This is a genomic window from Acinetobacter haemolyticus CIP 64.3 = MTCC 9819 (assembly GCF_000369065.1).
Lineage (GTDB): Bacteria > Pseudomonadota > Gammaproteobacteria > Pseudomonadales > Moraxellaceae > Acinetobacter > Acinetobacter haemolyticus.
Genome location: NZ_KB849803.1, coordinates 288124 through 345794, shown reverse-complemented (window position 1 = coordinate 345794; position 57671 = coordinate 288124). Strand labels below are relative to the sequence as shown.

The 57671-nt window shown below is 38.5% G+C and carries 47 protein-coding genes, 6 pseudogenes and 2 other annotated features (2 of these 55 only partly in view); of the genes and pseudogenes, 28 read left to right on the top strand and 25 right to left on the bottom strand.

Annotated features, from left to right (window positions below; all coding sequences use genetic code 11):
- Positions 1-1004 carry the 5' portion of a multidrug transporter subunit MdtD gene (gene mdtD, locus F927_RS09930; RefSeq protein ID WP_005084056.1) on the bottom strand. The gene continues 385 nt to the left of window position 1, outside the view, so 1004 of the gene's 1389 nt are visible here — the first part of the coding sequence; it begins with the start codon at positions 1002-1004; the stop codon falls past the left edge of the window.
- 164 nt (positions 1005-1168) lie between these two features.
- Here mdtD and F927_RS09925 point away from each other — a divergent pair, with 164 nt between their 5' ends.
- Positions 1169-3163 (top strand): choice-of-anchor I family protein, encoded by a 1995-nt coding sequence (locus F927_RS09925; RefSeq protein ID WP_005084054.1) that lies wholly within the window; start codon positions 1169-1171, stop codon positions 3161-3163.
- 55 nt (positions 3164-3218) lie between these two features.
- Here F927_RS09925 and F927_RS09920 read toward each other — a convergent pair whose 3' ends face one another.
- A complete protein-coding gene (locus F927_RS09920) occupies positions 3219-3845 on the bottom strand; it encodes an LOG family protein (RefSeq protein ID WP_008942400.1) in 627 nt (208 codons plus the stop codon).
- A 329-nt stretch (positions 3846-4174) separates the two neighbouring features.
- On the opposite strand from F927_RS09920, the gene F927_RS09915 reads away from it, so the two are divergent.
- The 6 genes from F927_RS09915 to F927_RS09890 all read left to right on the top strand — a co-directional run bounded on the left by F927_RS09915 (position 4175) and on the right by F927_RS09890 (position 11903).
- Entirely contained in the window at positions 4175-5758 is a 1584-nt protein-coding gene (locus F927_RS09915; RefSeq protein WP_005084050.1) for a TerC family protein, read from the top strand.
- A 202-nt stretch (positions 5759-5960) separates the two neighbouring features.
- Positions 5961-6443 (top strand): YchJ family protein, encoded by a 483-nt coding sequence (locus F927_RS09910; RefSeq protein ID WP_004637533.1) that lies wholly within the window; start codon positions 5961-5963, stop codon positions 6441-6443.
- 52 nt (positions 6444-6495) lie between these two features.
- Entirely contained in the window at positions 6496-7140 is a 645-nt protein-coding gene (locus F927_RS09905; protein WP_004637535.1) for a trimeric intracellular cation channel family protein, read from the top strand.
- A 30-nt stretch (positions 7141-7170) separates the two neighbouring features.
- The gene (locus F927_RS09900; protein WP_005084048.1) at positions 7171-7686 is read left to right on the top strand and encodes a hypothetical protein; all 516 of its coding nucleotides are present in this window, start codon (positions 7171-7173) and stop codon (positions 7684-7686) included.
- A 160-nt stretch (positions 7687-7846) separates the two neighbouring features.
- Positions 7847-10066, top strand: coding sequence for a DNA topoisomerase IV subunit A (gene parC, locus F927_RS09895; protein ID WP_004637538.1), 2220 nt, complete (start codon positions 7847-7849; stop codon positions 10064-10066).
- Positions 10067-10223: 157 nt separating this feature from the next.
- The gene (locus F927_RS09890; protein ID WP_005084046.1) at positions 10224-11903 is read left to right on the top strand and encodes a long-chain-fatty-acid--CoA ligase; all 1680 of its coding nucleotides are present in this window, start codon (positions 10224-10226) and stop codon (positions 11901-11903) included.
- A 67-nt stretch (positions 11904-11970) separates the two neighbouring features.
- Here F927_RS09890 and F927_RS09885 read toward each other — a convergent pair whose 3' ends face one another.
- Positions 11971-12357, bottom strand: coding sequence for a hypothetical protein (locus F927_RS09885; protein ID WP_005084044.1), 387 nt, complete (start codon positions 12355-12357; stop codon positions 11971-11973).
- A gap of 149 nt (positions 12358-12506) precedes the next feature.
- On the opposite strand from F927_RS09885, the gene F927_RS09880 reads away from it, so the two are divergent.
- Positions 12507-12905: an MAPEG family protein gene (locus F927_RS09880; RefSeq protein WP_004637541.1), complete on the top strand. Its 399-nt coding sequence runs from the start codon at positions 12507-12509 to the stop codon at positions 12903-12905.
- A gap of 118 nt (positions 12906-13023) precedes the next feature.
- Positions 13024-13551 (top strand): inorganic diphosphatase, encoded by a 528-nt coding sequence (gene ppa / locus F927_RS09875; RefSeq protein ID WP_004637542.1) that lies wholly within the window; start codon positions 13024-13026, stop codon positions 13549-13551.
- Between the two features lie 98 nt (positions 13552-13649).
- On the opposite strand, the gene F927_RS09870 is transcribed toward ppa, so the two are convergent.
- A complete protein-coding gene (locus tag F927_RS09870; protein ID WP_005084040.1) occupies positions 13650-14921 on the bottom strand; it encodes an OprD family outer membrane porin in 1272 nt (423 codons plus the stop codon).
- A gap of 740 nt (positions 14922-15661) precedes the next feature.
- On the opposite strand from F927_RS09870, the gene F927_RS09865 reads away from it, so the two are divergent.
- On the top strand, positions 15662-16432 hold the full coding sequence (locus F927_RS09865) for a TorF family putative porin (RefSeq protein WP_005084038.1): 771 nt from the start codon (positions 15662-15664) through the stop codon (positions 16430-16432).
- A gap of 423 nt (positions 16433-16855) precedes the next feature.
- A complete protein-coding gene (locus tag F927_RS09860) occupies positions 16856-17644 on the top strand; it encodes a TorF family putative porin (protein ID WP_005084035.1) in 789 nt (262 codons plus the stop codon).
- Positions 17645-17690: 46 nt separating this feature from the next.
- On the opposite strand, the pseudogene F927_RS09855 reads toward F927_RS09860, so the two are convergent.
- Positions 17691-18341, bottom strand: a pseudogene (locus F927_RS09855) (ATP-binding protein); the annotation flags it as partial.
- A 114-nt stretch (positions 18342-18455) separates the two neighbouring features.
- Between F927_RS09855 and F927_RS09850 the strand changes: the two are divergent.
- The 5 genes and pseudogenes from F927_RS09850 to F927_RS17425 all read left to right on the top strand — a co-directional run.
- Positions 18456-19145, top strand: a complete 690-nt coding sequence (locus F927_RS09850) for a heteromeric transposase endonuclease subunit TnsA (RefSeq protein ID WP_000282673.1) — start codon at positions 18456-18458, stop codon at positions 19143-19145.
- Position 19146: 1 nt separating this feature from the next.
- Positions 19147-21036 (top strand): Mu transposase C-terminal domain-containing protein, encoded by a 1890-nt coding sequence (locus F927_RS09845; protein WP_004637549.1) that lies wholly within the window; start codon positions 19147-19149, stop codon positions 21034-21036.
- Entirely contained in the window at positions 21033-21884 is an 852-nt protein-coding gene (locus F927_RS09840) for a TniB family NTP-binding protein (RefSeq protein ID WP_004637550.1), read from the top strand. Before F927_RS09845 ends, F927_RS09840 begins: the two co-directional genes overlap by 4 nt.
- A 16-nt stretch (positions 21885-21900) precedes the next feature.
- Entirely contained in the window at positions 21901-22986 is a 1086-nt protein-coding gene (locus F927_RS09835; RefSeq protein ID WP_005084029.1) for a TniQ family protein, read from the top strand.
- 16 nt (positions 22987-23002) lie between these two features.
- Positions 23003-23818 (top strand): annotated as a pseudogene (locus F927_RS17425) (hypothetical protein); the annotation flags it as partial.
- Between the two features lie 30 nt (positions 23819-23848).
- On the opposite strand, the gene F927_RS09825 reads toward F927_RS17425, so the two are convergent.
- The 3 genes from F927_RS09825 to F927_RS09815 form a co-directional block, all read right to left on the bottom strand.
- The gene (locus tag F927_RS09825; protein ID WP_005080957.1) at positions 23849-25432 is read right to left on the bottom strand and encodes an IS66-like element ISAba25 family transposase; all 1584 of its coding nucleotides are present in this window, start codon (positions 25430-25432) and stop codon (positions 23849-23851) included.
- 74 nt (positions 25433-25506) lie between these two features.
- Complete coding sequence (tnpB, locus tag F927_RS09820) at positions 25507-25842, bottom strand: IS66 family insertion sequence element accessory protein TnpB (RefSeq protein WP_000618091.1); 336 nt, start codon at positions 25840-25842, stop codon at positions 25507-25509.
- A complete protein-coding gene (locus F927_RS09815) occupies positions 25839-26222 on the bottom strand; it encodes a transposase (RefSeq protein WP_001055585.1) in 384 nt (127 codons plus the stop codon). The genes tnpB and F927_RS09815 overlap by 4 nt, the downstream gene beginning before the upstream one ends.
- A 224-nt stretch (positions 26223-26446) precedes the next feature.
- Between F927_RS09815 and F927_RS09810 the strand changes: the two genes are divergently transcribed.
- The gene (locus tag F927_RS09810) at positions 26447-26944 is read left to right on the top strand and encodes a hypothetical protein (RefSeq protein WP_017394423.1); all 498 of its coding nucleotides are present in this window, start codon (positions 26447-26449) and stop codon (positions 26942-26944) included.
- 124 nt (positions 26945-27068) lie between these two features.
- Here F927_RS09810 and F927_RS09805 read toward each other — a convergent pair whose 3' ends face one another.
- The 3 genes from F927_RS09805 to F927_RS09795 all read right to left on the bottom strand — a co-directional run bounded on the left by F927_RS09805 (position 27069) and on the right by F927_RS09795 (position 28675).
- Positions 27069-27329, bottom strand: coding sequence for a hypothetical protein (locus F927_RS09805; protein WP_000205069.1), 261 nt, complete (start codon positions 27327-27329; stop codon positions 27069-27071).
- Between the two features lie 16 nt (positions 27330-27345).
- On the bottom strand, positions 27346-28227 hold the full coding sequence (locus tag F927_RS09800) for a copper resistance D family protein (RefSeq protein ID WP_000936492.1): 882 nt from the start codon (positions 28225-28227) through the stop codon (positions 27346-27348).
- Between the two features lie 67 nt (positions 28228-28294).
- Complete coding sequence (locus F927_RS09795) at positions 28295-28675, bottom strand: copper resistance CopC family protein (RefSeq protein ID WP_000689223.1); 381 nt, start codon at positions 28673-28675, stop codon at positions 28295-28297.
- Between the two features lie 278 nt (positions 28676-28953).
- Between F927_RS09795 and F927_RS09790 the strand changes: the two genes are divergently transcribed.
- Positions 28954-31311, top strand: coding sequence for a heavy metal translocating P-type ATPase (locus F927_RS09790; protein WP_005084021.1), 2358 nt, complete (start codon positions 28954-28956; stop codon positions 31309-31311).
- A 74-nt stretch (positions 31312-31385) separates the two neighbouring features.
- On the opposite strand, the gene F927_RS09785 is transcribed toward F927_RS09790, so the two are convergent.
- On the bottom strand, positions 31386-32759 hold the full coding sequence (locus tag F927_RS09785; RefSeq protein WP_005084019.1) for a heavy metal sensor histidine kinase: 1374 nt from the start codon (positions 32757-32759) through the stop codon (positions 31386-31388).
- The gene (locus F927_RS09780; RefSeq protein ID WP_001221582.1) at positions 32749-33432 is read right to left on the bottom strand and encodes a heavy metal response regulator transcription factor; all 684 of its coding nucleotides are present in this window, start codon (positions 33430-33432) and stop codon (positions 32749-32751) included. The genes F927_RS09785 and F927_RS09780 overlap by 11 nt, the downstream gene beginning before the upstream one ends.
- Positions 33433-33582: 150 nt before the next feature.
- On the opposite strand from F927_RS09780, the gene F927_RS09775 reads away from it, so the two are divergent.
- From F927_RS09775 to F927_RS09740, 8 genes are all read left to right on the top strand, one after another.
- Entirely contained in the window at positions 33583-33933 is a 351-nt protein-coding gene (locus F927_RS09775; RefSeq protein ID WP_004637555.1) for a hypothetical protein, read from the top strand.
- An 89-nt stretch (positions 33934-34022) separates the two neighbouring features.
- Complete coding sequence (locus F927_RS09770; RefSeq protein WP_005084017.1) at positions 34023-35936, top strand: copper resistance system multicopper oxidase; 1914 nt, start codon at positions 34023-34025, stop codon at positions 35934-35936.
- Entirely contained in the window at positions 35923-36804 is an 882-nt protein-coding gene (locus F927_RS09765; RefSeq protein WP_004637557.1) for a copper resistance protein B, read from the top strand. Before F927_RS09770 ends, F927_RS09765 begins: the two co-directional genes overlap by 14 nt.
- Before the next feature lie 111 nt (positions 36805-36915).
- Positions 36916-37320: a hypothetical protein gene (locus tag F927_RS09760; protein ID WP_005084015.1), complete on the top strand. Its 405-nt coding sequence runs from the start codon at positions 36916-36918 to the stop codon at positions 37318-37320.
- Positions 37321-37400: 80 nt separating this feature from the next.
- Positions 37401-38708: a TolC family protein gene (locus F927_RS09755; RefSeq protein ID WP_005084012.1), complete on the top strand. Its 1308-nt coding sequence runs from the start codon at positions 37401-37403 to the stop codon at positions 38706-38708.
- Positions 38708-40207, top strand: coding sequence for an efflux RND transporter periplasmic adaptor subunit (locus F927_RS09750; RefSeq protein ID WP_004637561.1), 1500 nt, complete (start codon positions 38708-38710; stop codon positions 40205-40207). Before F927_RS09755 ends, F927_RS09750 begins: the two co-directional genes overlap by 1 nt.
- A gap of 14 nt (positions 40208-40221) precedes the next feature.
- Entirely contained in the window at positions 40222-43368 is a 3147-nt protein-coding gene (locus F927_RS09745; protein WP_005084008.1) for an efflux RND transporter permease subunit, read from the top strand.
- Positions 43369-43401: 33 nt separating this feature from the next.
- The gene (locus F927_RS09740) at positions 43402-43764 is read left to right on the top strand and encodes a copper-binding protein (protein ID WP_000911305.1); all 363 of its coding nucleotides are present in this window, start codon (positions 43402-43404) and stop codon (positions 43762-43764) included.
- A gap of 71 nt (positions 43765-43835) precedes the next feature.
- On the opposite strand, the pseudogene F927_RS09735 reads toward F927_RS09740, so the two are convergent.
- From F927_RS09735 to F927_RS09710, 5 genes and pseudogenes are all read right to left on the bottom strand, one after another.
- Positions 43836-44714, bottom strand: a pseudogene (locus tag F927_RS09735) (nucleoside recognition domain-containing protein); the annotation flags it as partial.
- Positions 44715-44749: 35 nt separating this feature from the next.
- Positions 44750-45969, bottom strand: a protein-coding gene (locus F927_RS09730) for an IS3 family transposase (protein ID WP_111841931.1) whose coding sequence is annotated in 2 segments (ribosomal slippage) — positions 44750-45693 and positions 45693-45969 — 1221 coding nt in all. Because the reading frame shifts where the segments join, the coding sequence is not laid out codon by codon here.
- Positions 45578-45694: a sequence feature (AL1L pseudoknot), on the bottom strand. (Overlaps the previous gene by 117 nt.)
- A 50-nt stretch (positions 45970-46019) precedes the next feature.
- Positions 46020-46970: pseudogene (locus F927_RS09720) on the bottom strand (FeoB small GTPase domain-containing protein); the annotation flags it as partial.
- Positions 46960-47220: a FeoA family protein gene (locus F927_RS09715; RefSeq protein WP_001048218.1), complete on the bottom strand. Its 261-nt coding sequence runs from the start codon at positions 47218-47220 to the stop codon at positions 46960-46962. The gene F927_RS09715 and the pseudogene F927_RS09720, both read right to left, overlap by 11 nt.
- Positions 47221-47231: 11 nt before the next feature.
- Positions 47232-48572 (bottom strand): cation efflux transmembrane domain-containing protein, encoded by a 1341-nt coding sequence (locus F927_RS09710; protein WP_005084002.1) that lies wholly within the window; start codon positions 48570-48572, stop codon positions 47232-47234.
- A 75-nt stretch (positions 48573-48647) separates the two neighbouring features.
- Between F927_RS09710 and cadR the strand changes: the two genes are divergently transcribed.
- Positions 48648-49040: a Cd(II)/Pb(II)-responsive transcriptional regulator gene (gene cadR, locus F927_RS09705; protein ID WP_000480876.1), complete on the top strand. Its 393-nt coding sequence runs from the start codon at positions 48648-48650 to the stop codon at positions 49038-49040.
- Positions 49041-49186: 146 nt separating this feature from the next.
- Here cadR and F927_RS09700 read toward each other — a convergent pair whose 3' ends face one another.
- The 5 genes and pseudogenes from F927_RS09700 to F927_RS09680 all read right to left on the bottom strand — a co-directional run bounded on the left by F927_RS09700 (position 49187) and on the right by F927_RS09680 (position 55388).
- Entirely contained in the window at positions 49187-50992 is a 1806-nt protein-coding gene (locus tag F927_RS09700; RefSeq protein ID WP_005084000.1) for a hypothetical protein, read from the bottom strand.
- Between the two features lie 53 nt (positions 50993-51045).
- A complete protein-coding gene (locus tag F927_RS09695) occupies positions 51046-52647 on the bottom strand; it encodes an SAVED domain-containing protein (RefSeq protein ID WP_005083997.1) in 1602 nt (533 codons plus the stop codon).
- Between the two features lie 11 nt (positions 52648-52658).
- Positions 52659-53150, bottom strand: a complete 492-nt coding sequence (locus F927_RS09690) for a Mov34/MPN/PAD-1 family protein (RefSeq protein WP_000572368.1) — start codon at positions 53148-53150, stop codon at positions 52659-52661.
- A pseudogene (locus F927_RS09685) lies at positions 53143-54138 on the bottom strand (ThiF family adenylyltransferase); the annotation flags it as partial. The pseudogene F927_RS09685 and the gene F927_RS09690, both read right to left, overlap by 8 nt.
- A 30-nt stretch (positions 54139-54168) precedes the next feature.
- Positions 54169-55388 (bottom strand): IS3 family transposase gene (locus tag F927_RS09680; protein ID WP_111841931.1). Its coding sequence is split into 2 segments (ribosomal slippage): positions 54169-55112 and positions 55112-55388, totalling 1221 coding nucleotides; the frame shifts between segments, so codons are not numbered across the junction.
- Positions 54997-55113 (bottom strand) — a sequence feature (AL1L pseudoknot). It overlaps the preceding gene by 117 nt.
- A gap of 228 nt (positions 55389-55616) precedes the next feature.
- Here F927_RS09680 and F927_RS09665 point away from each other — a divergent pair.
- Positions 55617-56782, top strand: a protein-coding gene (locus F927_RS09665) for an IS3 family transposase (protein WP_100223926.1) whose coding sequence is annotated in 2 segments (ribosomal slippage) — positions 55617-55875 and positions 55875-56782 — 1167 coding nt in all. Because the reading frame shifts where the segments join, the coding sequence is not laid out codon by codon here.
- 43 nt (positions 56783-56825) lie between these two features.
- On the opposite strand, the pseudogene F927_RS09660 reads toward F927_RS09665, so the two are convergent.
- Positions 56826-57461: pseudogene (locus tag F927_RS09660) on the bottom strand (ThiF family adenylyltransferase); the annotation flags it as partial.
- Positions 57458-57671, bottom strand: the 3' portion of a protein-coding gene (locus tag F927_RS09655; protein WP_000058226.1) for a nucleotidyltransferase domain-containing protein. The gene runs 827 nt beyond the window's last position; only the last 214 of its 1041 coding nucleotides appear in the window; its start codon lies beyond the right edge, outside the window; its stop codon occupies positions 57458-57460. The gene F927_RS09655 and the pseudogene F927_RS09660, both read right to left, overlap by 4 nt.

The window sequence follows — 57671 nt, the reverse complement described above, 5'->3', positions numbered from 1 at the left end:
AACCGACGATAACCGACACGTTGAATAATTGGACGAATAATCGGTTTGGAGAATAATGATCCTAGCACCAAAGGAATCATCATTAAACCTGTGATAAAGGGTTCAAAACCAAAGGCGACTTGTAGCATCAGTGGCAAAATAAAAGGAATTGCATTGCTACCTAAACGCGCAAAGAAATTGCCTAAAATGCCAATTGAAAAAATTTTATGGCGGAACAATCGTCCATGAAACAAGGCATTCTGATGGTTATATGCATGATAAGCATAGCCAAACGTTGCTAAAGATCCAATTACCAGTAGAGTGATGCTGATCCAGCCAGAATATTGTGGCGCAGCGATATTCTCAATCCCAAGAGACAGACCAACCATAGCAATCATCAATAAGATAAATCCACCGAGATCAAAGGATTTGACGGTTGGTTCTTTTTGATTTGGCATGACTTTAAGCGCCATGATTACCCCAAGCACACCCATGGGGAGGTTAATCAGGAAAATCCAGTGCCACGTGGCAACTTCGACTAACCATCCACCCAAAGTCGGCCCCATCAAAGGACCTATGAGACCAGCCAGACTCATTAAACTCATCGCTGAAAGAAATTGGCTACGTGGAATAATTTTAAGTAAAGCCAAGCGTCCAACGGGCATCAATAATGCGCCACCCATCCCTTGAATAACACGACAAATCAAGAGTTGATCTAAGGTCTGAGACAGGCCACAACCGAGTGATGCCAGACTAAAAATCACCATAGCAGCAAGATAAGTATTACGGATACCAAAGCGGTCTGCCAACCAACCACTTAATGGGATAAAAGCAGCAACTGATAGGACGTAGGCAACAATTACCCCATGCATTTGTAATGGATTTTCATTGAGCTGAATTGCCATCACAGGAATCGCCGTGTTGACAATCGTGGTATCCAAGGCCTGCATAAAAAAGCCGATAGAAACCAAGAGCACCAGTAAACGAAATTCAGGCTGTACGGCTTGATGAGTGGTTGTTGTCATGAGTGGTGACGTGTGAAATATCTGCTTTAGTTTAATGGAATTGTATTTGAAATAAAGCCCAAAATTGTCAAAGACTCGTCATCGAACTGACATGAAAATGTCATCGTATTTGCACCTCGAATGACTAGATTAGCTCTACAAAATAAAATCTATGGAATTTGATCATGAAATTTAAGATTTCAGTGTTATTCACTGCAATGCTGTCAGTGGGGTTGGTGGCGTGTAATGATGATGACAAAACAGAAAAATCATCAAATCCTGATCCTAAACCTGAAGTAGTAGAGCCTACACCAGAGCGAATTCAGTTGAGCTTTTTAAGCCGATATGAATCAGGTGTTTTTGGAAAGAGTGCAGCTGAAATTCCTGCCTATGACCCTGCGACAAAACGTGTTTTTGTGGTCAATGCTGAGCTGGGGGCATTAGATGTACTTGATCTTGCTGATCCAGCTAAGCCAACTTATTTACAATCACTAACTGTTGATGACATCGCGGAAGGTGCAAAGGTGAATAGTGTCAGCATCCAAAATGGCATTATTGCTTTGGCTGTTGAAGCTGCGAATAAAACAGATCTTGGTTTTGTTGCCTTTTATCAAGCGAGTGATCTTAAACGTCTGAGCCATGTGCAAGTGGGTGCATTACCCGATATGTTGACGTTCACACCAGATGGGAAAACGGTATTGGTGGCCAATGAAGGTGAACCCTCTGATGATTATAAAACCGATCCAGAAGGCTCTGTCAGTGTGATCAATGTGACTGATATCAGCAAGCCAACAGTCAAAACTGCTGATTTTAAAGCGTTTAATAGTCAAAAAGATGCGTTACTTGCCAAAGGAGTTCGTATTTTTGGACCGAAAGCGACTGTCGCTCAAGATCTAGAGCCAGAATATATTGCAGTTTCGGATGATGGTAAAACCGCTTGGGTTGCACTACAAGAAAATAATGCGATCGCGGTTTTAGATATTGCGACGGCAACAGTGACCTCGATTGAAGCAATGGGATACAAAGATCACGGGCTTAGCGACAGTGGTTTTAAGTCGATGCTGGATCCAAATAAAAACTCAAGTAATGCTTTGGATGTGAGTGATTTTGACGGTAAAAAAACAGTTCAAGATATTATGATCAAGGCATGGAATGGACTTAAAGGGATTTATCATCCTGATGCGATTGCTGCTTATACTGCCGCGGATAAAAAAACCTATTTAATTTCTGCAAATGAAGGTGATGCGCGTGCATGGGGTGAAAATACAGCCGAATATTTTGGGCTAACTAAGCTGAAAGACTTTGAAAAGAATAAATTGCAGCGCTGTGACAATGACAATAGCAAAGGATTCGTTGAAGAGTGGCGCGTAAAACATCTCGTGCACAAGGATGGTTTTGATCGCCGTTGCGCCGATGACCTTCCTGCGCAATTACGTGATTTAGCTGCTGGTGCACATCTGAATCCAACCACGTTTGCTTACTGTGGCGCGAGCAAAGGTGATGCTGGTAACTGCCGAGATGACAAGCAATTGGGACGTTTAAAAATTACCTGGACACAAGGCTATCAAACAGAAAATGGTAAGCCTGTGTATTACTCAAAAGCTGGTGATAAAATTGGTGTCAATGGTAATCCACTTACCGATTATTTGATGTACGACGACTTGTACCTGTTGGGTGGACGCTCATTCTCAATTTGGGATACACAAAATCAAGTTAAAATCGCTTATGACTCGGGTGATTTCATTGAACAATATTTGAATAGTGATCAATGTAAATTTGGTAAAGCACGGAATATTCCATGCCAAGATTGGTTCAATAGCAACCATGAAAAAGGCAACACATTAGGCGGACGTAGCAGCAATAAAGGACCTGAACCTGAAGGCTTGACGATTGGCAAAATTGGCAACAAACAATTCTTGTTCTTAGGACTTGAGCGTATGGGTGGGGTCATGGTATTTGATGTCAGTAATCCTAAACAGCCAATTTTCCAAGATTATTTAAATACACGAGAAGTATGGGATCAGGCTGATCCGTCGACGGCATTGTCTGCACATGGTGATCTTGGACCAGAAGGTCTAATCTTTATCTCTGCCAAAGACTCGCCAAATGGCAAGCCACTATTGGTTGTAGGTAATGAGGTGAGTGGTACCACTAGCATTTATCAAGTAAATCTACATTAAATTTAGACATAAAAATGCGGATCTAGATTGATCCGCATTTTTTTATAGGTGATGTTTAAACTTCAATGTGTGTTGGTGCATTGAGGTTCTTGATAACATTTGAAATTTGTTCTGGGTTTTCACAAATAATAATTTTGGCGCGATGCTGTGGTGGTAGGAAGCCTTCTTCAACAGCATGATCGAGCTGGGCGATTAAAGCATCATAAAAACGATTTACATTGTAGATAATCATTGGTTTCTGATGTTGATTCAATTGTCCCCACGTGGCAATTTCTAAAATTTCCTCGAAGGTACCCAATCCGCCCGGTAAAGCGATAAAAGCGCTGGCACGTTCAGCCATTAAAGCCTTACGTTCATGCATGCTTTGAACAATGTGCAATTCGGTCAGTTGGTTATGTGCAATTTCATAATCCAACATAAATTCAGGAATAACACCAACGACTTCACCACCATGCTCTAGGACGGTATCTGCAACTTGGCCCATAAGTCCGATACTTGCTCCGCCATAGACGATACCAAAGGATTGATTGGCAATATGTTGAGCCAATTCAATGGCAGTGTCACGATAAATAGGCTTGTTACCTGTGCGGGAGCCACAGTACAACGCGATGAGAGGTTGGGTTGTCTTTATAGGAGTAGATATAATCGTTTTCTTTTCAGTCATTATTAAAACACTATTCATTTGGTTTATTTTTACCTTATCATTTTCATTGTGCTTGTCTAGTTTAAATCACAGATATGACAGTTTTATGCACATTTCGCATACAAAGTATGGAAGCGTATGGCGTAATGAATTGCAAAAAACATCCCTATAAAAAATGATGAATTTTATTTTGTTCTTGCCTATACTGAAAATCCGTTAAGTAAAAAATGTACTTCTATGAGTAGTGGTTGTTGTCACTCCGCTTTGATATTTTATATTTCTAAAAAAAATGTTTTGGCTGCCAATGCCGATCTTTTCAATCAGCAAATCCATGCCGATCTTTATGATTCTGTAGGGGAGTCACATCTATGATTTTTGAATGGATGTCTGATCCCGCAGCGTGGGTCGGTTTGGCGACTTTGGTGGTGCTTGAAATTGTACTGGGTATTGACAACCTTGTTTTTATTGCAATTTTAGCTGAGAAGCTGCCCCCTGAACAACGTAATGCCGCACGTAGAATTGGCTTGATTCTCGCATTATTGATGCGCTTAGTCTTGCTGGCCTCCATTGCTTGGGTGGTCACCTTAACAGCGCCATTATTCCATGTTTTTGATCATGCCTTTTCAGGACGAGACTTGATCTTATTGTTTGGTGGGGCGTTCCTTTTATTTAAAGGGACTATGGAATTACATGAGCGTATTGAAGGTAAGCAGGCTTTAAGACAGGAAAATCCTGTACATGCTGTGTTCTGGGTCGTAGTGGTTCAGATCGTCGTACTTGATGCGGTTTTCTCGTTGGATAGCGTGATTACAGCTGTTGGTATGGTGAAAGATCTCTCGGTGATGATGATCGCAGTCACGATTGCGATTGGTATTATGCTGATTGCTTCTCGACCATTAATGGATTTTGTAAATAAACATCCAACGGTTGTGATCCTGTGTCTTGGCTTTTTGATGATGATTGGTTTCTCATTGATTGTCGAAGGCTTTGGATTCCATATTCCAAAAGGTTACTTATATGCCGCAATTGGCTTCTCGGTTTTGGTCGAGGCGGTCAATCAAACCATGCGACGTAATCAAGAGAAATTGGTAACGACTACGGATTTGCGTTATCGCACTGCTTCTGCGGTGTTGCGAATGCTCGGCAATAAAGGCATTAACAGCGATAATCAACACAAAGAAACAGAAGATGTATTGGCAACACAGGCCTATGCCAAAGAAGTGTTTGATGAAGATACAGGCGTTTATCACAGTGTCTTAGTACAAGGTGTATTAGGTTTGTCTGAGCGCCCAGTGAAATCGGTGATGACGCCGCGACCAGAATTGGAGTGGTTGGATCTCGATGCAGATCCAGCTGAATTAAAAGAACGTTTAATGGCAATGACCCATTCACGTTTAATTATTGCTCGCGGTGAATTGGACAATATTGAAGGTGTTGTTCTTACTCACAAAGTGTTAAATGAATATATTGAAACAGGAGCAATTGATTTCGATAAACATTTACGTGAACCTGTGATTGTGCATGAAAATGCACAAGTTCTCATGGTCATGGAGCAACTGCGTCAAGCACCATTGCAAATGGCGATCGTACTCAACGAATACGGTTCGATAGAGGGGATTGCAACACCAATTGATATTCTTGAGGCAATTGCTGGTGAGTTCCCAGATGAAGATGAATTAGAGGCAGCGGCTGAAAGTCTAGAAGATGGCTCACTTTTATTGGAAGGCTCAACGGATATTCGACACGTTTCACTTTTGTTGGCGAAAGATTTGGTGGATGAGAGTGAGGAATACTCAACATTATCCGGGTATATTTTATTCCATCTAGGGCGCTTACCTGAAAATGGTGAAGCGGTGGAAGCCGATGGATATTTATTTGAAGTGGTTACAATGGATGGGCACAAAATTGAAAAAGTGCGTATTGCTGCTAAAGAAAAGCCTGAGCGAGGTTGAGCCAACATTTAAGTATGGCTTAGACGTATAACGTCAGAAAGCAAGGCTTTGTTCTATTGTATTGATAAGTGACGAAAGCTTTTTAATAAGATAAATCGCTTAGCTGTAATTAGAATAGTTAATAAGTTAAATAGCCCTAGGGTTTGGCCATCGTGACATGATGATGGTTTTTACTCGGGCTATTTTTATTTGAGAAAGAAACATGACACTGTTAAAGAACTGCCCATGTGGACGCGGCTTATATGTAGAATGCTGTCAACCGCTTCATTTAAAACAGCAAGTTGCTGAAAGTGCTGAGCAATTGATGCGCTCGCGCTATAGCGCCTTTGCCCTACAGCAAATTGACTATATTTTGGAAACAACGGCTCTGGGACAACAAGCATTGTTAGATCGAGAGGCGATTGCTGACTGGAGTCAGTCTAATCAATGGTTAAAATTAGAGGTGCTTCGACATCAACCCAAGCTCGATAAAACACATGCATTGGTTGAGTTTAAAGCGCATTACTGTGATAAAAATCAGGATGGAAAACAGCCACATATTCATCATGAAGTTTCGCATTTTGTCTTGTATCAACAGCGTTGGTATTTTCTTGATCCTACTTTAGATATGCAAATCACCATGAAACAAGCATGTATTTGTGGCTCAGGGAAAAAATTTAAGCAATGTTGTGCACAATTCATCTAAGTTTGTCTTAAAATAGCGCACACTTTTCCGCCTTGTTTAAGGATTCAGGCAAATGTTACTCACCGTGATTTATATTATTGCCATTACTGCAGAAGCAATGACAGGTGCACTGTCAGCAGGCCGCCGTAGTATGGATTGGTTCGGTGTGACATTGATTGCTTGTGTGACTGCTTTGGGCGGTGGTTCTGTACGTGATGTTTTATTGGGGCACTATCCTTTAACTTGGGTGAAGCATCCAGAATATTTGGTTTTGACGTGTTGTGCTGCCTTTGTCACGATCTTTATTGCCAAATGGATGAAGCATTTACGTAATATTTTCTTGGTACTTGATGCACTTGGTTTAATCGGATTTACGATTATTGGCTGTCAGATTGCCTTGGAAATGGGGCATGGTTTTGTCGTCTCAGCAGTTGCTGGTGTATTAACTGGTGTATCAGGCGGTATTTTGCGCGATATTTTGTGTAATGACGTGCCTTTGGTGTTCCGCCGTGAGCTGTATGCCAGTATTTCCTTTGTAGCGGTGATTTGTTATTGGGTGTGTTTGCAGTTGGGGTTGGGCTTAGAGTTGACTGTGATTGCGACTTTGGTTTTTGGTTTTTCACTGCGTTTGATTGCGATTTATTTTGGTCTGGAAATGCCGAAATTTATCTACCAAGATGATGATGCCGAGTCTGCTTCATCAACTGATGAGCATTGATTAAGAATTACCTCAATTGAAGGTGATCATATGTTAAAGAAAATTAATATAAGTACTTATCACTATCATTCGGTCGAAATAGATGGATACGTACCCTTTGATATTCATTTTAATGAAAAATCCCCAGATTTATATTGGAGAGGGGGGAATGGCTCTACGTCTTTGATTGAAATAGGGCTTTTAAAAACAGGTGAATTATCAACTATCAAACTTATCAGCTATGATCCGCAGCTAATTATTCAAACGATAAAATCATCTTCATCTAGCGATTTGAAAAAAGCATTGTTCCCTGTTTTTGATGTTTCGTCTTGGTCAGATGATTCGAATGATTTTTCAAGCAGATTTAAGGATGCATTTGATACAGAGTTCCAATTGTTTATGGGTAAAAATTATATTGAACTCGTATTTTTACCTTTAGAAAATACAATTGAATATGTGCGTGATTGTAATTTCAGTTTTGGTTTTAACGTTAATAATGAATTGACCTCCTTGCAAATCTTGAATATTGATGAAGTTAAAATGAAATTATTCAGAGAAAGTCTCTGATTTGATAGCTGAAAAGTTGGTTCAGTACCTTATTCAATACAAATTCTCCGAACAAGACACCATTTGACGTTTAAACAACAACTAGGGCTTGTCACAACGCTTGCATCCACATAGCATACAAAGCATTGACGATAACAATGATTTTGGATGAATCGCTGAAATGACCAGCCTTGCACATCATGCAACCGAAAACCGTTCCGTAGCTGAATTCACAGAACAAGCTTACCTTAACTATGCCATGTACGTGATTATGGATCGTGCATTGCCGCATATCAGTGATGGTCTAAAACCTGTACAGCGTCGTATCGTTTATGCGATGAGTGAGCTCGGTTTAAAATCGACAGGTAAACCGAAGAAATCGGCACGTACCGTCGGTGATGTACTCGGTAAATATCACCCACACGGTGACTCTGCTTGTTATGAAGCAATGGTGTTGATGGCACAGCCATTCAGCTATCGCTATCCATTGGTTGAGGGGCAAGGCAACTGGGGTTCACCTGATGATCCAAAATCATTTGCAGCAATGCGTTATACCGAAGCTAAACTCTCGGCTTATAGTGAATTATTACTGAGTGAACTTGGCCAAGGAACAAGTGAGTGGCAAGATAACTTTGATGGTTCAATGAAAGAACCAATCACGCTGCCTGCTCGTATTCCGAATATTTTACTTAACGGCACAACGGGTATTGCGGTCGGGATGGCAACCGATATTCCACCCCATAATCTACGTGAAGTGGTGAAAGGAACGATTGCGCTGATTCGTAATCCTGAAACTACAGATGAGAAATTGGCTGAATATATTCCCGCACCGGATCTGCCAACCAAAGCAGAAATTATTACCCCACCTGAAGAATTGTTAAAAATTCAAACCACAGGTCGTGGTAGTTACCGTATGCGTTCGATTTATTCGGTAGAGAAAAATGAGATTGTGATTACTGAACTGCCTTATCAAGTTTCAGGGTCAAAAGTGATTACTCAGATCGCAGATCAAATGATTGCGAAAAAGTTACCTTTGGTCGCAGATATTCGTGATGAGTCAGATCATAAAAATCCAACGCGCTTGGTGATCGTCCTCCGTTCTAATCGTGTCGATGCTGAAACGGTGATGAGTCATTTATTTGCAACCACGGATTTAGAATCAAGTTATCGTGTCAATCTCAACATGATCGGTGCTGATGGTCGCCCACAGGTAAAATCTATTCGCCGTATTTTGTTGGAATGGATTGAGATTCGTAAGCAAACCGTGACACGTCGCTTGCAATATCATTTAACCAAGATTGAAAAACGTTTACATATTTTGGCAGGACTTTTGATTGCTTATCTCGATATTGATACGGTCATCCGTATTATTCGTGAAGAAGATCAACCAAAACCTGTGTTGATGCAGCATTTTGGGATTGATGAAATTCAAGCCGAAGCGATTTTAGAACTCAAACTACGCCATTTGGCTAAACTTGAGGAAATGGAAATTCGCCGTGAACAAGAAGAGTTAGAAGCAAAAGCGGCAGTAATTCGTGAGCAATTGGCAAATCCTGAATCATTGAAAAATTTAATTATTACTGAACTGAAAGAAGACGCGAAAAAGTTTGGTGATGATCGACGTTCGCCGATCGTTGCCCGTGCTGAAGCGGTACAAATTCGAGAACAAGATTTGATGCCAGCTGAAACGGTCACGGTTGTATTGTCAGAAGCAGGTTGGGTCCGTGCTGCGAAAGGTGCGGATGTCGATGCTGCCAATTTAAACTATCGTGCAGGTGATCAATATCTCAGTCATGCTGTGGGTAAAACCAATCAGCGAGTCTACTTTTTAGATCAAAAGGGTCGAAGCTATGCTTTGCCGATTAGTAGCTTACCTTCGGCGCGAGGTTTAGGAGAACCGTTGAGTTCAAAACTTTCACCTGCAAGTGGTGTGTCGTTTATTCAAGTCTTGGTCGAAGATGATGCGAATGAATTACTGGTGGCAAGTTCGAATGGCTATGGTTTCAAAACTCAAGCAACACAGTTAGATACCAATGCCAAAGCAGGTAAAGCTTTCCTAACTGTGATGGAGAAGGCAAAGGCATTACCATTGTTGCCAATTCAGCAAGCAACGCATGTTGCAATCTTGAGTTCATCGGGTCGTTTACTGATTATTGATTTAGCAGAACTTCCAGTTCTGAATAAAGGTAAAGGTAACAAGTTGATACAACTTGATGAAAAAGAGCAAATTTTATCCATGACAACGCTGGCATTAGATGAAATAATCCAAGTCGCTGCAGGACAACAGCACTTAAAACTGAAGGGAGATGATCTCCAAAAATATCTAGGAAAAAGAGCAACAAAGGGCCAACTTTTACCACGGGGATATCAAAAAGCAAATAGACTCTTCATTCAGAGATAGGGCTAGTATTCTGTGATATAAATACGTTATATATGACGATGTATTCATATTGTTTGGATAGATGAACAGGGCAATTCAAAAAGTTAAAAAAAATGTTTTGCCATGGAAAGTAACGTTGTTACATTTTTAAGGATTACCACTCGGAGATAATGGCATTATGGAAAAGATTTGGTTTGCAGAATACCAAAAGACAGGAATTCCAGAAACAGTTGAACTGCCTGCTGAAAACACCTCACTTGTTGATATTTTTGAACGCAATTTCCAAAAATTTGGGTCACGTGATGCCTTTATCTTTATGGATAAAGTTTTAACGTTTAATGAATTAGAAGTTGCTAGTCGCAAATTTGCAACGTATTTACAAAGCTTGGGGTTAGCAAAAGGAACACGTGTTGCGGTGATGATGCCGAACGTTTTCCAATATCCAGTAGTTGCATTGGGCGTATTCCGTGCGGGTCTGGTACTTGTAAACGTAAACCCACTTTATACAGCGCGTGAATTAGAGCATCAATTGAATGACTCTGGTTCAGAAGTGTTGGTGATCATTGAAAACTTCGCAAGTGTCTACCAAAGCATTATTGGTAAAACACCAGTGAAACATGTTGTTGTTGCAACTGTTGGTGACATGCTTGGGACTTTAAAAGGGACGATCGTTAACTTTGTTCTACGTAAAGTACGTAAGCAAATCCCTGCATGGAGTATTCCGGGTCATACCAAATTTAATACTGCATTAAACAAAGAAAACCCAAGTAACTATAAGCGTCCAAGCTTAACTTTGAGTGATACAGCAGTACTTCAGTACACAGGTGGTACTACTGGTGTATCTAAAGGTGCAGAACTTACTCATCGTAATTTAGTGGGTAACCTTTTACAGTGCGAAGCAATTTTCTCAAGCAAATTTGGTGCATCTGATAGTGAAAAAGGTGATCGTATTGTTTGTGCATTACCGCTTTATCACATCTTTGCATTCATGGTTTGTGCAATGTACGGTATGTACAAAGGTCAAGCAAACATTTTGATCCCGAACCCACGTGATTTACCTGCGGTTATTAATGAGCTACGTAAATATCGCCCTTCTTTCTTCCCAGCGGTAAACACTTTGTTTAATGCATTGGTAAATAACGAAGAATTTAAGCAACTTGACCATAGTAACCTTAAGATGGCGATGGCTGGTGGTATGGCAGTATTGCCATCAACTGCTGAAGCTTGGAAAAAAGTGACAGGTACAATCATTATCGAAGGTTATGGTTTATCTGAAACTTCTCCTGTTGCAACTGCAAATCCACCAGCAACAACTGAATTCAGCGGCACAATTGGTATTCCATTGCCATTGACTGATGTTGCGATCTTAGATGATGACGGAAATGAGCTTCCTCAGGGTGAACAAGGTGAGATCTCAATTCGTGGTCCTCAGGTCATGAAAGGTTACTGGAATCGTCCTGATGAAACTGCAAAAGTGATGACTGCTGACGGTTTCTTCCGCACAGGTGATATCGGTATCATGGATACACGTGGTTACTTCAAAATCGTGGATCGTAAAAAAGACATGATCTTGGTTTCTGGCTTTAACGTATATCCAAGTGAAATTGAAGAAGTCATTGCGCAACACGAAAAAGTATTGGAAGTTGCTGCGATTGGCGTTCCTGATGAAAAATCAGGTGAAGTTCCAAAATTATTTGTTGTGAAAAAAGATGATTCTTTAACAACAGAAGAAATTCTTGCTTTTGCGAAAAAGAACTTAACAGGCTATAAATGCCCACGTTATGTTGAATTTATTGATGAGTTACCAAAGTCAAATGTAGGTAAAATTTTGCGTAAAGATTTACGTAAACCTGCTTAATACTTTAATGGTCAACACCATCTAAAAAAATGCCGCAATTCAGATTGTGGCATTTTTTTTAGATATTTTAGTTTGATTTTTTCATAAGCCAGTGATCAATATAAGGGCGACCAATGCCGACGATACCCACAAAAATAAACATCGTAATTAACTGAAAGCGCAATCTAGTTATATCAAAGCCATTGAAACTAAAGTAATTATCCGCAAAAACATAGAGCACAATAATAGTTAACCAGTGCCAAAGCGTGAGGCGTTTAATTCCAACGGCATAAAAAGCGATGGTTAAAATCAAAAATGTACCTAATGTTGATTGCCAGTTAAGATTTGCGCAGATCACACTCAATAAAAATGCAACGATAGGCAACACAATTTTTAGAATACGATCAACTTTGAGTTGGTGTTGACGTTGTTGTGCGAGAACATCCAACATTTCTTTTTGATCTTGGTTTTGCATAAACGGATCCTAAAAATAAAACAACGAGACTTTATTCAACTTAGACTGCAGTCCACACAGAACCGCAAAAATGCTTATCGAACAAGTACAAATGAAAGTTTAAGTTATGATAGCATGATGAGACGAACTTCAAAGATGGATGTCAACGCATGCAAGGTATTAACGGTATTATATTGATTATTATCATCGCATGTTTATTACCTTATGTTTTTACCTTGATTGCAAAATCAACGGGTGGTTTCCAAGCCAAAGACAATCAGAATCCTCGTGAATTTTTAGCAAAAACCACAGGTCTTTCCGCTCGGGCAAATGCGGTTCAACAAAATAGTTTTGAAAGCTTACCTTTGTTTATTGCTGCCATTTTGATGGCGGAATATATGGTGATTCCTGAACGCTTTATTTTGGCGTTGGGGTGGGCTTATATTGTTTTCCGAGTCATTTATGGAATTTGTTATCTCGCAAATTGGGCAACTTTGCGTTCAATCATTTGGCTCTTTTCTATACTTTGCCCAATTTTATTATTTGTGATTACCATAAAAATCACTTAAATCAAATGGAATGTAAAAATTCATTCGCTCTAATACCAATATACAGCATCATTTTGCTGGTATTCACGTTATAATCTGACCGATTTTTTATATTCAATCCACATACACGAGTGTTGATATGAGCTATAGCAATGTTCCTGCGGGTAAAGATGCCCCAAATGACATCAATGTTATCATTGAGATTCCTGCAAATGCAGCACCAGTCAAATATGAAATCGATAAAGATACGGATACATTATTTGTAGATCGTTTCATGGGTACAGCAATGTTCTACCCAGCAAACTATGGTTATGTACCAAATACACTATCTGAAGATGGCGATCCTTTAGATGTATTGGTGGTTACACCTCATCCTGTTGCGATCGGTTCAGTTATTCGCTGCCGCCCAGTGGGTAAACTCATTATGGAAGATGAAGCTGGGATCGATACTAAGCTTATCGCTGTTCCACATGAAAAATTATCTCCATTGTATAAAGATGTTCAGGAATATTCTGACCTTCCTCAATTACTGTTGAGCCAGATCGAACATTTCTTCAATCATTATAAAGACTTAGAGCCTGGTAAATGGGTAAAAACGAATGGTTGGGAAGGTTCTGCTGTAGCAAAAGAAGAAGTGCTAAAAGCAATTGAAGCAGCTAAAAAGTAATATTTTAGTGTTTAACTAGATTTTAGTTTTTAAATCTAGTTTATAAAAAAACCTCCATTCAAATTTGAATGGAGGTTTTTTACTTGATCAACTATGAATTAGAAAAACTTCACAGGAATATCAAGCCAGAGACGCCATTCATTGGTATCACCGATATAACCAGCTTGGTATTCATCGCTAGCGCGGTAATATGAGTGACGTACACGCAAGCTTGCATCTTTCGCAAAACCTGATTGAACTGTGTATTTCACTTGGTTAAAGAATTCACGTTCTTGAGCATTGTTCGTTACATTCTTAACTTTAATGTCCCAACCATAAACAAACGCAGTAGTCCAATTTAACCCAGGAATACCATAGTTACCGAAGTCTACGTTATATTGTAATTGAGCTGATTTTTCGCTGTTACCAATAAAGTCTGAAAGATAAGAGTTTGGTAAATAAATACTTTGAGCACCGTCAGCATTCTCACCGTAGTCATAACCAGTATTACCATTATTTTGTTGGTAAGCCAGCATCACGCTATGTGGACCTGTATTATAGGTCGTAGAAAGTGCCCAAATTGTATTTTTGCGATTTGATAAATCATCAGTCGTACTTGAATATGTACTCGCTTTTTCATCCCATTTGGTGTGATATGCGCTCAGATCGTAAGTCAATCCGCTATCCTGATTCAATGCCTGTTTATAATTTGCATTGATATAATGACGGTCTAATTTATCTTTGCTGTCTAGGCCGAAATATGATGTAGTTAAATTTTCGTCAAATTTATATTTTGCCCCCCAAACAACAGCACGATCTAAATGTCGACCATCACTATTGATCTGATCAGAGTATTGATCTTTGGTAAATTTACCAACAGTTAACTCAAGACCATCAATTTCACGGCTAGTCGCTAAAACACCTTCAAAGTATTCAGGTACTAAACGTGCTGTATTACTTGCTAATACAGGAATATCAAGAATATGAGTACCATAAGAAACAGTTGTATTTGAATAACGTGCTTTTACGTAACCGCCACCACGTGCCCAATGGTCATAAGCTGAACCATCTGGATGCTTTGGGATCATGCCGTTACCAGAGTTATTGTTTGAACCTAATTTAAAAGATGCGTCACCAATAATTCCAGCACCGAAACCGACAACACCTTGAGTAAAGCCAGAGTCTAGCTTAACCATCGCAGTTTGCGCATATGAGCTCGTGTCTTCCTTGCCGTGTTTTTTGTCACGATGTAAAAAACCAGTACGGAAAAGAACATTTCCGCTTGCATCTTCAACAAATCCTTTTGCTTCGCTTTGTTCGCTTGCATATGTTGAGGTGATTAACGCAGCATTAATTAATACCGCTAAAGTAAGTTTCTGTGCCTTTGGCATAGCTAGCCTCATAAAATAAATTAATTTTGGGAAGAAACCGAAATTTTGATCAATTGTATAAGTTATACATGAAAAAGATAGATTTTTATTAAAATATTTTAATTAATTTTAAATAAAAAACTTATAAAATATTATGATTTATTTACTGTATAAAATTAAATCAAAATAAAAATAACATAATGATTTTTATTGATAAAATAATATATATAGCATGTATTTTGTAGTTGTTTTTTTGGAAATTAATTCTCATTTAATGTGTGATAAAGACATATATTTTCTTTTTAAATTTAATGGTTTATTTAGACTGTGGTTAAAAAACTATCAAACTAATTTGCAAAATATGACAACCCGATGAATGGCATTTTTTTGCGTACAAAAAAGAACAGCTTTTTCATTTCTCTTTAATATTTGAGTAGTGCACTTTAAGAGGGCGATTATTTATTTAGTGATAAATTGCTTATATTTCAATCGGTCTGTTGTCGGATGTCCTATCTTATTGCATCTTTATTGTGCAATAAATGACCTAAAAGAGTTTGTTGCTCTTAAATTGCTCATAAAAAGCACATCTCTTTATTCTTTCGGCGCGACCATGAGGCGTTTGATCAGTATAAATAGCACTTTTATGGAACGAGGGCACTATTTCACAAGGAATCTGTAAAGTTGGCACAGCATTTGCTAGTTACATCCTGATGCAATTTAAAACATAAATCAGTCGAATATCCATCATGGGGGAGATCAATATGATGAAATTTGCATGTAAGGCACTAGCTCTTAGTATGATTGCAGGGCTTTCTACAATGAGTTTTGCAGCAGAAGACAATGTACTTGCTCAAAGTGGTTTAAGCTTTTCAGGAAGTGCGGCATTAACAACTGACTATCGCTTCCGTGGTATCACGCAAACTGAAAGTGACCCTGCTATTCAAGGTGGTTTTCAATTAGATCATGAATCAGGTCTTTATGCAGGGGTGTGGGCTTCAAATGTACATTTTGGTTCAGATGATCCAACTCATTTAGAACTTGATCCATACATTGGTTATGCAACAGAGTTACCACTTGCTGGTAAACCTACTTTAGATGTTGGTTTATGGTATTACGGCTATCCAAGTTCATCTGACTTAAATTGGTTAGAAATCTACGCGAAACTTGGCTTTGATAATGCAATTGTGACTGGCGATAACCTATTGGCGGCAGTGAACTATAGCAATGATGTAGCAGGTACAGACGAAGATGGCTGGTATCTAAATCTTGCTTATAGTGTTCCTTTTGCTGATACTGGTTTTGGCGGTGTCGCAAGTGTAGGTTATACCAAAGTAGATATTGATGATGCTTTCAATGGAAAAGACAACTATGTTGACTGGAAAGTTGGTGTAAGTTATGACTTTAAATCAATTGAAGGTTTTAGTGCTGAGTTAGCAGCGATTGGTACCAATATTGATACTGATGAGTTAGCAAAGTTCGAGAAGCGTGGTGTAAAAACTGGTGCAGTCTTTACATTAACTAAGAGCTTCTAAGCTTTTTGAGTTTTAAAAGCAGAGCAACGGCTCTGCTTTTTTATGTCAGAATTTTTGTTGAAAAAATATATTTTATATGTGTATTCAGATTTTGCTCAACTAAATGATCAGCCAAGTAGAGCTTTAAATACGATTTATTTTTGAAAAATAAGAATATTTTAGATTTAAGGCATGCATGTATGTTCCATTATTTTGCTATTTAAGTGTGAAACGCCCCATTAAGTTCTAAACTGCTTCAGTTTGGATATCTCCTTCAAATCAAAATAAGATTTTTTAGATTAAAAAACTTTAAAATAGGTATTTTTTTATTTAAGTTGTTGTTTTTAATTTGGTTAATTTGTTTGGCATAGCATTTGCAAATTACACCATGATGCACTTTTAAACTTAAATCATTTGAATGTCTAAATCATGGGGGAAATCAATATGATGAAATTTGCATGCACAGCTGTTGTTTCAGGGGTTGTTGCAACAGCATCAACTTTTACATTTGCGGAAGAATCGAAGCTTCCATTTCCTGGCTCGATTTCAGGAAATATTAGTGTTGTATCAAGTTATAACTTACGTGGGATGACCAATTCACCTGAAAGTGATACACCTGCGATTCAAGGTGGGTTGGATTATACACACGACAGTGGGTTTTATTTGGGTTATTGGTTTTCGACTTTGACAGCGGCTTATGCTGATTTTAATACTTCTCCAACCTATGTACCTCAAGAAAAGAAATCTTTCGAAAATGATTTTTATGCAGGGTATAAAGGCAAAATTACTGAAGATCTCGGTTATCAAATTGGAGCAACTGTTTATTACTATTATCCAGGTTGGGAGTCTACAGGTTACGAAACAATTGTAGGATTGAGCTATAAAGATTTTAGTATTACTGCTCAAACCCTATTAAATAATGTGACCTTTGGTAATAAAGGTGATACGTATTTTTTAGCGAGTTATACACCACAGTTGCCAGGTGGGTTTACTGGTAAAGCGCAGGTTGCAGCGTATTACTATGGAGATGATGATGAATATTTAACCTATCAAGCGAAGGCAGGCGACGTCACGAAAACGGATTTTGCTTTCCGTCATGCGACATTAGGTCTGTCTCATCCCTTAGGTGCAACGGGTGCAACTTGGAGTTTGGATTATATTTTTGGTGGTTATACTCGGGATGAAGTCAAACATAAGAACAAAGTTGTTTTAGGTCTGGGTTACGCTTTTTAATAATAAGAAGAATTGAAGCGACCTGAGGGTCGCTTTTTTAGCGTATTTAATTTGAATTGCCTCGATAAGATAAGGCTTCTGTTAAGTGACTGCTTGAGATAACTTCACTTTCTGCTAGATCTGCAATGGTTCGAGCAACGCGTAGTACTCGATGGTAGGCACGTGCAGAAAGATTCAAACGTTGTTGTGCCATTTCAATAATTTTGGCAGAGCTTTCATCTAAACGAGCGTATTGTTCTAATCGTTTTGGTGAAAGTGCTTGGTTTAAGCATTGCTGTCTATCGATTTGTTGGTGATAGGCTTGGATGACGCGTTTGCGAACGGTTGCAGAGCCCTCACTTGTTGTTTGATCTTGTAACTCCTGTGCTTGTAATGGAGGGACATCAATATGAAGATCAATACGATCTAATAATGGACCTGAAATGCGATTTTGATAGCGTTGAATGCTTTCTGGAGAACACTGACAGCGACTATCCTGATTGAACGCATAGCCACAAGGACATGGATTCATAGCTGCAATAAACTGGAAATTTGCTGGAAAAGTCATTTGTCGTGCAGCACGAGAAATCACAATTTCCTTAGATTCAAGAGGTTGGCGTAGAACCTCAAGCACTTTACGGTCAAACTCAGGGAGTTCGTCTAAAAATAATACACCTAAGTGAGCAAGTGTAATTTCTCCAGGTTTAGGTTGTGAGCCACTGTCATTTACAAAGAACTATGCGACAATTTAAGTATGAGTCAATAACTTAGAATACTTTTTACAAAGAACTGTGCGATAAATCTTCTAATGAACTATGCGACGGAACCAAGAATGTACAATCAATTATGCGACACGGTAAAGATCGTACCAGCCCGAAGAAAAGTTGGTAATACACGCATTAGTGTATCTGGTTTGTACCCTTTTAAAAAAGATTCTGCTGTTGCTTTTGAATCTACGCTTGAACGAGATTTTCTTATCCGTTTAGAAATTGATCCCAACGTTCTTGCTGTTGAGTCTCAACCATTTACTATTGAGTATATTGATAATGGAAAAAAACGGGTTTACACCCCCGACTTTTTAGTAACTTATAAACATGATAGCTATCTTCCTTTTATCCCCCCTAAATTAGTCGAAGTAAAGCCAGCAGCAGAGTTAGAACAGAATTTAAATCTTTGGAAAACAAGATATCGTGCCGCTATGATTATTTGCAAAGAAGAAGGCTGGAAATTCCATATCGCGCATGAAGGGCGTATTCGTGATCGGTTATGGTTAAATGCTATGTTTCTGCAAAAATACCGCAAAATGAACTTCTCTTTCGCCGACTCAAAACATTTAATAGATTATGTGCGAGATCGGGAAGTCGTCACTTTTGACACACTTTTAGCACGGCATTTTTCCGGTAAATGGGACCGTGCAAATGGGATTAGTCAAATTTGGTATTTAGTTGCTCATGGTTATTTAGTATGTGATTTAAGTCTGCCTTTACAGCCTTCTACTGAACTTTGGATAAGCGGAAATTAATATGAATGATAGACGTATAAATATCAAGATTGCTGCTGGTGAATCCGTTCAGGTTAAAGGTGTTCCTCATACAATTCTGGAGATCATTGATCTTAAATCTGTCTTTGTTGAAAACAAGAATACGGGTAGAAAAGGTATTGTTGCCATAAGTGAATTACAGCCAGCATTGCTTACTGAAAAATATGAAGATATAGATCTCATTCCTGATAAAGACTGGGCGGAAGCTGAAAGGCGCTTCAATATAATCCGCCCCTTTATTGAGGATGGGGTGAGTGGACGAAAGGAAGTGGAGTTACGTGCAAAGCAACATGATATAAATCCAGCAACTTTATACAGATGGTTAAAAATATATAACGCATACGGAACGATTGATGGACTGAGACCTAAAAAAGAGGGGTTGCCTCAAGGTCAGAAGATGATTAATAAGCATGCTGAAGCAATTATTGAAAAAGCGATTAAAGATTTATATCTGACTAATCAGAGAATAAGTGTTCAAAAAGTTGTACTTGAAGTGAAACGTTTATGTCATGAATATCATATTCTTGACGTCCCTCATGCAAATACCGTACGGAACCGTATAGCAGCAATCAGTCAAAGAGAAGTTCTGCGTAAAAGAGGACATAAAGAAAAGGCAAATAATAGATTTACCCCAGCCGCTGGAAAATTTCCTCATGCGGATTACCCGCTTGCAGTTGTTCAGATTGACCATACCCCAGTGGATCTAATTCTGGTGGATGATTTTAACCGACAACCTATTGGGCGTCCTTATCTAACTCTTGCAATTGATGTCTTTTCGCGGGTAGTTGTCGGCTATTACCTGTCTTTAGATGCACCTTCGGTAATGTCTATTGCCATGTGTGTATCTCAAGCAGTATTACCCAAAGAGAAATGGTTGGCTTTACGCAAGATCCAGGCTGAATGGCCTGTTTGGGGAATTATGAATACGATCCATGTAGATAATGGTCCCGAATTCCATTCAGAAACTTTCAGAAATGCTTGTATGGCACATGATATCCGTCTGGAATATCGACCTGTTAAGAAACCACGCTTTGGTGGACATATTGAACGTTTGATGGGTACTTTTGCTACAGATATTCATGCAGTACCAGGTACTACTTTTTCTAATATTTTTCAGAGAAAAGATTATGACTCTGATACTCAAGCCGTTTTTACATTTACAGAGTTTGAGGATTGGCTGATTGATTTTATCTGTAATGTTTACCATAAACGAAAACATTCAGCTTTAGGTACATCACCTCTACATGCTTTTGAACTGGGTATTTTTGGTGATAAGAATACTTTAGGATCTGGGGCGGCCAGGTTACCTGCAAATGATCATAATTTTTTCCTTGATTTTTTACCGAGTTTTGAACGAACAATCCAAACTACAGGTGTAACTATTGATGGGCTGTCATATTATGCGGATGTATTGAGAGGCTGGATCAATTCAATTGACCCTGAAAATCATAAAGAGAAACGTAAGTTTATTTTTAGACGAGATCCACGGAATATTAGTGAAATATGGTTCTTTGACCCTGAAATCAAAAACTATTTTAAAGTTCCTCTAGCAGATCAAAGTATTCCACCCTTTAGTATTTGGGAACATAAAAAAATTCAAGATTTGAAAAAAGAAACTGGCGAATATTTAAAAGATCATGAGCTTGGACAGGCTTTAGCTAAACTTCGTGAACGTGTACAAGAAGCGAGTACTAAAACTCGTCGTGCTCGCAGATCATATCAGCGCAGTACTCAACATCAACAGAGTATTAACCCTGCCTCAATTCAGGATAAAAAATCTCAACAAGAGAGCACAGTTATGGAGCAACAACTTGAAAATTTATTTGGATTATTACCTTTAGATGAGCTTGAAAATGATGAGGATATTTCATGAGTAATTATCCACATATTTTCCAGGAATTTCGCCCTATTGTAGATCAATCTAATGAGGATCGGCTGTATTTCCTTGAAGAGGATCGTTGGATCGGATACCCGGCAGCGAATGATTTATTAGATCAGTTAAAGGGTATGCTTACTCTTCCAAAACGAAGTCGTATGCCTAATTTACTGGTGTTAAGTAAGCCTAATAATGGTAAGACATCAATCATTAACCAATTTTTTAAGCTCTATGGTGAGGGATATATCAATGAACTGAATAATGCAGTAAAGCCTGTCATTGTTGTTCAAGCACCTGTTTCCCCTGATGAGAAAGCTTTATATATGGCGATCCTAGATAGATTTTGGGAACCTTTCCGGGAAAGAGATCCGGTTGCTAAATTAAGGTATCAGGTTGTTCACTGTCTTAAACTTTATGAAGTGAAGTTACTCATTATTGATGAGATGAATTCTTTGTTATGTGGGACTCCTATTAAGCAGAGAACAGTCATGAATGCGATCAAATACTTGTGTAATGAAACCCATATCCCAGTGGTTGGTTTTGGTACGGAAGAAGCAGTCCGAGTACTTTATACAGATCCGCAGCACGTGAGCCGTTTTCGTGTTGTTAACTTACCTTTATGGCAGCTTGATAAAGAATTTCAGGCTCTAGTAAATAAATTTGAAAAAGTACTTCCGCTTAAACAACCTTCAAGATTAGCTGAGCCAGCCACGGTAAAGTATTTACATGATATTACTGAAGGAAACTTAGGAAATTTACGTAGTTTGTTAAGAGAAGCTGCCAAGAAAGCTATTATCTCAGGTCAGGAATATATTGATCATCATTTATTAGAAGATGTGAGATAGTTTGTGAGACTCCAATATGGCACCTACCAGAGAGACTTATTATTGGGTCACCCGAACACCTTTACTTCAGGATGAAGCTTTATCTTCCTGGTTGATACGGGTTGCCCTTGGCTGCGGTTGTGATCCACTAAGTTTAACGGGAGTTATCTGGCCTAAATGGAGAGTATGGACTATAGATATTGATAAAGGACTTACTCAAGAACATTTAGAAATATTAGCCCGTAAGACAGCTGTCAATCAGGATCAATTAAAAAACGCTACTTTTAAGAAATTATTTCTACAAAATAGTGCAATAAATCTTGAACCATGGATATTAGCTTTAGGTACACGGAATCGTAAACATAAAAGTGGTTGGCAATATTGTCCCAAATGTTTGGAAAGTGATCCTGTTGCTTACTTTCGGCTGAATTGGCGGTATGTATTGCACGTGGGATGTGTTAAGCATAATCAGCGTTTATTAGATCAATGTCCCCATTGCCAGAAGGCTATTCAACCAAGATTATTGGAAGCTCCTGATCAGACACTATCTTGCTGTGCCCTATGTAAAGAGAAACTTTTTGATGTGAAAGCCGATGTCATAGATCATAATGCTTTGGCATTACAGAAAGACTTTGATCTTTTCCTTAAGCAAGGATATGCAATTTATGATGATACTTTAATTCCTATATCAGAGTGGTTGAGTGTCATTCAGTTATTTAATCAATTTATTCGAAAAGTTCTTAGAAGTTCCTTAAATAGTAAAGGTTGGGCGTTTTTAAATGCGCTGGATATTAGCGTTCCCCATCCTCAACTTTCCTCGACGGGTTTAGTCCTTAGTCAAATTTCAGTATTAGAAAGGGAGAAAATATTTGCTTGTATTTCTCAACTGTTAAAAGTTTCCCAAAAAAAATTTATTGAAACAGCTCACTCTTTAAGTATGAATAGAGCCTCATTTTGGGATAAGAGATGTAAAATACCAGAAATATTAATACCTTTAGAAAAGCAACTAGACAAGGTTTCTCGGGGGTATATATTAGAGGGAAATGTCTCAAGTACCCCAAGACCAACATGTAAAAAAGCTATATTACGAAAAATGTGGAGATTGAAGCGAAAAATCTTGTAAATTGGGGGAAGATGAGATGCCTCAATGTGATGACTGTGGTCGCAGTGTGGAAAAAATTCATAAGAATTATAAATCGACTAAATTTTGCCATACATGTTATGTACGGGTTTTCAAAAAAAGAGCATGTTCATCCTGTGGAAAGCTTGCCAGATTATATAAATATGATAACTCAGCCATTTGCCAAAAATGTGAAAACAATAGACCATGTATACGTTGTCAACGAGTTGATTACTCTATAGGAAAAATTACAAAGTATGGTCCTGTTTGTTGTAGTTGCTCTGTTTATTTCAAGGAGTTTCAAGCCTGTGAGCGTTGTGGGTGCTTTTCCCAGAAACTCTCCAGAATCAGCCGCTTTTCAGATAATTTAAGAGTATGTCCTAAATGCGCAACTCGTGATTATAGAACTTGCCCAAGTTGTCGTAGGTACCGGCTACTTGAAGAAGATGTTAAATCAGGTCAGATGTATTGCAAGAAATGTTTGAATTCACCACCTCATTATTGCTTGATCTGTAAATTCAAGATTCCTGCTGGGCGTGGAAATTATTGTGAAAGCTGTTCCTGGCACCAGATTCTTGAAAGAAGAGTTGGGAAATTAGCAAATAATTTAGTAGATACACCTCTCCGAAAACACTTTAAAAACTATATAAAATGGCTTGAACAACGAGTAGGCTCACATAAAGCAGCCTTATTTACTGCGAAACATATAAAATTTTTTGAAGAAACTGAAGATCTTTGGATAGAGCAAGTTCCCGCTTATACCGAGCTTTTGGGAAGATTAAGAACAAGTGGTTTACGTAAGTTTGTATTACCTATGCAATGGTTAACTCAAGTGTAAGCGTCCGCTGAATCCCATACCTATTTTTTAATTCGATTTAGGTTTCCAGCAGTGCGGCAGCAATTCTTCAATTTGGGTCACTTTGTGTGTCGGTAACCTTTTCAGCACATCACTTAAATAGGCATACGGATCCAAGCCATTCAGCTTTGCTGACTGGATTAAAGTCATGATGTTTGCCGCTCGCTGACCACTGCGCAGCGAACCTGCAAACAGCCAGTTCTTGCGTCCCAACGCCCAGGGACGCATCTGATTCTCTACCCAATTGTTGCATATCGGTAGATTGCCATCATCCAGATAGCGGCTTAAGGCTGGCCAACGCTTCAGAGTGTAATTGATAGCCTTGGCGGTGGGAGAACTCGATGGCACTGTCAGATGATGTTGGTTGAGCCATTCATATAGTTGTTGCATCACTGGTTGACTATGCTGTTGTCGGTATTCGCGGCGGTCTTCCGCTGTACCATCGGTCTTTTTCCTGAGTTCTGCTTCTATCGCATACAGTTTCTGAATCAGCACTAAGGCCTGTTCAGCAACCTGACTTTTCCCAGTTACATGCAGTTCATGGAATTTACGACGTGCATGGGCCATGCACCCCACCTCAATCACCTGGCCTGATTTAAAACGTGCTTTATAACCACTGTAATCATCACAGACTAGATAGCCCTGCCAGCCTTTCAAGAACTCTTCAGCATGCTGGCCTGAACGACTATCCTGAAAGTCATAGATCACCGCCTGAACTGGATTATACTGTGTGGTGGCATAGGCCCAGACATAACCTTTCTTCGGTTTTTTATTATTCTCACCCATCCGCATGATGGTGACCGGTGTTTCATCTGCATGCAGCACCCGCTGTTGCAGCACCACCTCTTTTAAGGCATTGGCCAGAGGTTCCAGTTCTACACCGCAGCGACCTATCCAGTCAGATAAAGTTGATCTGGAAAGATCAATGCCCGCCCGCTGATAGATCAGACGCTGACGGTACAGCGGCAAATGATCGGCATACTTCGATACCAGCACATGGCTGAGCAATTCAGGTGAAGCAATGCCTTTATCAATCACATAGGCGGGCATCGCTTGCTGAGTTAGAGTGTCACACTGATCACAGACCCATTTACCACGCACATGCTGTTCCTTATAGAACTGTGCCGGTCTGAAATGCAGTTTTTCACTGACATCTTCGCCGATACGACGGAGTTGGCAGCCACAAGCACATTGGGTTGATGCAGGTTCATGCTCAATACGGATGGTGTGTAGATGATCTGGCAGTGGTCGACGTTTAGGTTTATTGGTTTTGGCTTTCTGTGTCGCTGCATTGGTTTTATCTGCATTTAGCCGTTCCAGTTCTAGATCAACCGCGGCAATATCTTCTTCAACCGCTTCATCCCACAGATGGATTTGTTTTGCCGTTAAGTGTTCATTCTTTTGGGCGAATTTGTGCTTTTTAAACAGCGCCAGTTCATGCTCGTATTTTTGATTGAGAATAGAAAGATGTTGAACTTTGGCATCCAATTGTTGGTTTGATTGTGCTAGAGACTGATGCTGCAGCGCCAACTGCCTGGTGAATTCCAGCAGTTGTTCATGGGTCAGTTGGCTTAAGTCAGGCAGCGTATTCATGACCGCAGTATGCCTGAGGTCATGAGAAGAATGAAATAGAACGTTTGGAGAATAGCAGAATGGTCGAGCCTGGTTTAAAGCATCGTCACCACCTGCTGTCGTCCAATGCGCTGCCAGGGCAAACCTTGGATCAGTGCCTGTAACTGTTCCGGGCTGAGGGCCACGGTTTCACCTTGGTGAACTTGAGCCCAGTGAAATTTGCCCTGTTCCAGCCGCCGGGCACACAGCCAGATGCCCAATCCATCATGTACCAGCACTTTCATGCGATGGCCACGTTTATTACAGAACAGGTAAGCACAATGCGGTTTGATGTAGCCAAAGGCTCTCACCACCTGAGCCATGGTCGTATCCATACCTGCACGCATGTCCATGGGCTGAGTAGACAACCAGATTTCATCAATGCGGATCATGTTGCAAGTGCCTTGAGTAATTCTGCCAAGGCAGGTATTTCTGATGTCTGCCATTTTAGCTGAATATCATTATTCGTATGAGGCACGGTGATACACAACGTGATCCTCTCATCAATAGGTTGGCTGATTGCAGCAGTGTAAGGCAAAGCAATAAATGCTGGATTCACATGAGTAGGATCCTGCACGGCACCCTCATGATGGCTGAAGATCCTGATCCAACGACTGACAAGGTTGGCATTAATACTATGTTGCAGTGCGACCGAAGCGATCGAGGTATTAGGATTTTTGCAGGCATTGACAATACTGAGTTTGAATTCTTTGCTGTATTTTCGGCGTTTTTTAGCAACAGGAGGTGTTGCTGAATATATATCCATGTTCATGGATTAAGTCCCCACTTGTTTTTAGGTGGGAACTAAATTAAGGCTTATAGGATCGCTTGGTAAGGCTGTGTTAGCCGGATGCTTACACTCAAGTACATCATCTTCAAGAAGATATACAGGCAAAAGAATTTTGCTCTGAATTGGACCAACTGAATAGGTTAAAAAATATTTGTCTAGAGTCCACTTTTCCCGCTCAAATTCTTCAAAAGTACTTTGACACGTTAATGAGTAGAGTGAGCGATGGTACAACAACTATTCGCTCTGCCAGGCTAGCAATGAAACCAGCTTCAGCCTTGATGTTTCTGGTGAGTAATTCAAGATTTAACTTGCCACGGATATGGCATGTCAAACATTATTTGTCACATCATCCTGGTCAAGCGGCTGAACTCATTGGCTTTATAATTTTTTTAAACCGGAATTATGATACGGATTTAAACTTTTCATTTATAAAGAATTCTAACTTTATAAAAGCAGTAAAAAATCAGAAATTAGAAAAAGAAATTATTAAGTTAAGTAAAGTGACCAAGAATAGATTTGAATTATTATTGTGGGTAAGACTTTGCTTAATGTATTTTCATAAGTTTGAGATTACCCATTCTAAGCAAATAGAACTAAATATGATCAATGAAATTGAAGATGGATTAGAGATTAGTTTCAGGAATGAGATTTTTTGGATACCTAAAATTAATAATTTTTTTGATATTAGCCAAGAATCAACATAGATACATTATCGAGAGGTCTTGCTAGATACAAGAAGATTTGAGAACTTTATCAAAAAATTAATTACTAGTTATTGATAGGGAATAGAATCTTTCTATCCCCGAAATCAAGCCTACTTATCCATATTTATTTTGGATAAGACGTTTGTATTAGTCTTAAATTTTGCTGATTATTTTCCTTACTTAAATTTTGTGGTTCCTCTTTCTTATCTGCATGATGGGCATGTGAAAGTGAGCTCTCGTCTGAGTGGTCATGATCCGAAACTTTCCTCAGCTCACTGTCATCAAGCGCATGCATATGTTTAGCTGATGCTGGTTCTGCCCAACTCACAGTATTTACAACAAGAGATATAATTACGATACAGTTAACTTTCATCCATGAAGTCATTGCTTGGCTACTCCTATTACTCAATACCGACTACTGTTGTAATATACCCTGTCGTTAAAAGAATTGATAAACCTAGTGACATTTCAAATAAAATGGCATAACCCAATTGTTTTGCAAATTTTGGATCCTGTAAACGAGGAGTAAAATACCATTTATTAAAGGCAGCCAATAATAAAATACTTAAAACAAATATTATTTTAATAATGAATCCATGCCCATAAGGAGTATTCAGTAAAATATTGAAATCTTTAATGAGTAATAGAGCAATACTGGCACCACATGCAAGTAATATTCCTACCACAAAAGCAGCAATTCTTCCAAACAGATGCATGCGTTCTTTCAAGGGAAGACCAGTAATTTTTTTACTTGTTCTCCATAAAGGATAAAGTGATCCCATCCATAAAGACATTACAAGTACATGGATTGATAATAAAAATTGTGCGAATAAAGGTAAATTTGTAACATGACCAAGTTGAGAAAAACTAAAAACAATAGGAGTTAAAAGTATGAGAAATATTACTCCTTCAATTTTTGAAACCTGAATAGTTCCTTTACTAAGTTTTATGATCATCAATAGAAGTAGAAGAGCAAAACTAATTGATCGAATAATATGAACGTGCCCTGTGGGAGTATTTATTAAAATGTTTATGTAGTTGCTATCCCACATGCCAGAAAGACCTGTATTGGCAAAACTTCCAATGAGAAGGAAGAAGCCAAGAATACTGGATATTAAACCCAGTCCTGCACCAATAGTTATGTACTTCAGAATAGTCTGTTTAATTTCTACATAACGACCAAGTAAGAAATAACAGAAAGCGCCACCAACAACAAATGCAATACCTAAATATAAAACGACTTTAGCCAGCCATGTTGCGTATATCCAAGTTTCAGGAAGCATATTTTTCTCCATCGTTATAGCAACATGCCAGCAAATTGCTGGCATGTTTACTAACTTCGTTTTTATTTTATTTTGCTGCTTTAAGCGTGAAATTATATTCGCCATTCATGTTATGGCCATCTGCACCCATTGTGGTCCATACCACGGTATATTTACCTTTCTTAAGTTTAGGTACGGCCACTTCAAATGACTTTTTCATATCATGAGTTATTTTATAATTTAATGGGATATCCTTACGTTGGGCATCAAGCAATTTGACGTTCATTAACATAACCTCTTCACCAAAATTTAAAGTTATGTTTTGGGGTTGACTTGCTACAGAAGCATTAATAGCAGGTGTTGCACTTTCAAGTTTTACATGTGCAAACGCACTTGAAGCAGCTACAACCATAGTTGCACCAACTAATACATTGCGTAGAACTGATACTTTATTTTGGAAAATTTTCATTTCATCATCCTTCTAAAACTGATACATAGCTAAGTAATGACCCGTTGACGTTCATGAATAGATTGAGTTGGTCATCACTCTTCGTATGCTTATTATTCAAGACAGATAGAAACGTCTTGATGACTCCAAAATTACATTTTTGTCATTTTTAAAATTGAAAACACACAAGTGTTACACTGACTTTATTGAAAATAATGGTCACTAAATGACCGGATAACGAAAAATTAGTTTAATCCTAATGAGCTCTTTATTTTGAGAATTAATATGAAGGAGGTTCTATGGACCATCATCATGAAGATAAGAATACTAGCAATAGACTTATTGACCCTGTCTGTGGAATGGCCGTAACGCAGGCTTCTAAATTCTATGAAAAAATTGACAGTAAAACGTTTTACTTTTGCAGTGAAAAATGCAAGTTAAAGTTTGAAAATGATCCTTTGTTTTATATTAATGAAGAGGGTAAATCTTCTCCAACTAAAAAATCAATGAATAGAGCTGAAGTAGATTCAAATGAAATTACTAATTCAGCTCATGTAAATACTTCAACAATTTATACATGTCCCATGCATCCGGAGATTCGACAGAATCAACCTGGAAACTGTCCAATTTGCGGTATGACATTAGAGCCTTTACTTCCAAATTTAGATGAGGCTGATGAAAATCCTGAACTCAAGGACTTTAAAAGAAGATTTTGGTACACGTTACCTTTGACCGTTATCGTAATAACCTTGGCGATGTTTGGTCATAAATTAAACTGGTTTGAAATTAAAGTACAAACCTGGATTGAACTTTTTCTTACCTTGCCAATAGTTTTTTGGGCGGGATGGCCATTTTTTGTTAGATGTTGGCAATCAATTTTAAATCGTAGTCCGAATATGTGGACTTTAATTGGGATTGGGACCGGTGCAGCATTTATATACAGTCTCGTTGGAACTTTGGCACCGCAAGTATTCCCTGATTCTTTTTTATCTATGGGACGTGTTGCAGTATATTTTGAAGCTACTGACGCTATCATTTCACTAACATTGTTAGGTCAAGTGCTTGAGTTAAAAGCTCGCTCGCAAACATCGGCCGCGATTAAATCTTTGCTTGGGTTGGCGCCGAAAACTGCCAGAAAAGTAAATGACGATGGTAGAGAAGAAGATATTCCTCTTTCCCATGTACACGTTGGAGATTTGCTTAGAGTACGACCAGGTGAAAAGGTACCTGTTGATGGAATAGTTACTGAAGGTTCAAGTTCCATTGATGAGTCAATGTTAACTGGAGAACCCGTACCAGTTACAAAACGTGTGGGAGACCAAGTGATTGGCGCAACTATGAATATGAATGGTTCATTAGTGATGCGTTCAGAAAAGGTTGGGTCATCAACTGTACTCTCTCAGATCGTACAAATGGTGTCGCAAGCTCAACGTTCTAAAGCCCCAATGCAAAGAATGGCAGATCAGGTAGCAGGATGGTTTGTTATGGTGGTTATTGGTATTTCTATACTTACATTTTGGGGTTGGGGAATATTCGGACCTGAGCCGAGTTGGGTTTATGGGCTAATCAATGCTGTTGCAGTTTTAATTATTGCTTGCCCATGTGCTTTAGGATTAGCGACGCCTATGTCAATCATGGTGGCAACCGGTCGTGGTGCATCAAATGGTGTACTTTTTCGTGATGCTGCAGCTATAGAAAATTTACGGAAGATTGATACGTTAATTATTGATAAGACAGGTACTTTAACAGAAGGTAAACCATCCTTTGATAAGGTTATTGCTGTTTCAGGGTATGAAGAAAATGAAGTTCTTCGATTAGCTGCCAGTTTAGATCAAGGTAGTGAACATCCTTTAGCTGATGCAATTGTACGTGCTGCCCGGGAAAGAGATCTTGCACTAACCAAACCGACATCTTTTGAGTCAGGGTCTGGTATTGGCGTTAAGGGTGAGTTAAATGGACATCAGTTATCTCTAGGTAATACTGCATTAATGGAACAACTTGGTATATCTGTTGATGCATTTATCAATGATGCTGAGAAGTTAAGAGCTGAAGGTGCAAGTGTTATGCATTTAGCTGTGGATGGGAAACTGATAGGTTTAATAGCTGTTTCAGATCCAATCAAAGCAAGTACACCTGAAGCTTTGTATTCATTAAAAAATTCCGGTTTAAGAATCGTAATGGCTACAGGCGATGGCTTAACAACAGCGAAATCCGTTGGTAGCCGTTTAGGTATCGATGAAGTTTATGGAGAAGTAAAACCCGCAGATAAATTAGAATTAGTTAAGAAATTACAAAAAGAAGGAAGAATCGTAGCAATGGCTGGTGACGGAATTAACGATGCTCCGGCTTTAGCGCAGGCTGACATCGGAATTGCAATGGGGACAGGAACAGATGTCGCAATGAATAGTGCTCAAGTTACTTTGGTAAAGGGTGATTTACGCGGTATTGAAATAGCCCGTTCCTTGTCGGAAGCAACTATTAAGAATATGAAGCAAAACCTGATGTTTGCGTTTCTTTATAATGCGTTAGGTATCCCTTTGGCTGCTGGTATTTTATACCCATTTACTGGATGGTTACTTTCTCCTATGATTGCAGCGCTCGCAATGAGCCTAAGTTCAGCCTCGGTTATTGGTAATGCTTTACGGCTACGAAAATAAAACAGATCATTGCCTGACTACTTATTATTTTAACCATTTGTAATAAGTAGCCAGGTTTTTATTAGGATGAATAATTAATTTTTAAAAATAATTTTAAAAATTATACGTCCGTTATTATAGTCTGCTTGAATTGTTGCGCCATGGACATCAAGAATTGACTTTGTAATGGCTAAACCTAGTCCGGTGCCTTCCTCAACTCGTTGTCTTGATGCATCTGTACGATAAAAACGATCAAATAATCGGCTCAACTGCTCAGATGTTAAGGGTGAACTTTCATTCTCAATTGTGAATATAGTGGTATCTATATTTTTTTGAAACTGAATTTTGATTACCGAATTTGGTTTGCCATACCTAATAGAGTTTGATAGTAAATTACTAAGTGCACGACGTAACATTGAAGGATCGCCCTCAACGTAACCTTGGCCTGTTTGCTTGAGTGACATTCCTTTTTCAGCAGCAATTGCATCATAAAAATCAAATAATGCTGAGACTTCTTTGACTAAATTCACTTGCTGTAAATTCGCTTTATGTAGGCCATGATCTGCTTTTGCGAGAAAGAGCATATCGGATACCATTCGAGCTAAACGTTCAAACTCTTCCAAATTGGAAAATAGAATTTCTTGATAGGTACTAATATCTCGACTACGTGATAAACAAACCTGGGTTTGCGTCATCAAATTATTAATAGGTGTTCTGATCTCATGAGCTAGATCAGATGAAAAATCCGAGAGTTTCCCTACCGCTGTTTCTAGCCGGTCTAACATATCGTTGAATGCGATGGCTAATGATTTCAGTTCAGTTGGAGTACTGTCTACTTCTAATCGCTCAGAAAGATGCTGAGCCGAGATACCTTCTGCAACTTTTGCCATTTTTTGAACTGGCCGTAATCCTCTCCAAGCGGCAAACCAACCTAAAAACATTAAACAAATTGTACCTACAACACCGATGTATAATAACTGTCGTCTAAAATCATTTAAAAAGTGCTGATGTTCAGATGTATCGATCCCCACAATAATTTGAGCTGATGGAATACTAATATTATTAAAGGACTTTTTATAAACTAAGCCCCGATAGATTTTTTTTTGAATTTCCCATTCTATCCAAGGAGCATGTTTAGATTTGACTAACGTTTGCGTCTTTATGACTGCTGGTGCAGAACTAAAAATAATTTGGCCTGTTGGACGTTCTATTTGAACAATCAGATCATGATGACCTACTAAAGCATCTTTTAAATATGTATTTAATTCATGGGTATTTGTAGGGTTCTGTTCAAGTAAATTTTCTAAAAGCTGAATTTTTCCTTCTAACTGGGTCCGGTCCTGAGTTTCAAAATGATGCATAACAAGTTGATGAATGACCAGCCCCATAATCAATAAAATGATGACAGTTGATAGAGAAAAGATAATTGCAATACGGATGCTAATTGCATTAAACAATTTATGAGTCATCTTCTACCTCTAAGACATATCCCATCCCCCGGATGTTTTGAATTAACTTAGGGGTGAAGTTGCTATCTATTTTATTTCTTAACCGTTTAATAGCGACTTCAACTACATTGGTATCACTATCAAAATTCATGTCCCATATTTGAGAAGCAATTAAAGCACGAGGTAGAATTTCTCCACGTCTACGCATAAATAATTCCATCAATGCAAACTCTTTGGCTGTTAGGTCAATACGTTGCCCTGCACGAGTAACACGACGTTTACGTAAATCAAGTTCAAGGTCTGCAATAGTGATTAGGTTGCTATCTTCTTTTTGTTGTCCCCGACGGAGTAAGCTCTTAATTCGAGCCAGTAGCTCTGCAAAAGCAAAAGGCTTGACAAGATAATCATCAGCCCCTAATTCTAACCCTTTCACTCGATCATCAATTTGATCTCGGGCTGAAAGAAAAAGAATAGGCATGCTTTTACCGCTTTTTCTAATGTCATTAATGATATTCCAGCCGTCCAACTTAGGTAACATTACATCTAGAATAATTAGGTCATACTCTTCAGAAAGAGCCTGGTGTTTTCCTGTTAATCCATCTGTAACCCAGTCAGTAATATAGCCAGCTTCAGAAAGGCCTTGTTTAAGATAATCACCAGTTTTTTGTTCATCTTCAACTAATAAGATTCTCATTTATAAAAACCTGATTGCATTAATTAGGATCATAATAACGTTATAAATCCGTGATTCGGCGTAGATTACAAAAATGTCATTTTCATGTCACATAGATGTTTAGTGAAGGCCTTTAAGGTATTTACATAAAGTTAATTTTTGGAGCAAAACATGAAAACTCTATTCCGTCGTAGCTTAACTACACTTATGTGTATTGGAACTTTAATTGCAGGAACTCAGTCTTGGGCAGCCGATGCTAAACAGGGAACCACTGTAGTCACTGAAACTAAAGCCGATTCAAAGACGCAAGAGAAATGTCAAAAACCTTGTAATATGAAGAATGATGATAAAACCCAACAGGATCATAGTCAGCATGAGCATGGTAACATGACGGATATGTCTCAGATGGATCATTCTAAGATGATGAATATGGGGCAATCTAAAATGAGTAATATGGATAATTCCAGTATGATGAACATGGACCACTCAAAGATGAACATGTCAAATACATCAAATAAATAACAAATACGATAAATGAAAGATCGGGGGAAATTAAAGCGAATAATAGGTTTGCTTGATTCTCCCATCCTTATATTAGATAGGTGAAATAAATGTCTAAAAAATTAACGCATGTCCTTTTGATAGGAGTTGGTTTATTTTCGTCGACTTGGGTTATGGCAGCAGTTAAAGAATATGATTTAACCATTGCTGAACAAACGGTGAATGTTACTGGTAAGCCACTTAAGCGAATTACTGTAAATGGTAAATTCGTTGCGCCACTTCTTGAGTTTGAGGAAGGTGATGATGCTATTATTCGTGTCCATAACAAGCTAAAAAAACAAGATTCTTCTATTCATTGGCACGGGTTAATTCTACCGGGCATCATGGATGGCGTACCCGGATTTAATCAGTTTGACGGTATTGCCCCTAATAAGACCTACGAATATAAGTTTAAGGTACGCCAAAATGGTACCTATTGGTATCATTCGCATAGTAAAGGTCAAGAACAAGAGGGCTTGTATGGTCCGTTAGTCATTTACCCCAAAAATAGGACACCTTTAACTGTAGCTGAGAAAACAGATAAGGATTATGTCGTATTACTTTCAGATTTTCATGATTCAACTAGTGATAAAATCATGAATAATCTAAAGAAAGAAGCTGACTATTATCAGAACCGTCGTGAAACTGTTTTTGATGTTTTTAAACAAATTAAAAAAGATGGTTTAAAAGCAACATGGCAAGACCGTTCGATGTGGAATCAGATGAGAATGCTCAAGACAGATATGTCTGATGTAACAAAGTATACATTTTTGATGAATGGTAAGACTCCAGAACAAAATTGGACGGGAAACTTTAAAGTTGGAGAGAAAATACGTCTTCGGTTCATTAATGCCTCAGCAATGTCATTCTTTGACGTCAGAATCCCTAACTTGAAAATGACGGTAGTCAGTGCAGATGGGCAGCCAGTGAAACCTGTTCCTGTTGATGAATTCAGAATAGGAACGGCTGAAACGTATGATGTCATCGTAGAACCTAAACAATCAAATTATCAAATTGAAGCAGAATCAATTGATAGGAGTGGCTTTTCAGTTGGTTCATTACATGATGAAAATACTCCTCCAATAAATCAAATCAAAATGCCGAAGTCACGTCCTCGTTCTTTATTAACTATGGAAGATATGGGGATGGGGCATGATATGTCGTCTATGGCGGACATGGATCACGATATGTCTTCAATGAAGGGCATGGATCATGACATGTCTTCGATGAAAGGTATGGATCATGACATGTCTTCGATGAAAGGTATGGATCATGACATGTCTTCGATGAAAGGTATGGATCATGACATGTCTTCAATGAAAGGCATGGATCACGATATGTCATCTATGACAGGTAGTTCAAAAGATCAATCTATGTCAGGTATGAACCATAGCATGCAAATGACTACATCTAATGCATCTACACAAGAAAAGAATGGTGATGTTGTATATGGTTGGGCGAATGCTTCAACACCCGTTGGTCAAAAAGCACTCCAGTATAGTGATTTACAATCTTTAAACCCTCAACCAGATACTCGTGCCCCTGAACGTGAAATGGAAATCCGTCTTGGTGGGAATATGGAGCGCTACATTTGGACAATTAATGGTAAGAAGTTTAATGAAACAGAACCATTCAAAGTGAAATATGGGGAACGTATACGCTTGAAATTTGTGAATGACAGTATGATGGCTCACCCAATGCACTTGCACGGTATGTTTATGCAGCTTGAAAATGGTCAAGATCCAAGTAATATGCCAAATAAACACACGATCATTGTGCCACCAGGGAAAACAGTTACAACTTTACTTACTGCTGATGAATTAGGTGAATGGGCTATCCACTGCCATTTGTTATATCACATGGCAGCTGGAATGATGAACAAACTCATTGTGGCAAATGTAGATAGCAATGATGTTGATTCAAAAAGTATCGTTGCCCAACCCCATGCAAATGATAAGGGAGTGAATCAACATGCAAACCACTAAAAAACTTTTTTCAAAAACACTTTTATCAGTTGCTTTAATTGGTTTAGCAGGTATGGCATTTGCTAATGATAATTCGACTGAAAATCTAAATAAGAGTACGTCAAGTATGAATGTGCTTTTAAAAGAAGCTGGAGGATTAGGCTATGTTGAACGTAATGCTGCTCAAAATACTTCAAAAGGCAAATTAGCTCTTAGCCAAAATCATGATAAACATCTGAACGAGCATGGTGGACAGATTTACCAAACAACTAAATTTTCCAATGAGTGGGTAATTGATAACGATGGTAAGGGTAGTTTAGGTTCTAGTTTCGAAACATTGATTGGAACAGATGAGAATCGAGTATTTGTTGAAGCCAATCTGAATAAAGCAGAGAGTAATGATCCCAATTATGATGTGTCTGCACTTTATAGCCGTAATGTAGCACCATTTTGGGATGTACAAGCTGGTCTAAGATACAGCGAGGATAAAAATAACAAGAACAGCGATCGAGTCGATGGTGTTGTTGGTATATTAGGTCTTGCTCCTTATTTCTTTGAGACCAAAGCTTACCTTTATGGTGGAAAAGACAACTTCTGGGGAGCTAGTTTTGATTTCGACCGTGATTTATTACTCACTCAAAAGTTGATTACTCAGCCATATATTGAAGCAGATGTTGTGTTTAATGATAATTCTGACTTTGCATCAAAGACGGGATTGTCAGAATTGAAGACAGGTATTAAAACTCGTTATGAGATTACCAAACGTATCAGACCATTTGTTGATATAGCCTATCAATATGAGAAAGGAAAAAAATCAACTCCTTTTCAAGAAGCAACAGATTCTGAAAAGGGATGGCTATATGGTGCAGGTATTGAATTAGTTTTTTAATTTGTCTCGATATTAAAATAGCAGCCTTAAGGCTGCTATTTTAATGAATAAAATTGCTAATTTTTTCTAAATCTGTAAAACTAAAAAAGCTTAAATTTTGGTCATGACATTATGCACTGGTTAAAAACATGCCTTTCGCTGTTTTTATCATTTGCTATCCTCATCGTAGGATCGGCAGCAGTAGCTTCATCTGTACATAGTCCATGTTTAATGTCATCTCAAGATATGCAATCCATGCAAATGATGAATTCTGAAGATCATGAAAAAGCAAGTGCTATGCACATGGATTGTATGAAAGCTGAAGTACAGATTAAGAAGCAATTACATGATCCATCATGTATGTCTAAGCAAGATTGTATTATGTCATTTTCTAAAATTGCATATACATCTACAGCACTAGGTGTTTTGCAATCTATGGTTTCTTCCCCTGTGGAACAGTCTGCTTTTTCTCGATTAAATCAAAATTTCACCTCATCTGATCCTTCCAATTTATGGAAACCCCCACGCTCTAATTAATTTGATGACTAATCATCATTCATAGAGTTTTCTATGGATGTTCTGCACGTGCGCGTGTACATCATTTTAGAGCTAAAAATATGAACTTTAATAAAGAAAAGCTGTCCCTAAAATGGGGTGGATGGTCAATAACCGCAGTTTGCTTTCTCTTGAGTTATGGTCATGCTTATGCCGAACCACTAACTTTGGATACAGCCTTAAAACTTGCGGAGCAATATGCACCTACCCTTAGAGCAAATAGTGCTCGAATTGAAGGGGCTGAGAATGTAGTTTCAGCTTCTGGCATTTTACCCAACCCTAAATTATTTTTCGGTTTGGAGAATTATCCTATATCTGGTGATGCGTCATGGTCAGTCACACAAGATGGCATGACCATGCAGAAAATTGGTGTTATGCAAGATTTTCCAAACCGCGCCAAAAGACAAGCCGAGGTCGAGTTAGCAAAAGCTGAATTGGGTTCAGCTACTGCTCAAACTGAGATTCTACGTATTGAGTTACGTCAGAAAGTCGCATCTGCTTGGCTTAAACGCTTTTATCTTGAGCGTAAATTGGCGCTATATGATGAACTGTTTTCAGAAAATCGATTACTTTCTCAAATCACACAGACACAGGTCACATCCGGTCGGACAATTGTTGCTGATGCACTTGATCCAAAACAAGAAGCCACTGTATTACTTGACCGGAAGGATGATTTACTTCGTGATTTAAATAAAGCCAAACTAGAATTACATCGGTTGGTCAGTGTAGAGCAAACTGGAAATCCCTCTCAAATTGAAACCTTACCTGACCAAGCTCCATCCATCCATCTTGATACATCAAAGCTGTATCATAACTTGCATCAGCATCCTGAATTAAAAGCTTTTCAGGCTGAAAAGCTAACTGCTGAAGCAAAATTGAAACAAGCTCAGGCTTTACAAAAACCTGATTGGGGTATTGAGCTTGCATACCTGCATCGTGCCCCAGAGTTTGGCGATATGATCGGTGTACAACTGACAACTGAGCTTCCTGTATTTTCAAAAAAACGTAGTGGTCCCCTCATTCAGGCAGCCCTAGACGAGCAAAACAGGATTACTGCGGATCAAGAAGCCCAATACCGTGAACATCTCACGAAGTTAGATGACGGGCTATCCGATCTCGATGCGCTTGGTAAACAAATTAAGCGTACGATACAGACAAGTATTCCACTCGCCAAACAAAAAGTGGGTTTACAGTTAGCAAGTTACCAAGCAGGCAAAAGCAATTTGTCCAATGTCATTACCGCCCGGCAAGCTCTTTTAGAACAACAGCTGCGACTTATTGATCTTCAACAACAACAAGCAATTACAACAGCACAACTTTATTTTGCCTTTGAAGAGCCGACCTTAAACCATGCTGAGGAGCAGCCATAATGTTAAGAAATAAATTGGCAATGACTGTCATGGGAGTTGCCACAATTAGTCTTGTCGTAGGTGGCGGTGCCGGATATTGGTTTGCTCATCAGGAAGAGGGTTCTCAATCGGCATCGGTAAGCCAGAAGCAGGATGCTAAAGTGCTTTATTGGTACGATCCAATGAAACCAGGACAGCATTTTGATAAGCCAGGCAAGTCTCCATTTATGGACATGCAACTGGTACCTAAATATGCAGACGAAAATACTACGATGACGGATGAAAGTCGTCCTACAGTCAAAATAGATCCAACTCTTCAACAAAATTTAGCCATCCGTTACGGCACAGTTGAACAGGCTGTAATTGGAAATGCCATATTTACTAATGGCATATTACAAGCAAATGAACGGCAAACAGCTATTTTACAAACTAGAGCAAGTGGCTTTGTCCAGCGAGTGTACGGGCATGCTGTTGGAGATATGGTGACGCAAGGAAGCCCTATAGCTGATATTTCAATACCGGAATGGACTGGAGAGCAAACTGAATTTTTAGCTGTGCTCCGTACTGGAGATCGTTCCCTTATTCAAGCAAGCCGTCAACGTTTGCAGCTTTTAGGAATACCACAAAATGTGATTCATCAAGTTGAGCGAACTCGTCGAGTGCAATCTAATATAACTTTGCAAGCTCCCATTAGTGGATTTATTGATTCACTAGAAGTCCGCAATGGTATGGCTTTGGCTATGGGACAAACCTTGGCCACAATTAAAGGTATCAACCCGATTTGGCTAGAGGCAGCCGTTCCTGAAAAACAAATTGCTGGAATCAAACGAGGTATGAGTGTAGAAGCCAATTTTGCTGCTTTTTCTCAAAAAGTAACTGGCAAAGTTATCGACATTTTGCCTACCTTAGATACAACATCAAGAACTATTAAAGTTCGGATTGAATTATCAAATCCTAGTGGTCAACTTAAGCCAGGGATGTTTGCTTCTGTCAATATAATAAATAATCCCCAAAGCAGTTTGGTTGTACCAGAGCAAGCTGTTATACGTACAGGTACTCGGAACGTTGTCATTGTGGGACATGAGCAAGGGCGTTTTGAACCTGTTGTAGTACAGTTAGGTCAAAGTGATGGCAATAAAATTGCAATTCTACAAGGGTTGAAAGCTGGTCAGAAGGTAGTAATTTCAGGGCAATTCCTGATTGATTCTGAAGCAAATTTACAAGGTGTATTGGATAAGCTGAACACTGGACAATCGATGACTTCATCCCAAGTGGTTAAGACATCAATATATCAAGGCATTGGTAAAGTTGAAAAAGTCACAGCTCAAGACATTACCATTTCACATCAGGCGATTCCTGAGTTGGGTTGGGGGGCTATGACTATGAGCTTTAAACAACCAGTGCAACCATTTACCCAAATTCAGCAAGGCGATCAGGTCCGTTTTAGTTTTACACATGCTAGAGATACTTACGTTATTTCTGACATTTCCAAGATGTCTATGACATCTATGAAGAACTAAACGGGAGGACGATTATGATTGCCCGTATTATTCGTTTTTCAATTGCGAATCGTGTATTTGTCCTGTTAGCCGCTTTAATTCTGGCTGCTTGGGGAACTTGGGCCGTAAAGAATACTCCGGTCGATGCATTACCAGATTTGTCTGATGTACAAGTAATTATTCGAACTAATTTTTCTGGTCAGGCGCCACAAATTGTTGAAAATCAGGTGACCTACCCTTTAACAACAACCATGTTATCGGTACCTGGTGTTAAAACTGTTCGCGGTTATTCTTTTTTTGGTGACTCATTTGTTTATGTCATCTTTGATGAGCATACGGACCTTTACTGGGCCCGTTCTCGTGTATTGGAGTATCTAAATCAAATTCAAGGGAAAATGCCTGCAAATGCGAAATCTTCATTGGGACCAGATGCCACTGGCGTTGGTTGGGTTTATGAATATGCATTGGTAGACCCAACAGGACAGCATGATCTTTCGGAGCTGAGAAGCATACAAGACTGGTTTTTAAAATATGAACTGAAGACATTACCTAATGTGGCTGAAGTTGCCACAATTGGGGGAATGGTTAAGCAATATCAGGTCATCTTAGACCCAAGCAAGATGGCTGCTTTAGGTGTCACACAAAAAAATGTCATTGAGGCGATTCAAAAGGCTAATCAGGAAACTGGTGGTTCAGTTCTAGAAATGGCTGAAACGGAATATATGGTGCGAGCTTCTGGTTATTTAAAAACTTTAGATGATTTTCGCCAGATTCCACTACGAACAAATAGTTTCGGTGTTCCTGTTTCTTTAGGTGATGTTGCAACTATTCAACTTGGTCCAGAAATGCGTCGTGGCATCAGTGAATTGAATGGGCAAGGTGAAACGGTTGGGGGTGTCGTGATTTTACGAGCAGGTAAAAATGCACGTGAAACGATTACTGCTGTGAAAGCGAAGCTAGCTGAATTACAACAAAGTCTACCGAAAGGTGTACAAGTTGTTCCTGTATATGATCGCAGTCAATTGATTGATAGAGCAGTAGAAAATCTCAGCCATAAATTAATTGAAGAGTTCATTGTGGTGGCTTTAGTCTGTGGACTATTCCTCTGGCATTTACGTTCAGCAATGGTGGCTATTGTTTCTTTGCCGCTTGGGATTTTATCTGCTTTCTTGGTGATGCATTATCAAGGGCTAAATGCCAATATCATGTCGTTGGGTGGTATTGCTATCGCGATTGGCGCTATGGTTGATGCTGCAATTGTAATGGTTGAAAATGCACATAAGCATATCGAAACTTGGCAACACGAACATCCTGAGCAAGTCTTGGAAGCACAAGTCCGTTGGAACATCATTACACGTTCTGCCAGTGAGGTCGGGCCAACTTTATTTTTCTGTCTACTCATCATTACCTTATCCTTCATTCCTATTTTTACTTTACAGGCACAAGAAGGTCGCTTGTTCTCGCCTCTGGCGTTTACCAAAACCTATGCCATGGCAGCGGCAGCTGGTTTATCCATTACCCTGATTCCTGTTTTGATGGGTTATTGGATCCGCGGGAAATTACCCTCAGAACAACGTAATCCATTGAACCGTTTCCTCATCAAAATATACCGACCTATGTTGGATCAGGTTTTAGCTCATCCAAAGACCACTTTATTTGGTGCGTTGCTAATTTTCCTTATTAGTCTTTTACCTTTAACTCGATTAGGTGGAGAATTTCTACCGAATATGGATGAAGGTGATTTACTTTATATGCCTTCAGCTTTACCAGGATTGTCCGCAGCTAAGGCCTCAGAACTGTTACAGCAAACAGATCGAATGATTAAAACGGTTCCAGAAGTTGCGACAGTATTTGGTAAAGCAGGGAGAGCTGAGTCAGCAACAGACCCTGCGCCTTTAGAAATGTTTGAAACCACGATTCAGTTCAAACCACGGTCTGAATGGCGTTCAGGTATGACACCTGACAAATTGATAAAAGAACTAGATAAGGCAGTCCAAGTACCGGGTTTAACAAACATTTGGGTGCCACCTATCCGTAACCGGATTGATATGTTGGCAACTGGGGTGAAAAGTCCAATCGGGATTAAGATTTCAGCAAATGATCTGCAAGATATTGATCGGGTAGCACAGCAAATTGAACAAGTGGCTAAACAGGTGCCCGGTGTTAGTTCAGCTTTAGCTGAACGGCTCACAGGTGGTCGATATGTTGATGTCGATATTAACCGTATGCAGGCTGCGCGATATGGTCTCAATATTAAAGATGTACAGCAAATCGTCTCATCAGCGATTGGCGGGGAAAATATTGGTGAAACTGTTGAAGGCTTGGCACGGTATCCCATTAATGTACGTTACCCACGAGAGATTCGAGATTCACTGGAAGCCTTAAGAAATTTACCGATTCTAACAGAATCTGGTCAACAAATAGTCTTGAGTAGTGTTGCTAATATTCAAATTACAGATGGGCCGCCAATGCTTAAAAGTGAGAATGCCCGTCCAAGTGGTTGGGTCTATGTCGATGTACAAGGACGTGACTTAGCTTCGGTTGTACATGATTTGAAGCAGGCCATAGACCAAAAAGTAAAACGTTCTTCTGCCATGAGCATTAGCTATTCAGGACAGTTTGAGTTCATGGAGCGTGCGAATGCTCGCTTAAAAGTTGTTATTCCAATTACTTTGATGATCATTTTTCTATTGCTCTATTTGATTTTTAGGCAAGTACAAGATGCTGTTCTGATTATGGCAACACTACCTTTTGCGTTGATTGGTGGTATTTGGGCTATGTACTTGAGTGATTATCACTTTTCGGTTGCGATTGCTGTTGGTTTTATTGCACTTGCTGGTGTTGCCGCAGAGTTTGGTGTAGTCATGTTGTTCTATTTAAAGCAAGCAATTGAGCATGCACAGCAAAGCCTATCTTCTTCAACGGCATCCTTAACAGAGCAACAACTCAATGAGGCAATTCATACAGGGGCCGTGCTACGTGTTCGCCCTAAAGCAATGACAGTCGCTGTCATTTTGGCGGGGTTAATCCCTATTCTGTTGGGGACTGGAACAGGTTCTGAATTAATGAGTCGTATTGCTTTACCTATGGTTGGGGGCATGATTTCAGCCCCTCTCTTATCTATGTTTGTTATCCCTGCGGCATATCAGCTTTTAATCAAAAGAAAACTATCAAAGAATTGATAGTTTTATTATTTCGTCAAAAGAGGTTTTATTATGTTGAAATTTATGAAAACTGTGGCTCTTGTTGCAACCGTTGCTGCGTTAAGTGCATGTAGCAAAAATGAGGCATCAGAGCAAAAGAAAGCGGAAGCACCGATGGAGCAGATGAGTAAAGAGTCATCTACAGTTGCAACAGCTCAAGCTGTTGGTGTGATTACTGCTATTGATACGAAAGAAAATATTCTAACACTCGACCATGAAGCAATTCCTGCAATTAAATGGCCTGCAATGACCATGGGCTTTAAAGTTGCAGATCCAGCATTATTGAATGGTTTAACTGTAGGGGAAAAGGTTGACTTCGAATTAAAAATAGAGGGTGAGAGTCAGATTATTGTTGCTGTGAAAAAAAGCTCATAATCAGTTTGATACTTAAAAGAAAAATGGATGCCTTCGCATCCATTTTTCTTTATGAAATATTCTTATTTTGATTAAAGTCTACTAATAAGCTGATATGTAATGAAGGCAAAGAAATACGCAAGCCCAAATAAGTAAGTCGCCATAATAACAGGCTGTTTCCAGCTACCAGTTTCACGACGAATGGTCGCTAATGTTGCAAGACAATGTGGTGCGAAAATGTACCAAACTAATAATGACATCCCTGTAGCTAATCCCCAACCATCAGGACCAGAGATTTGACTCAACAATGTTTGAGTTACAGTATCTTCATCTCCAGACATAGCATAAATTACACCTAAAGCAGCAATGACAACTTCCCTTGCAGCCATAGCAGGAATTAATGCGATACAGATTTCCCAAGTAAAGCCAATAGGTGCAAATATAGGCTGAATAATATGTCCAAGTTGCCCAGCTAAACTATAGTTGATAGCAGGCATTGTGGCATGCTCAGGAGGTTGAGGGAACGTCACCAATACCCAAAGCAATATAGATAATGCTACGATAATACCGCCAACTCTTTTTAGGAAGATCGTAGCTCGGTCATAAAGTCCTAAAGCAACGTTTCGAATATCTGGTAATCGATAAGTAGGCAACTCAAAGATAAAAATACTTTCTGTTTTATCTTTTCTAACTAGTTTCAAAAATAAAGAAACACATAATGCTGAAACAATTCCAGCCATATATAGTCCAAAAAGAACTAAACCTTGTAGGCTCAACCAACCATAAACTAATTTGTTTGGAATGAATGCCGCAATCAGCAAAGCATAAACAGGTAATCTTGCAGAACAAGTCATTAATGGCGCAATCATAATGGTTGCTAGACGATCTCTTTCCGAACTAATACTTCGTGTTGCCATGACACCAGGAATAGCACAGGCAAAACTAGACAATAGTGGAATAAAGGAACGTGAACCGTACCGGGTTTGTCGGAGACTTTTTATTTAAGTTAGGCCACCTGACCTAACGGATTAATTTTATCATAGTACATTGCTTCAAAATCAAAAGGTGGCACATAACCTAGTGCACTATGTACACGCTCTTTATTGAACCAATCTACCCAATTTAATGTCGCAAGTTGTACATCCGCTAAACCTTGCCAATCTGCTTTTAAATATTCAATCACCTCTGTTTTGTATAAGCCATTCACTGTTTCAGCCAAAGCATTATCGTATGAATCACCGGTCGTACCGACTGATGCTCGTAAATTTGCTGCTTCTAAACGATTGGTATAGCGAATGGAAAGATATTGAACCCCTCTGTCACTATGGTGAATCACATTCTTTGGCATGTCTCGAGCATGTAACGCTTGCTCAAGTGCATCGAGCACCATATCTGTATTCATCCGTGTCGATACTTTCCATCCAACAATTGCTCGTGAGAAGACATCAATAATAAATGCAGTATAAACCCAGCCTGAATTTGTTTGAATATACGTGAAGTCAGCGACCCATAGCTGGTCAGGATGATCAGCACTAAAATTGCGTTTCACCAAGTCATCTGCTCGTTTTTGATCCTCTCGGCTACGGGTAGTTTGTTTATTCTTACCACGCCAAACACCTTGTATACCTAGTTTTTGCATCAATCGAGCAACTGTACAGCGAGCAATAACATAGCCTTCACGTTTCAATTTTTGCCAAACTTTACGCACACCATATCGACCTGAACTTTCCTTCCAAATTCGTTTAATTTGTTCAGCATGATGCAAGTCATGTAGATCTCGCTTTGCTCGATGTTCTGGGTTTTCAACGAAATCTAGTGTTCGATAATAGGTAGAAGCCGCGATCGGTAAAATCCTGCAAATCGCCTCAACACCATATAACGCCTTATTGTTATGGATGAAATCTACCATTATTTGTGTGGGCGGTCGAGCTCCGCCTGGGCGAAAAAAGCGGCTGCTTTACGTAGAATTTCGTTAGCACGTTGCAGTTCTTTATTTTCACGTTCGAGTTGTTTAATACGTTCTTGATCTGAAAGTTGCTGTACTTTAATTGGGTTTTGTTTATCTAAATATTTTTGATACCAAACACGTAGAGTTTCAGGAGTACAACCTATCTTGGGAGCAATAGCGGTGATCGCAGCCCAATTCGATGGATAATCTTTCTCGGATTCAATCAATAATTGAACCGCTCTTTCTCTGATTTCAGGGGTATATTTTACTTTTTTCATCGGGACATTCTCTCAGAAAGCTTGGTCTCCGACAAACCCGGTACGGTTCAACGTCCACTTAAACCAGCTTTGGACATTAATTTATCCAAAAGGAATGCTGCTCGTGGCAAATAACCTGATTCTTCTAAAATTAAAATAAAGAAGAATAAGATAAGGATCTGCGGCATATAAGCCAAAACACTACCCGATCCAGCGATTACCCCATCAACAATAAGACTTCTAAGTAATGGATGAGTAATAAGCGGGCCAATTGTATTACCTAACCAAGCAATTGCATTTTCAATTAATGAGATAAAAGGTTGTGCCCAGATAAAAACGGCTTGGAACATGACAAACATGGTAAGCGTTAGGATGACTAAACCAAGTACAGGATGTAAGAAAATTTTATCCAAGAAAGCTGTTCTTGCATCACCGTTATCATTTTTTAAAATTACCTGTTTAGTAATATTTTTAATCTGATCAAAATGATTCAGATCAGAATGATAAGTAGTGACAAATAGATTTTTTTGATCTAATTGATTTAGTAGTTCTTGCACGCCTTTAGTTTTAACGGCAATAGCCTCAATAACAGGGATACCCAACAATTCTGATAGCTTATTAATATCTATCGAAATACCACGCTTTTTGACCTCATCCATCATATTTAAAACAAGAAGCATTGGTCGATTCAATGCCCTTATTTCAAGCACGAGACTTAAATGTAAATTAGTGGCATCAACCACACATACATATATATCAGGTAGAACCTCACCCTCAAGCTCACCTAAGCATACAGCCCTTGTTACCTCTTCATCTAGACTCGTAGGCTTTAAGCTGTATGTGCCGGGCAAATCTAAAACTCGAACTGATTCACCAGAAGGTAGTTTAAAGAAACCTTCTTTCCGCTCAACAGTAACACCAGCATAATTAGCTACTTTTTGACGAGTACCTGTTAAAGTATTAAAGAGAGATGTTTTCCCACAATTTGGGTTACCAATAAGTGCAATATTTTTACTGTTCATTTGAAACAATCTCTACAAAAATTCGTTCAGCTTCATTCTTTCTTAACGCAAATCGAGAAGTTTCAATTTGAACCAATACTGGATCACCACCGAAAAGTCCCTTAGCTAGAACTTGTAAAGTTTCACCAATTCTGAAACCTAACAATTCAAGTCGTTCGAGAACTGGATCATTTTTATCTAAATATTGGTTACCTTTTTTTAGGTCAACAATTTTGACAAATTCGTTTGGTTTAACTTGGAATAAATTCATTTTTAATACTCTTATTTCAATGCCAAAATTTTTCGAGCACCGTTAAGTACGAAAAGTGAAACAATTATTCCTATAATAAGATCTGGATATGCGGAACCTGTCAAAGCCACAAGGAAGCCAGCAATAATTACACCTAGATTCACAATCACATCATTAGCGGAGAAAATCCAGCTTGCTTTCATATGTGCTCCACCATCTTTATGTCCAGAAATTAGATAAAGACAGGCAACATTCGCAATTAGTGCAAAAAAGCCGATTACAATCATTAATAAAGATTCAGGCTCACTACCTAATATAAAACGTCTAATTACATCGACAATTACAGTTATTGCGAGAAATAATTGAATCCAACCCGCAAAATGCGCGGCTTTAACTTGATACTTTGCAGTTTTACCTACAGCATAAAGTGCAATCCCATAAACAGCAGCATCTGCAAACATATCAAGAGAGTCTGCGATTAACCCTGTAGATGCAGCAATTAGGCCACTAATAAATTCAATAACGAAAAGTGCAGCATTAATCGCTAAAAGAATTTTTAAAACTTTTGCTTGTTCAGACGTATCTGCTTTTTCAGGCATTTCACCCACAGAGGCAGCGGTACTTTCAAGTTTGGCTCCAAACCCAAGAGCTTCAAGTTTGCTAGTAATTTCATTAAGACCATCATTATGAAAAACTTTCAATTTCCGATTAGGTAAATCAAATGTTAGTCCTTTGACCTCATTCACTGGAGACAATGCCATACGAACCATTTGCTCCTCAGCAGAGCAATCCATTTTCGGAATTAGAAACGTACTGATTTCTTTTGCATGCTCTTTATTTACATAGGCTTCAGTTTTATTTAATTTTGCTCCAAACCCAAGAGCTTCAAGTTTTGCAGTGATTTCATTACTTTCACCATTATGCATAACTTTTAGGTTTCGATTCGGCAAATCAAAAACTAGCCTTTTAACGTTTAACAAAGAAGATAAAGTCATCCGAACCATTTGTTCCTCTGCGGAACAATCCATTTTAGGGATGTTATAGTCACTGATGAAAGTCGCTACACCCTCATTATCATTAACTGTCTCAGGTGAACTTATCGAATTTGGGCCGCAACATGAGTTTGACTGCGTAGAACATAGCTGAGTACTAGCACAAGAATCTTTTTCATCAGGCTTAGATTGTTGTGGTACTTCTTCATTACCACAACAAGAACTTTTACTTTCTTCATTACCACAACAAGAACTTTTACTTTCTTCAGTAGTTAAATCTTTACTGTTACCAGAATTTGCTTCTGATTCATTTTGATTTTGCTTAGTGTCTTCACAAGAACTTTCTTTATTACAACCGCAACCACTCATTGATGTGCCCATAGTCATATCTTTACTTATTGCATATTAAAATCTCTATAGCTACTATAGAGTCAAGGTGGATTTTGAGTATTTCTAATGTTTATGAAGATAGGAGAGCTCTCTGAAAAAACGTCGTGCTCAGTACTGACAATACGGTTTTATGAAAAAGAAGGTTTAATCCCGCAACCTGATCGAACTCAAGGTAACTATAGACTATATACTGAAGATTACATTGATCGGTTGAAATTCATTGTGAATTGTCGTTCTTTGAATATGAACTTAACTGAAATTAAAAAATTACTAAATTATAAGGATCTGCCTAATCTAAATTGTTCTGATGTTAATGAACTTATCGATTCACATATTAACGATGTAGAGGAAAATATTCGGAATCAGCAGAAACTTATACAGCAGCTATTAGAAATAAGAAAGACTTGTGATGGGTTATGTACAGTAGATAAGTGTGGTGTGTTGAAAAAATTAGCTTGATTTTAATTATTATTTAATTCTCTATTCTTAAAAGAACTAATTAAATTTTTAAGAAAATATTTATAATTATGTTGGTTTAACAAGCCAATAGTACTTATATTCTATTGGCATTTTTATAGTAAGCTAAATAATATAAATTTAAAAATTCAATTCTTGAACGTTACTTTATCAATTTCTATCTTTCTTAAAGCATTCAACAAAGTTGATTCACCTTCGGTCAACCCTTTTGTATTTGAATGTCGAAATAAAAATATTTGAGTTACTAACAAGCTTTGAAACACTCTTGAGGGATATGAACCCTCATGTAGAGGAAGATGATACATTAAATCTGAAACGAACTGTTCGAGATCTTTTTCATATTTCATTTGAAACACTAAACCGGCATGTCCTCTTTCTTTTGTCAGAGTTTCACCTTCTACAGTAGACGTATATGTTGCGGGCTGTATATCAAAAATATAAACAGGTTCTAATTGCGATACAGTTAATCTGATAATTAATGCTCCTCTTATTTGGGTTTTTAATGAATTTGCGTAGCACCAAGTCTTGTGAATCTGCTCTTCAGATTCAGTAAAAAAACCGATCAGCATCGGGAGTTCGGAATAGTTAAATCCCTTTTCAAATGTGTAATAGTGAACTTTTTGTATTAAATCTGGATTGAAATCCATGGCTTTTACACAAGCTTTCCATAATCCAATAATTCTGCCATCCTCGGAGGCCTGAAACTCTGTCGATTGATTTGTTGAAGGAACTATTTGGCCATTTAATACTTCTGGTGAATTGTCAGGAGCTCCAGTTCCTATAGTCTGTGTTTCTATATATTTCTTCTTTCTTTTTGGATGTTTAGTCTGTTTTACATATTTGTATTTACTTAATTCACTAGCTGGACCGCCATCAATCCATTCAAAGTCATCTTCTAAGAATTCATAATCAGAAGGCGGACGTCGACCGCCCTGATTTGTGGAAACGTTAATGTCACCGCTACCTAATTGAGGTAAGGGGGGATTAGGCTGGTTAGTGTCTGTAGTGGTATTAATACGTTCAGTTGCTCTAGGTATTATTCTAATATGATCATTTTTTGGTGACTTCATTCCTCTGATTCTTGTCACAACAAATGTTTTTGTTCCCGCTAAGCGGAACCCTGACACTCGGATAGGTAAGGTCTCCGTATGCCAAGGGACAACTTTTGGATAGATATTGGCTTGTTTTAAATCAGAATTTCTAACGATACTACTATATAAAATACGTGTAGCATTCTTAGCGAGTTCAGTATATTTATAATATGCGACAAAGTCGGCATCCTGCCGGGTAATTCTATCGCCAAGTAGTACACTCCAAAGATCCTTTTCCCCTACGTGGGGAATATATAATCGAGATTCTCGTTCACTTTCATTATATGTAGTAAGTATTCGTATGAGCTCAGTTGATAAACCGTATGCTCTAGTGAGAAATTCTAGACATGGTATTAAAAGCTCATCAAAGTCAGGGTGGTTCACTTTGAAAGAAATACAATTTTTTTTCTCTTTCGTATCTACTATTTCGCATTCTTCTCGATTTTTGAAAAAGTTAATTTTCTTCTTCTCATCCACATTCTCATAGATTTTTAAAAATTTAAATTCGAAATCAGTATGATCAATAACAAATTCATAGATATCCTGGTTTGCAAAATCTATTTTTCGTTGCTGATGCCAAATTGAATCAACTCGCCAAGATACAAGATCTGTAATGTTTGCTGTAATCTGAATAAAATTATCAGTGGGACTGAAATCTTCTAAAACTTCTCTGAATAAGACATGGACCTGTGGCTGATCTCCAGGCCTTTTTCCTTTTTCCATCCCTCCATACCACCAAACTTGTAAATATTTATCTTTATAGGGTTTAAGAATCTCCCATAATAGTTTTACTTTATTTCCATCAGAAGAGTTTTTATTTTGATCAGTAGAAGTATTAGTCATAAGGTCTATCCCATTTTTAATATATTAAAAATAAGCTTGTAAAATAGGTTTTTTTAGGGAAGTTCTAAGTGATTTCCGCGTGAATCATTTCTAATAATGAGTTTAGGAAGCATAGTATCTTGCGCAAAGTCATAGATAATAATATCAGGATGATGTAGATCAATAGCTTGTCCTAAAGCGATACAGGCTGCATTTGGTGCGGCAATTAAAAGATGGACTCTCTTTACACCATGTTTATCTTTTAATAGATGAAAAAGTTTCTGAAGCTCAGCGGTGAACTTTGAAATATTATGGGGATGAGGAACAGCCTTACTTCCTAAATATGCTTCAAGCGCATTAATTTCAATAATATCAGCATCCAATTCAGCTTTTAGCTCAAGAGCCTTATTTTTGATTTTATCAATAAGAGCTGTGAAATTTATACATAAAACTACATCGGCAGCCTTTCGAAGAGTTCCAATTCCAATCGTTTCATATGATTGATCAGCAGCTGAAGTATTTGGCCATCCCCATCGATTCGCTTCTCTATCCCTTAACATTGGGAGAAACTTTCCTTTATTACCTAATAAAGCACCTAAGCCAATAAGTGCCGGCATAGGTCCGAATGCGAAGATTGCAGCACGATGTCCATTTAAACTTGTTTGCTGGATAATTTTGTCGGCTTCATTCTGAATAATCATGACGAGTTGTTGTGAAAACTGGTCAGGATTTTTCATATATAACGTATTACTATCACATAACCTTTGAAGGTAACCATCCATTCGATGTTGTAATGGTGATAAACATGAAGCAATCTCTTTAGGCTCTGGATGACCAACAACATTACTATTTACAGACCATAAAATTGAATATACAGGAATTGGGCTGAATGCTAGGGCGTCAAGTAAAGTATTAGCTAAATCACAATAGGATTTTCTCATTTCGCTCAGTTGTTGTGCTGAGTAATCACTTGCTGCAATTTTATCAATTAACCGGTGATGTTTATCACACAAGAGTAGTACATTTGCTGGGTCATCGGAAAGCATGTCGGAAAGGTACGGAATTCCTCTTTCACCTCTTTCTGAAGAGGCTACATTATGAGCCAGGTATCCTATATTACCCTTCATGCCTGTAAGTTGTTCGATATCTAGTCGATCACCGCATCCAGTGAACATGCAGCGTCCATGACTATCTTGCATGACCAGCCGCTTTGTCTCGGCAGTAAACGGATTACCTCGTCCAATTTTTTTTACTGGCTTAAAATAGCTTTTGATGAATTTTTTAATGTCATTTACTTTAATAAATTCTGTAGCTTGATAAGCGCTTTTATTATGCCAAATATGCTCAAGTTTTTTTAAATCGCTTAAATGAGAACAATTTATTGTATGACCTTGCCAAGCATGCAGAATAATTTTTTTGGTTTGTTTATTAGATAGTTCTAATATGAATTGAAGTAGATCAGTCTCATACAGGTTAGCCCTTAGGGAACTGATTACAGCATCATTTTCTAATAATAAAATAACTAAATTTTGACCACTTTCATCAATAAGTAGGCCGACTGTATCCCATGTAATGAAATCTTGAATTGTAGTTGTAAACTCTTGTGCAGTCTTTAATGAATCAAATGGAGGATTTTCCGTTTGTACAAGTGTTTCAGTAAAAGTAACTTCAGTCATTCTTTTAGTCCTTATAGTACTTGATGATTATTGATCTCTGCTTGATTCCATCCTTGAAGGGAGGAGTAAAAGAAAATTCGTATTGCTTGAATGCCTACTATGACAAAAAAAAGCTGGCGGTCAGGATTCCTCAAAATGCAACTTTTCCAGTCTGCATAATCAATATGTGACGGAGTTGGGATGTTTTGTGGGTGGCTATGCCAAGTTCCTAAATAAACCGAGGTTCCGTTTGATTTTGAAAATGCCGAATCTACTTTCTTTTGATGTCCCGGATCTTTTAAGGTGAACCTATGCGTAGATCTGCAATCTTTTGGCATAGGCTCAGTTAAGTCTTCAATCCAGTACTGATTAGGGTTAGAGGAGCTTTGATTGCCAATCAGAACACCACATGCTTCTAGATCTTTTCTATCAAGTTGCTTATATCTCGTCCATGTTTGAATAACTTCATGGGAAATATAGAGTTCAAACTGTTTAGAGGGGAGCAAGTAATAATTTTCAATCATTGCAAAGATCACACCCACTATTTAGAAGAGGGAGAATTTCCAATGATTTTGAAAACTGTGTATATCGATCAGTTACCTGGAAACCAGCTTGGATAACATCAAAATCACTACCTTTCCAGCTCACTTTTGAAGAGCTGTGTAATTGGCCCATTAAAAACTTGATTGCTAAATTAGAAGTAATAAGAGCGGTTTGTAATGCACTTAAGTTGCTATAAGGTAAGAATGCATTTCCGCAACCCGCAAGATTTTTTGTAAGGTTTTGATTAGGTTTCAAAAAATTAAGGTTGGAACCTAGGCCTCGTGAAAAATCAATTGGATCAACATATGCACATCTTAAACAACCTTTTGAATCAGGAATATCTAGTACAGCATGTCCCCCAATTCCGTAACCTTCCACCCAGGTATTTATGACAGCAGTTTCAACTGAATTCTTAATACAGTAATCATGAAAAATACGTTCTTGTGTAGGTGAACCGATTGCGATAATGATGAGATCGAAAGTATTTAATATATTTTCATATCTTAGGCTTAGGAGTTCTGAAAACATAACCTGGACTTCTAGCCAAGGATATTTATTACTCAATTCTGTTTGTAAGCCCCAAGTCTTAGGCCAGCTAATATAGTGAGCTGCAAGAGTATGGCGGTATAAATTATCTAAAGAAAATGTCTCGGGATCTGAAAGTGTTATATGGCCGATACCTGTGGACGCAAGTTGATTAGCAATTTGGCTCCCAACCGATCCGCAACCTACAAGTAAAACTTTTTTGTTTTGGAGTTCCTGAATAGCTCCACTTCGTGGCATTACTCGTTCTTTATTAAATAAACGTACATTCATTGCCTTGAGTTCCCAGAACTCTAAATGCTCACGATTAAGAGGCAGACCTTTTTTGCTTTTAATATTATGTTTTAAATGAAAATGGATACCAAACCAAGTTTTACCTGAAGGTGTATCCGCATTAAATACAAGCCAAAAGGCATGGTGAACCGTACCGGGTTTGTCGGAGACTTTTTATTTAAGTTAGGCCACCTGACCTAACGGATTAATTTTATCATAGTACATTGCTTCAAAATCAAAAGGTGGCACATAACCTAGTGCACTATGTACACGCTCTTTATTGAACCAATCTACCCAATTTAATGTCGCAAGTTGTACATCCGCTAAACCTTGCCAATCTGCTTTTAAATATTCAATCACCTCTGTTTTGTATAAGCCATTCACTGTTTCAGCCAAAGCATTATCGTATGAATCACCGGTCGTACCGACTGATGCTCGTAAATTTGCTGCTTCTAAACGATTGGTATAGCGAATGGAAAGATATTGAACCCCTCTGTCACTATGGTGAATCACATTCTTTGGCATGTCTCGAGCATGTAACGCTTGCTCAAGTGCATCGAGCACCATATCTGTATTCATCCGTGTCGATACTTTCCATCCAACAATTGCTCGTGAGAAGACATCAATAATAAATGCAGTATAAACCCAGCCTGAATTTGTTTGAATATACGTGAAGTCAGCGACCCATAGCTGGTCAGGATGATCAGCACTAAAATTGCGTTTCACCAAGTCATCTGCTCGTTTTTGATCCTCTCGGCTACGGGTAGTTTGTTTATTCTTACCACGCCAAACACCTTGTATACCTAGTTTTTGCATCAATCGAGCAACTGTACAGCGAGCAATAACATAGCCTTCACGTTTCAATTTTTGCCAAACTTTACGCACACCATATCGACCTGAACTTTCCTTCCAAATTCGTTTAATTTGTTCAGCATGATGCAAGTCATGTAGATCTCGCTTTGCTCGATGTTCTGGGTTTTCAACGAAATCTAGTGTTCGATAATAGGTAGAAGCCGCGATCGGTAAAATCCTGCAAATCGCCTCAACACCATATAACGCCTTATTGTTATGGATGAAATCTACCATTATTTGTGTGGGCGGTCGAGCTCCGCCTGGGCGAAAAAAGCGGCTGCTTTACGTAGAATTTCGTTAGCACGTTGCAGTTCTTTATTTTCACGTTCGAGTTGTTTAATACGTTCTTGATCTGAAAGTTGCTGTACTTTAATTGGGTTTTGTTTATCTAAATATTTTTGATACCAAACACGTAGAGTTTCAGGAGTACAACCTATCTTGGGAGCAATAGCGGTGATCGCAGCCCAATTCGATGGATAATCTTTCTCGGATTCAATCAATAATTGAACCGCTCTTTCTCTGATTTCAGGGGTATATTTTACTTTTTTCATCGGGACATTCTCTCAGAAAGCTTGGTCTCCGACAAACCCGGTACGGTTCATGGTCTCGAGTTTGTCCGAGGGTACGGGTTAAAGACTCAAAAACATCCTGAGAAATAAACTTGAGTATTTCAAGATACCATTCTTCTAAGTCTGCACTCTGCCATGGGGCTGTGATGTGTGCTTAAAAAACAGGAGGGTTTAACTTGGTAAACTATACATACTCATTAGGAGTTTACCATGAGCAAGAAACAGAAGACTTACACCGCAGAATTTAAAGCTGAAGCCATAAAAGCCATTGAAGAGAACCAAGGTAATGTATCGGAATCCGCTAGACAACTTGGCATTTCAATGCAAACCCTTTCGAACTGGAATAACAAAGCAAAGGCTGGAACTTTAGCAGGCACAAAACAGTATTCGCCCGATCTAAACGCCTTACTCGAAGAAAATAAGAAGCTTAAACAACAGCTCAAAACAGCTGAAATGGAACGTGAATTTTTAAAAAAGGCAGCAGCGTACTTTGCCAAAGAAAGTCAGTGAGGTACGCCTATATGAAATCGCAAAGCCACTTATTTCCGATTATTTTAATGGCTCGATTACTTCGTGTATCCGTTTCTCGCTTTTATGATTGGCTAAAGCGAGGCATGAGTAAAAGATCAATTCAGCGAAATCAGCAGACAATTTTGGTCAAAATAGCCCATGAAGAAACCAAACAAAGCTATGGCTATGTTCGATTAACCAAGCATTTACAAGCGCAAAGTATCAAAATAAGTATGTATGCTGTGCGCCAAATAAAAAAATCAAATCAGTTGTATTGTAAGCGCCATAAGCGTTTCAAAAGAACCACGGACAGTGATCACAACCGTTCTATTTATGACAATTTACTCAAGCAACAGTTTTCAATGACGAAGCCTAATCTTGCGTGGTCGAGTGACATTACCTACATTTGGACGGCTGAGGGCTGGTTGTACTTGGCAGCTGTCAAAGATCTTTACACGAAACAGGTTGTTGGCTATAGCTTAAATGAGCGCATGACAGCCAAGCTTGTTTGTGATGCATTGAATATGGCTATTCGCAATCAGAAACCTGCTAAAGATCTCATTGTACATTCAGACAGAGGCAGCCAATATTGCAGTAATGAATATCGAAACTTACTTGAGAAATTTGATTTTCAGGGTTCAATGAGCAAAAAAGGCGACTGCTTCGATAATGCACCGATAGAGAGTTTCTGGGGCATACTCAAAAATGAACTAGTCCATCATCGCAACTACAAAACAAGGGAAGAAGCCAAAGCGGATATTACAAAATATATAGAGTTATTTTATAATCAGCGAAGAATTCAAAAAGGCTTGGATTTTAAGACACCAAATCAAATGGCAGAAGACTTTTATCGGTTAGCTGCCTAGAATCTCCCAAGTGAAAGTCTCCTGCTAATTCAGCACACATCACTGGGACTAACTTTTCTAAAGGAACAATACATCCAATTCCTTTAGGTTTACCACGGTTATTGATGTGATCATTAATTACTGAAAATTGAGGCTTTTGTTTAAATTCCTGAGGTATCCCAAAATGGCAAGCATTCAGTCCGTATTTAACACCTTTCTTGGGAGGAAGAATATTAAGAAGCTCAAATTCTCCTTTATCAGACAAGCATAAAAAGTCCTCATACTTCTGGTCTTGAATATGATTCCAGCCTGCCAAAAATTCTCGTAATAACTCTTCTTTATTCCATTTGGAATCAGATAAACATCTTTCTAATAAAGAAATATGCCGTTTTAAGGATTCTTCAAAGGCTCGTTCGGGTACCTCAAAATTGATAGACACCGAATCCGGAACATTTACGCATATTGAAGCCACATTTAAATTCTTATTCGCAAGTGTATGCGCGATTCGCCCATACTTATCAGGAGACTTTAGAAAAAAAGAAGGTAGAGCAGTAAGTTCTTCATCTTTTAGATGAATTAAGGTGATATCGTAACCCGCAACGGAACATTCGACACTCAGAGCCGGAAACAAACAGAACTCTGTTGCGGATACTTGGTATCCGCGGTCTGTCAGATGATTAATGATTGAAGAGTAGTTCATGCGCCTTGAGATGTCCCTACAGCTCCAGAGGTAGCGAATTGCACTTTTTGAGCATTGCTTGCACTATTGGTATTTACATTATTTGGAAAGTCATCACCAAATACTTTGACCAGTAAAGAGCATTGTTCAGCTTCATCTGATGTATCAATTACATCCTGCAATGTTGATCGTAAATTAGTGAATTGATTTCTAAATCTAGTGCCCGTATTT

Coding starts and splice junctions, on each gene's coding strand:
- F927_RS09925 (WP_005084054.1), top strand. CDS start 1,169: ATGAAATTTAAGATTTCAGTGTTATTCACTGCAATGCTGTCAGTGGGG.
- F927_RS09920 (WP_008942400.1), bottom strand. CDS start 3,845: ATGAATAGTGTTTTAATAATGACTGAAAAGAAAACGATTATATCTACT.
- F927_RS09915 (WP_005084050.1), top strand. CDS start 4,175: ATGATTTTTGAATGGATGTCTGATCCCGCAGCGTGGGTCGGTTTGGCG.
- F927_RS09910 (WP_004637533.1), top strand. CDS start 5,961: ATGACACTGTTAAAGAACTGCCCATGTGGACGCGGCTTATATGTAGAA.
- F927_RS09905 (WP_004637535.1), top strand. CDS start 6,496: ATGTTACTCACCGTGATTTATATTATTGCCATTACTGCAGAAGCAATG.
- F927_RS09900 (WP_005084048.1), top strand. CDS start 7,171: ATGTTAAAGAAAATTAATATAAGTACTTATCACTATCATTCGGTCGAA.
- parC (WP_004637538.1), top strand. CDS start 7,847: ATGACCAGCCTTGCACATCATGCAACCGAAAACCGTTCCGTAGCTGAA.
- F927_RS09890 (WP_005084046.1), top strand. CDS start 10,224: ATGGAAAAGATTTGGTTTGCAGAATACCAAAAGACAGGAATTCCAGAA.
- F927_RS09885 (WP_005084044.1), bottom strand. CDS start 12,357: ATGCAAAACCAAGATCAAAAAGAAATGTTGGATGTTCTCGCACAACAA.
- F927_RS09880 (WP_004637541.1), top strand. CDS start 12,507: ATGCAAGGTATTAACGGTATTATATTGATTATTATCATCGCATGTTTA.
- ppa (WP_004637542.1), top strand. CDS start 13,024: ATGAGCTATAGCAATGTTCCTGCGGGTAAAGATGCCCCAAATGACATC.
- F927_RS09870 (WP_005084040.1), bottom strand. CDS start 14,921: ATGCCAAAGGCACAGAAACTTACTTTAGCGGTATTAATTAATGCTGCG.
- F927_RS09865 (WP_005084038.1), top strand. CDS start 15,662: ATGATGAAATTTGCATGTAAGGCACTAGCTCTTAGTATGATTGCAGGG.
- F927_RS09860 (WP_005084035.1), top strand. CDS start 16,856: ATGATGAAATTTGCATGCACAGCTGTTGTTTCAGGGGTTGTTGCAACA.
- F927_RS09850 (WP_000282673.1), top strand. CDS start 18,456: ATGTACAATCAATTATGCGACACGGTAAAGATCGTACCAGCCCGAAGA.
- F927_RS09845 (WP_004637549.1), top strand. CDS start 19,147: ATGAATGATAGACGTATAAATATCAAGATTGCTGCTGGTGAATCCGTT.
- F927_RS09840 (WP_004637550.1), top strand. CDS start 21,033: ATGAGTAATTATCCACATATTTTCCAGGAATTTCGCCCTATTGTAGAT.
- F927_RS09835 (WP_005084029.1), top strand. CDS start 21,901: ATGGCACCTACCAGAGAGACTTATTATTGGGTCACCCGAACACCTTTA.
- F927_RS09825 (WP_005080957.1), bottom strand. CDS start 25,432: ATGAATACGCTGCCTGACTTAAGCCAACTGACCCATGAACAACTGCTG.
- tnpB (WP_000618091.1), bottom strand. CDS start 25,842: ATGATCCGCATTGATGAAATCTGGTTGTCTACTCAGCCCATGGACATG.
- F927_RS09815 (WP_001055585.1), bottom strand. CDS start 26,222: ATGAACATGGATATATATTCAGCAACACCTCCTGTTGCTAAAAAACGC.
- F927_RS09810 (WP_017394423.1), top strand. CDS start 26,447: ATGAGTAGAGTGAGCGATGGTACAACAACTATTCGCTCTGCCAGGCTA.
- F927_RS09805 (WP_000205069.1), bottom strand. CDS start 27,329: ATGACTTCATGGATGAAAGTTAACTGTATCGTAATTATATCTCTTGTT.
- F927_RS09800 (WP_000936492.1), bottom strand. CDS start 28,227: ATGCTTCCTGAAACTTGGATATACGCAACATGGCTGGCTAAAGTCGTT.
- F927_RS09795 (WP_000689223.1), bottom strand. CDS start 28,675: ATGAAAATTTTCCAAAATAAAGTATCAGTTCTACGCAATGTATTAGTT.
- F927_RS09790 (WP_005084021.1), top strand. CDS start 28,954: ATGGACCATCATCATGAAGATAAGAATACTAGCAATAGACTTATTGAC.
- F927_RS09785 (WP_005084019.1), bottom strand. CDS start 32,759: ATGACTCATAAATTGTTTAATGCAATTAGCATCCGTATTGCAATTATC.
- F927_RS09780 (WP_001221582.1), bottom strand. CDS start 33,432: ATGAGAATCTTATTAGTTGAAGATGAACAAAAAACTGGTGATTATCTT.
- F927_RS09775 (WP_004637555.1), top strand. CDS start 33,583: ATGAAAACTCTATTCCGTCGTAGCTTAACTACACTTATGTGTATTGGA.
- F927_RS09770 (WP_005084017.1), top strand. CDS start 34,023: ATGTCTAAAAAATTAACGCATGTCCTTTTGATAGGAGTTGGTTTATTT.
- F927_RS09765 (WP_004637557.1), top strand. CDS start 35,923: ATGCAAACCACTAAAAAACTTTTTTCAAAAACACTTTTATCAGTTGCT.
- F927_RS09760 (WP_005084015.1), top strand. CDS start 36,916: ATGCACTGGTTAAAAACATGCCTTTCGCTGTTTTTATCATTTGCTATC.
- F927_RS09755 (WP_005084012.1), top strand. CDS start 37,401: ATGAACTTTAATAAAGAAAAGCTGTCCCTAAAATGGGGTGGATGGTCA.
- F927_RS09750 (WP_004637561.1), top strand. CDS start 38,708: ATGTTAAGAAATAAATTGGCAATGACTGTCATGGGAGTTGCCACAATT.
- F927_RS09745 (WP_005084008.1), top strand. CDS start 40,222: ATGATTGCCCGTATTATTCGTTTTTCAATTGCGAATCGTGTATTTGTC.
- F927_RS09740 (WP_000911305.1), top strand. CDS start 43,402: ATGTTGAAATTTATGAAAACTGTGGCTCTTGTTGCAACCGTTGCTGCG.
- F927_RS09715 (WP_001048218.1), bottom strand. CDS start 47,220: ATGAATTTATTCCAAGTTAAACCAAACGAATTTGTCAAAATTGTTGAC.
- F927_RS09710 (WP_005084002.1), bottom strand. CDS start 48,572: ATGGGCACATCAATGAGTGGTTGCGGTTGTAATAAAGAAAGTTCTTGT.
- cadR (WP_000480876.1), top strand. CDS start 48,648: ATGTTTATGAAGATAGGAGAGCTCTCTGAAAAAACGTCGTGCTCAGTA.
- F927_RS09700 (WP_005084000.1), bottom strand. CDS start 50,992: ATGACTAATACTTCTACTGATCAAAATAAAAACTCTTCTGATGGAAAT.
- F927_RS09695 (WP_005083997.1), bottom strand. CDS start 52,647: ATGACTGAAGTTACTTTTACTGAAACACTTGTACAAACGGAAAATCCT.
- F927_RS09690 (WP_000572368.1), bottom strand. CDS start 53,150: ATGATTGAAAATTATTACTTGCTCCCCTCTAAACAGTTTGAACTCTAT.